At 66.8% G+C, this 56,792-nt stretch carries 54 protein-coding genes and 1 pseudogene (2 of these 55 only partly in view); 27 read left to right on the forward strand and 28 right to left on the reverse strand.

Translation table 11 applies throughout. The annotated features are described in order from the left end of the window. Positions 1-252: the final stretch of a PAS domain-containing sensor histidine kinase gene (locus NATOC_RS13810; protein ID WP_015322069.1), read on the forward strand. Its footprint begins 2,169 nt before the window's first position; 252 of the gene's 2,421 nt are visible here — the last part of the coding sequence; its start codon lies off the left edge, out of view; it ends in the stop codon at positions 250-252. Between the two features lie 73 nt (positions 253-325). On the opposite strand, the gene NATOC_RS22405 is transcribed toward NATOC_RS13810, so the two are convergent. Then, positions 326-481, reverse strand: coding sequence for a hypothetical protein (locus tag NATOC_RS22405; protein WP_015322070.1), 156 nt, complete (start codon positions 479-481; stop codon positions 326-328). A gap of 362 nt (positions 482-843) precedes the next feature. Between NATOC_RS22405 and NATOC_RS13815 the strand changes: the two genes are divergently transcribed. Then, positions 844-2,055: an MFS transporter gene (locus NATOC_RS13815; RefSeq protein WP_015322071.1), complete on the forward strand. Its 1,212-nt coding sequence runs from the start codon at positions 844-846 to the stop codon at positions 2,053-2,055. 53 nt (positions 2,056-2,108) lie between these two features. On the opposite strand, the gene sucD is transcribed toward NATOC_RS13815, so the two are convergent. Both sucD and sucC read right to left on the reverse strand, forming a co-directional pair. Next, positions 2,109-2,981, reverse strand: a complete 873-nt coding sequence (sucD, locus tag NATOC_RS13820; protein ID WP_015322072.1) for a succinate--CoA ligase subunit alpha — start codon at positions 2,979-2,981, stop codon at positions 2,109-2,111. Continuing rightward, positions 2,978-4,129: an ADP-forming succinate--CoA ligase subunit beta gene (gene sucC, locus NATOC_RS13825; protein ID WP_015322073.1), complete on the reverse strand. Its 1,152-nt coding sequence runs from the start codon at positions 4,127-4,129 to the stop codon at positions 2,978-2,980. Before sucC ends, sucD begins: the two co-directional genes overlap by 4 nt. 161 nt (positions 4,130-4,290) lie before the next feature. On the opposite strand from sucC, the gene NATOC_RS23070 reads away from it, so the two are divergent. From NATOC_RS23070 to NATOC_RS13835, 3 genes are all read left to right on the forward strand, one after another. Beyond that, positions 4,291-4,413 (forward strand): hypothetical protein, encoded by a 123-nt coding sequence (locus tag NATOC_RS23070; protein ID WP_015322074.1) that lies wholly within the window; start codon positions 4,291-4,293, stop codon positions 4,411-4,413. 221 nt (positions 4,414-4,634) lie between these two features. Next, positions 4,635-5,504 carry a UbiA family prenyltransferase gene (locus NATOC_RS13830; protein WP_015322075.1) on the forward strand — a complete coding sequence of 290 codons (870 nt, stop codon included), beginning with the start codon at positions 4,635-4,637 and terminating at the stop codon, positions 5,502-5,504. Between the two features lie 106 nt (positions 5,505-5,610). Further along, entirely contained in the window at positions 5,611-6,924 is a 1,314-nt protein-coding gene (locus tag NATOC_RS13835; RefSeq protein ID WP_015322076.1) for a polysaccharide deacetylase family protein, read from the forward strand. Between the two features lie 362 nt (positions 6,925-7,286). On the opposite strand, the gene NATOC_RS13840 is transcribed toward NATOC_RS13835, so the two are convergent. Together NATOC_RS13840 and NATOC_RS13845 are read right to left on the reverse strand one after the other, a co-directional pair. Then, positions 7,287-8,381 carry a DUF1616 domain-containing protein gene (locus NATOC_RS13840; RefSeq protein WP_015322077.1) on the reverse strand — a complete coding sequence of 365 codons (1,095 nt, stop codon included), beginning with the start codon at positions 8,379-8,381 and terminating at the stop codon, positions 7,287-7,289. 59 nt (positions 8,382-8,440) lie between these two features. After that, the gene (locus NATOC_RS13845) at positions 8,441-10,510 is read right to left on the reverse strand and encodes a hypothetical protein (RefSeq protein WP_015322078.1); all 2,070 of its coding nucleotides are present in this window, start codon (positions 10,508-10,510) and stop codon (positions 8,441-8,443) included. A 93-nt stretch (positions 10,511-10,603) separates the two neighbouring features. On the opposite strand from NATOC_RS13845, the gene NATOC_RS13850 reads away from it, so the two are divergent. Genes NATOC_RS13850 through NATOC_RS13860 form a run of 3 tightly spaced genes read left to right on the forward strand, consistent with a single transcriptional unit; the run spans position 10,604 to position 13,535 of the window. Next, complete coding sequence (locus tag NATOC_RS13850) at positions 10,604-12,064, forward strand: DUF58 domain-containing protein (RefSeq protein ID WP_015322079.1); 1,461 nt, start codon at positions 10,604-10,606, stop codon at positions 12,062-12,064. Then, positions 12,061-12,573, forward strand: a complete 513-nt coding sequence (locus NATOC_RS13855) for a hypothetical protein (RefSeq protein ID WP_015322080.1) — start codon at positions 12,061-12,063, stop codon at positions 12,571-12,573. Before NATOC_RS13850 ends, NATOC_RS13855 begins: the two co-directional genes overlap by 4 nt. Continuing rightward, entirely contained in the window at positions 12,570-13,535 is a 966-nt protein-coding gene (locus tag NATOC_RS13860) for a hypothetical protein (protein ID WP_015322081.1), read from the forward strand. Before NATOC_RS13855 ends, NATOC_RS13860 begins: the two co-directional genes overlap by 4 nt. On the opposite strand, the gene NATOC_RS13865 is transcribed toward NATOC_RS13860, so the two are convergent. Genes NATOC_RS13865 through NATOC_RS13875 form a run of 3 tightly spaced genes read right to left on the reverse strand, consistent with a single transcriptional unit; the run spans position 13,532 to position 15,952 of the window. Continuing rightward, positions 13,532-14,536 (reverse strand): AAA family ATPase, encoded by a 1,005-nt coding sequence (locus NATOC_RS13865; RefSeq protein ID WP_015322082.1) that lies wholly within the window; start codon positions 14,534-14,536, stop codon positions 13,532-13,534. The two genes, NATOC_RS13860 and NATOC_RS13865, sit on opposite strands and share 4 nt — an antisense overlap. Further along, positions 14,533-15,627, reverse strand: coding sequence for a DUF4350 domain-containing protein (locus NATOC_RS13870; protein ID WP_015322083.1), 1,095 nt, complete (start codon positions 15,625-15,627; stop codon positions 14,533-14,535). Before NATOC_RS13870 ends, NATOC_RS13865 begins: the two co-directional genes overlap by 4 nt. A gap of 43 nt (positions 15,628-15,670) precedes the next feature. After that, entirely contained in the window at positions 15,671-15,952 is a 282-nt protein-coding gene (locus NATOC_RS13875) for a hypothetical protein (protein ID WP_015322084.1), read from the reverse strand. A 192-nt stretch (positions 15,953-16,144) separates the two neighbouring features. Here NATOC_RS13875 and NATOC_RS13880 point away from each other — a divergent pair, with 192 nt between their 5' ends. From NATOC_RS13880 to NATOC_RS13915, 8 genes are all read left to right on the forward strand, one after another. Continuing rightward, positions 16,145-19,153, forward strand: coding sequence for an FtsX-like permease family protein (locus NATOC_RS13880; RefSeq protein WP_015322085.1), 3,009 nt, complete (start codon positions 16,145-16,147; stop codon positions 19,151-19,153). A gap of 72 nt (positions 19,154-19,225) precedes the next feature. Continuing rightward, positions 19,226-20,551, forward strand: a complete 1,326-nt coding sequence (locus tag NATOC_RS13885; RefSeq protein WP_015322086.1) for a S8 family peptidase — start codon at positions 19,226-19,228, stop codon at positions 20,549-20,551. A 49-nt stretch (positions 20,552-20,600) separates the two neighbouring features. Further along, entirely contained in the window at positions 20,601-21,278 is a 678-nt protein-coding gene (locus NATOC_RS13890) for an ABC transporter ATP-binding protein (protein ID WP_015322087.1), read from the forward strand. Positions 21,279-21,530: 252 nt separating this feature from the next. After that, the gene (locus NATOC_RS13895) at positions 21,531-21,764 is read left to right on the forward strand and encodes a helix-turn-helix domain-containing protein (protein WP_015322088.1); all 234 of its coding nucleotides are present in this window, start codon (positions 21,531-21,533) and stop codon (positions 21,762-21,764) included. Continuing rightward, on the forward strand, positions 21,751-22,338 hold the full coding sequence (locus NATOC_RS13900) for an HTH domain-containing protein (protein WP_015322089.1): 588 nt from the start codon (positions 21,751-21,753) through the stop codon (positions 22,336-22,338). Before NATOC_RS13895 ends, NATOC_RS13900 begins: the two co-directional genes overlap by 14 nt. Then, a complete protein-coding gene (locus NATOC_RS13905; RefSeq protein WP_015322090.1) occupies positions 22,335-23,501 on the forward strand; it encodes a thiolase family protein in 1,167 nt (388 codons plus the stop codon). Before NATOC_RS13900 ends, NATOC_RS13905 begins: the two co-directional genes overlap by 4 nt. Next, entirely contained in the window at positions 23,498-23,875 is a 378-nt protein-coding gene (locus tag NATOC_RS13910; protein WP_015322091.1) for a PhlB family protein, read from the forward strand. Before NATOC_RS13905 ends, NATOC_RS13910 begins: the two co-directional genes overlap by 4 nt. Positions 23,876-23,975: 100 nt before the next feature. Next, positions 23,976-24,167, forward strand: coding sequence for a hypothetical protein (locus tag NATOC_RS13915; RefSeq protein ID WP_049888776.1), 192 nt, complete (start codon positions 23,976-23,978; stop codon positions 24,165-24,167). Here NATOC_RS13915 and NATOC_RS13920 read toward each other — a convergent pair. Then, entirely contained in the window at positions 24,164-25,525 is a 1,362-nt protein-coding gene (locus NATOC_RS13920) for a TIGR00341 family protein (RefSeq protein ID WP_015322092.1), read from the reverse strand. The genes NATOC_RS13915 and NATOC_RS13920 overlap by 4 nt on opposite strands. Before the next feature lie 121 nt (positions 25,526-25,646). After that, positions 25,647-27,260: a hypothetical protein gene (locus tag NATOC_RS13925; protein ID WP_015322093.1), complete on the reverse strand. Its 1,614-nt coding sequence runs from the start codon at positions 27,258-27,260 to the stop codon at positions 25,647-25,649. A gap of 161 nt (positions 27,261-27,421) precedes the next feature. Between NATOC_RS13925 and NATOC_RS13930 the strand changes: the two genes are divergently transcribed. The 4 genes and pseudogenes from NATOC_RS13930 to NATOC_RS13945 all read left to right on the forward strand — a co-directional run. Further along, positions 27,422-27,874 (forward strand): immunoglobulin domain-containing family protein, encoded by a 453-nt coding sequence (locus tag NATOC_RS13930; protein WP_015322094.1) that lies wholly within the window; start codon positions 27,422-27,424, stop codon positions 27,872-27,874. 1,002 nt (positions 27,875-28,876) lie between these two features. Further along, positions 28,877-29,344 carry an HAD-IIA family hydrolase gene (locus tag NATOC_RS13935; RefSeq protein WP_083866588.1) on the forward strand — a complete coding sequence of 156 codons (468 nt, stop codon included), beginning with the start codon at positions 28,877-28,879 and terminating at the stop codon, positions 29,342-29,344. Further along, positions 29,341-30,585 carry an MgtC/SapB family protein gene (locus tag NATOC_RS13940; protein WP_015322096.1) on the forward strand — a complete coding sequence of 415 codons (1,245 nt, stop codon included), beginning with the start codon at positions 29,341-29,343 and terminating at the stop codon, positions 30,583-30,585. The genes NATOC_RS13935 and NATOC_RS13940 overlap by 4 nt, the downstream gene beginning before the upstream one ends. A 492-nt stretch (positions 30,586-31,077) precedes the next feature. Next, positions 31,078-31,374 (forward strand): annotated as a pseudogene (locus tag NATOC_RS13945) (PhnE/PtxC family ABC transporter permease); the annotation flags it as partial. A gap of 368 nt (positions 31,375-31,742) precedes the next feature. Here the strand turns inward: NATOC_RS13945 and NATOC_RS13950 are convergent. The 8 genes from NATOC_RS13950 to NATOC_RS13980 form a co-directional block, all read right to left on the reverse strand. Then, positions 31,743-32,684, reverse strand: coding sequence for a glycerophosphodiester phosphodiesterase (locus NATOC_RS13950; protein ID WP_015322097.1), 942 nt, complete (start codon positions 32,682-32,684; stop codon positions 31,743-31,745). A gap of 435 nt (positions 32,685-33,119) precedes the next feature. Then, complete coding sequence (locus NATOC_RS13955) at positions 33,120-33,521, reverse strand: hypothetical protein (RefSeq protein ID WP_015322098.1); 402 nt, start codon at positions 33,519-33,521, stop codon at positions 33,120-33,122. Positions 33,522-33,572: 51 nt separating this feature from the next. Beyond that, positions 33,573-33,914, reverse strand: a complete 342-nt coding sequence (locus NATOC_RS13960; protein ID WP_049888777.1) for a CBS domain-containing protein — start codon at positions 33,912-33,914, stop codon at positions 33,573-33,575. A gap of 90 nt (positions 33,915-34,004) precedes the next feature. After that, a complete protein-coding gene (locus NATOC_RS13965) occupies positions 34,005-34,535 on the reverse strand; it encodes an EamA family transporter (RefSeq protein ID WP_015322100.1) in 531 nt (176 codons plus the stop codon). An 85-nt stretch (positions 34,536-34,620) separates the two neighbouring features. Next, positions 34,621-34,779, reverse strand: a complete 159-nt coding sequence (locus tag NATOC_RS22410; protein WP_015322101.1) for a DUF7563 family protein — start codon at positions 34,777-34,779, stop codon at positions 34,621-34,623. Positions 34,780-34,991: 212 nt separating this feature from the next. Next, a complete protein-coding gene (locus NATOC_RS13970) occupies positions 34,992-35,201 on the reverse strand; it encodes a hypothetical protein (protein WP_015322102.1) in 210 nt (69 codons plus the stop codon). Between the two features lie 90 nt (positions 35,202-35,291). Then, positions 35,292-35,639, reverse strand: a complete 348-nt coding sequence (locus NATOC_RS13975) for a cupin domain-containing protein (RefSeq protein WP_015322103.1) — start codon at positions 35,637-35,639, stop codon at positions 35,292-35,294. A 94-nt stretch (positions 35,640-35,733) separates the two neighbouring features. Further along, positions 35,734-36,087: a hypothetical protein gene (locus tag NATOC_RS13980; RefSeq protein WP_049888778.1), complete on the reverse strand. Its 354-nt coding sequence runs from the start codon at positions 36,085-36,087 to the stop codon at positions 35,734-35,736. Between the two features lie 178 nt (positions 36,088-36,265). Here NATOC_RS13980 and NATOC_RS13985 point away from each other — a divergent pair, with 178 nt between their 5' ends. From NATOC_RS13985 to NATOC_RS13995, 3 genes are all read left to right on the forward strand, one after another. Continuing rightward, complete coding sequence (locus NATOC_RS13985) at positions 36,266-37,051, forward strand: hypothetical protein (RefSeq protein WP_015322105.1); 786 nt, start codon at positions 36,266-36,268, stop codon at positions 37,049-37,051. Between the two features lie 318 nt (positions 37,052-37,369). Beyond that, positions 37,370-38,692 (forward strand): MFS transporter, encoded by a 1,323-nt coding sequence (locus NATOC_RS13990; RefSeq protein ID WP_015322106.1) that lies wholly within the window; start codon positions 37,370-37,372, stop codon positions 38,690-38,692. Positions 38,693-38,891: 199 nt separating this feature from the next. Continuing rightward, the gene (locus NATOC_RS13995) at positions 38,892-39,407 is read left to right on the forward strand and encodes a hypothetical protein (RefSeq protein ID WP_015322107.1); all 516 of its coding nucleotides are present in this window, start codon (positions 38,892-38,894) and stop codon (positions 39,405-39,407) included. A gap of 38 nt (positions 39,408-39,445) precedes the next feature. Here NATOC_RS13995 and lrp read toward each other — a convergent pair whose 3' ends face one another. Together lrp and nasA are read right to left on the reverse strand one after the other, a co-directional pair. After that, on the reverse strand, positions 39,446-39,910 hold the full coding sequence (gene lrp / locus NATOC_RS14000) for an HTH-type transcriptional regulator Lrp (RefSeq protein WP_015322108.1): 465 nt from the start codon (positions 39,908-39,910) through the stop codon (positions 39,446-39,448). A gap of 98 nt (positions 39,911-40,008) precedes the next feature. Continuing rightward, the gene (gene nasA / locus NATOC_RS14005) at positions 40,009-42,117 is read right to left on the reverse strand and encodes an assimilatory nitrate reductase NasA (protein WP_015322109.1); all 2,109 of its coding nucleotides are present in this window, start codon (positions 42,115-42,117) and stop codon (positions 40,009-40,011) included. Between the two features lie 667 nt (positions 42,118-42,784). On the opposite strand from nasA, the gene NATOC_RS14010 reads away from it, so the two are divergent. Beyond that, on the forward strand, positions 42,785-45,040 hold the full coding sequence (locus NATOC_RS14010; protein WP_015322110.1) for an NADP-dependent malic enzyme: 2,256 nt from the start codon (positions 42,785-42,787) through the stop codon (positions 45,038-45,040). Between the two features lie 39 nt (positions 45,041-45,079). Here NATOC_RS14010 and NATOC_RS14015 read toward each other — a convergent pair whose 3' ends face one another. Beyond that, positions 45,080-46,036 carry a 3-hydroxyacyl-CoA dehydrogenase family protein gene (locus NATOC_RS14015; protein WP_015322111.1) on the reverse strand — a complete coding sequence of 319 codons (957 nt, stop codon included), beginning with the start codon at positions 46,034-46,036 and terminating at the stop codon, positions 45,080-45,082. Between the two features lie 307 nt (positions 46,037-46,343). Continuing rightward, on the reverse strand, positions 46,344-47,645 hold the full coding sequence (gene hisD, locus NATOC_RS14020; protein WP_015322112.1) for a histidinol dehydrogenase: 1,302 nt from the start codon (positions 47,643-47,645) through the stop codon (positions 46,344-46,346). Positions 47,646-47,758: 113 nt separating this feature from the next. Here hisD and NATOC_RS14025 point away from each other — a divergent pair, with 113 nt between their 5' ends. Continuing rightward, a complete protein-coding gene (locus NATOC_RS14025; protein ID WP_015322113.1) occupies positions 47,759-48,532 on the forward strand; it encodes an SDR family NAD(P)-dependent oxidoreductase in 774 nt (257 codons plus the stop codon). A gap of 13 nt (positions 48,533-48,545) precedes the next feature. Here the strand turns inward: NATOC_RS14025 and NATOC_RS14030 are convergent, their stop codons facing one another. From NATOC_RS14030 to NATOC_RS14040, 4 genes are all read right to left on the reverse strand, one after another. Then, positions 48,546-49,124 (reverse strand): hypothetical protein, encoded by a 579-nt coding sequence (locus NATOC_RS14030; protein ID WP_015322114.1) that lies wholly within the window; start codon positions 49,122-49,124, stop codon positions 48,546-48,548. Positions 49,125-49,209: 85 nt separating this feature from the next. Continuing rightward, positions 49,210-50,784 (reverse strand): sodium:solute symporter family protein, encoded by a 1,575-nt coding sequence (locus NATOC_RS14035; protein ID WP_015322115.1) that lies wholly within the window; start codon positions 50,782-50,784, stop codon positions 49,210-49,212. Continuing rightward, a complete protein-coding gene (locus tag NATOC_RS23075; protein ID WP_281170465.1) occupies positions 50,784-50,906 on the reverse strand; it encodes a hypothetical protein in 123 nt (40 codons plus the stop codon). Before NATOC_RS23075 ends, NATOC_RS14035 begins: the two co-directional genes overlap by 1 nt. Positions 50,907-50,996: 90 nt before the next feature. Beyond that, positions 50,997-51,758, reverse strand: coding sequence for an IclR family transcriptional regulator (locus NATOC_RS14040; RefSeq protein WP_015322117.1), 762 nt, complete (start codon positions 51,756-51,758; stop codon positions 50,997-50,999). 670 nt (positions 51,759-52,428) lie between these two features. Here NATOC_RS14040 and NATOC_RS14045 point away from each other — a divergent pair. Beyond that, entirely contained in the window at positions 52,429-53,202 is a 774-nt protein-coding gene (locus NATOC_RS14045) for an IclR family transcriptional regulator (protein ID WP_015322118.1), read from the forward strand. Between the two features lie 356 nt (positions 53,203-53,558). Here NATOC_RS14045 and NATOC_RS14050 read toward each other — a convergent pair whose 3' ends face one another. Next, positions 53,559-54,926, reverse strand: coding sequence for a GntP family permease (locus NATOC_RS14050; RefSeq protein ID WP_015322119.1), 1,368 nt, complete (start codon positions 54,924-54,926; stop codon positions 53,559-53,561). A gap of 125 nt (positions 54,927-55,051) precedes the next feature. Between NATOC_RS14050 and NATOC_RS14055 the strand changes: the two genes are divergently transcribed. Further along, positions 55,052-55,489 (forward strand): universal stress protein, encoded by a 438-nt coding sequence (locus NATOC_RS14055; RefSeq protein ID WP_015322120.1) that lies wholly within the window; start codon positions 55,052-55,054, stop codon positions 55,487-55,489. A gap of 10 nt (positions 55,490-55,499) precedes the next feature. On the opposite strand, the gene NATOC_RS14060 is transcribed toward NATOC_RS14055, so the two are convergent. Beyond that, positions 55,500-56,792 carry the 3' portion of a hypothetical protein gene (locus tag NATOC_RS14060; RefSeq protein WP_015322121.1) on the reverse strand. Its footprint extends 27 nt past the window's final position, so the window shows 1,293 of its 1,320 coding nt (coding positions 28-1,320); its start codon lies beyond the right edge, outside the window — the gene reads right to left on this strand; it ends in the stop codon at positions 55,500-55,502.

Here is a 56,792-nt window from a genome sequence, read left to right on the forward strand (position 1 = left end):
CGGAACGGTTCGGACGTAATCGTTTCAGTCACTGACGAGGGGATCGGCATCGAGCCGGACGACAGCGATCGCGTCTTCGAGGTGTTCCAGAGCTTGCACGCCCAGGACGAGCATTCGGGAGCCGGGATCGGCCTCGCGCTCTGTAACCGCATCGTCGAGCGCCACGGCGGCGATATCTGGGTGGAGTCCGAACCGGGCGAGGGCGCGACGTTCTCGTTCGAGCTCCCCGCTGCAAGCGCCGACGAGGCGTGAATCCACCTACTGAACGCGTTCTCGCGGCCAGCGCTGAACGAGGAACCGTGCTCCCGAGTAGCGGTGCGATCGCTCACGGGTCGGGGTGCCAGCGGAGGTCGCTCCGCCGGACAACGAACGGCGTCGCGCCGCAGGCCGGACGGCTCGTCCCGCCGCTGTCGGGGTCGTCGGATCGCTCCGGGATCGTGTGGCGGTGGCCACAGTCCACACACTCGATGGTGACCGACATGGCCGAACGAACGCTCCTCGGTCCCATGAGCCTGTGGGGTTGCTCTCGTACCGTGTTCGAGGGACGAACGGCTTCGTCGTTCGAACGGTATCGAAGAGAGAAAGGTCGCCGAGTCGTGAACGAGCAATCGATCCGGCGTCTCAGGAGCTCACGAACTCACAGAGGGACGATGTCGCTGTATCCGGTATATCTGTGTTTTAGTATCGTGGTATACGTTGTCATCACCACCGTAGTATCGAGACGGCTGTACAGGATAATAAGTTTTGTTGCCAGCTCCGACCTGTCTACGCTCCACCCGAATCCCACGACCGCGTCCAGTCGGATAACAAGACTGAATACCGCGACCGGAAACTCCTACGCAGGTGACCGGTTCACCCGTGGGCTACATTGCAACAGTGAGACGGACCGTCGGAGAGCTCTCGAGCGGCGGCCGCGGGAAGATCCTGCTCGCGGTCGCGTTCGGCTGGTTTCTGTCGATCAGCGTACGGATGATCTATCCGGCGCTGTTGCCCTACCTCCGCGAGGGGTACGGGCTCACGCTGACGACCGCCGGCCTCCTGCTGACGGTGCTGTGGATCGCGTACGCGTTCGGCCAGCTTCCCGGCGGGATCCTCGCCGACTGGGCCGGGGAGCGCCCGCTGTTGATCGCAAGCTCCGTCCTCGCGGCGACGATGCTTACGCTGGTGATCGTCGCGGATTCGCCGATCGTCCTGTTCCTGTCGACGGCGCTTTTCGGCGCCGGAACGGCCCTGTACGGCGTCTCGAGGTTCACGATTCTCGGCGAGATCTACTCGAAGCAGCTCGGGACCGCGACGGGCGCGACGATGGCCGCCGGCGACGTCGGGAACGCGGTGATGCCGCCCGCGGCCGGGTTCATCGCGGCCGCCGTCGGCTGGCAGTACGGCTTCGGCTTCGCCGTGCCGCTGTTCGTCCTCGCCGCGGTCGGGCTCTGGACGACGCTGCCGAAACAGGAGCGCAGCGAGACGCCGCTGCGCGAGCAGTTCTCGCTCGAGGACGTCGCCCCGACGGTGTCCGATCCGATCGTCCTGCGTGGCACCGCGTTGCTCGTGCTGTGGGCGGTGATCATCCAGGCGTTCATGGGCTTTTACCCGACGTACCTGATCGACGAGAAGGGGTTCTCGGGGCAGGCCTCGACCGTCCTCTTCGGGTTCTTCTTCGCGCTCGGGATCCTGCTGAAGCCGATCGCCGGCCGCGCCTACGACAGCGTCGGCGTCCGGACTCCGCTGCTGGTGATCATGAGCGCCGCCGGGGTCGCCCTCGCGGCGCTGCCCGCCGTCGACGCGGCGTGGCCGTTCGTCGTCCTGACCGTCCTCGCGAGCAGCCTGCTGGGGTTCGAGACGATCGTGATCTCGGATCTCACGCGGCGGTTGCCCGACGGGACGCGGGGAACGAACCTCGGCGCGCTCCGGACGGTCTACCTCGCGCTCGGCGCCGTGAGTCCCGTCGTCTTCGGTGCGATCGCCGATCTGGGCTACTTCGACGAGGCGTTCGTCGGCATCGCCGGACTCGCCGGACTCGTCGTCTGTATCGTGTTCGTCTCGGTCGACTACTGAGACAGATTCGGTAGTCGGGACGCTCCCGTTCGAAAAAAGAACCGATCGCGGCGTTAGTCGAGGAACTCCTCGATGTGGTCGGCGACCTCCTCGGGGGTGTCGCCGACTGGGACGCCCGCGTCGTTCAGCGCCGAGATCTTGCTCTCGGCGGTCCCGGTGCCGGAGCCGGAGACGATGGCGCCCGCGTGGCCCATCCGCTTGCCCGGCGGAGCCGTGCGGCCGGCGATGAAGCCGGCGACCGGCGTGTCGACGTAGTCGTCGATGAACGCCGCGGCCTCCTCCTCGTCCTCGCCGCCGATCTCGCCGCACATGACGATGGCGTCGGTCTCGGGGTCGTCCTCGAACAGCTCGAGGGCGTCGACGAAGTCGGTACCGATGATCGGGTCGCCGCCGATCCCGATCGCGGTGCTCTGGCCGAGCCCGCGGTTGGTGAGGTTGTCGACGACCTGGTAGGTCAGGGTGCCCGACCGGGAGACCAGACCGACGTTCCCCTCCGAGAAGATGTTGCCCGGCAGGATGCCCAGCTTGGCCTCGCCGGGGGTGATGAGCCCCGGACAGTTCGGGCCGATGAGTCGCGTGTCGGTCTCGGTGAGGCGCTTGTTGACTCGTGCCATGTCCTGGGTCGGGATGCCCTCCGTGATCGCGACCGCGAGGTCGAGGTCCGTATCGAGGGACTCGAAGACCGCGTCACCGGCGAAGGCTGGTGGGACGAAGATCACCGAGGTGTCGGCGTTCTCCTCCTCGACGGCCTCGTGGACCGTGTCGTAGACGGGGACGCCCTCGACCTCCTGACCGCCCTTGCCGGGGACGGCGCCCGCGACGACGTTGGTACCGTACTCCATCATCTGCTTGGCGTGGAACTTGCCTTCCCCGCCGGTGATGCCCTGTACCACGACGCGCGTGTCGTCGTCGACTAGTACACTCATGCTTGTCCCTCCTCAGCGTACTCGACGGCACGCTGGACCGCGTCCTCGAGGGTCTGTTCGACCGTCACGAGGTCCTCGTTGAGAATCTCCATACCTTCCTCCCAGTTGGTCCCGGCCAGTCGGACGACGACCGGCTTCGGGATCTCGTCGAACTGCTCCAGGGCCTCGTTGATCCCGCGGGCGACCTCGTCGCCACGGGTGATCCCGCCGAAGATGTTGAAGACGACGCTGTCGACGTTGTCGTCCGAGAACACCATATCGAGCGCGTTCGCGATTCGCTCGGCCTTCGCGCCGCCACCGACGTCCAGGAAGTTCGCGGGCTCGCCGCCGTAGTGATCGACCAGGTCGAGCGTGGTCATCACGAGACCGGCGCCGTTACCGATGATGCCCGTGTTCCCCTCCAGCCGAACGTAGTCGAAGTCGTACTCGTCGGCCTTCTGCTCGAGGTCGTCGCCGCCGCTTGCGGCCTCGGCCTCCATCTCGGCCAGTTCGGGCTGGCGGAACAGTGCGTCCTCGTCGATGTTCATCACGGCGTCGGCCGCGATGACCTCGTCGTCGTCGGTGACCATCAGCGGGTTGATCTCCGCGTCGGAGCCGTCACGGTCGTCCCAGAGCTGGTAGAGCGTTGTCAGCACGCTCGAGACGTCGCGGGCGACGGCCTTGTCGACGCCGGCGTCGTAAACGGCCTTGCGGGCCTGGTAGGGGTGCATGCCAAAGGAAGGGTCGATGTGTTCGCGGGCGATCGCCTCGGGATCCTCCTCGGCGACCTCCTCGATGTTGACGCCACCCTTCGTCGAGACCATCGCGACGGGCTTGCCCTCGCCGCGGTCCATCGTGATGCCGACGTACAGTTCGTCGACGAAGTCGACCGCTCCCTCGACGAGAACCTGATCGACGTGATACCCCTTGAGGTCCATCCCGATGATCGATTCGGCTGCCTCGCGGGCCTCCTCCTCGTTCTCGACGAGTTCGATCCCGCCGGCTTTCCCCCGACCGCCGACCTGTACCTGTGCCTTGACCGCGACCGGATAGCCGATCTCCTCGGCTGCGGTCAGTACGCCGTCGACGTCCGAAGCGAGCTCTGACTCCGGCGTCGGAATTCCGGCGTCGGCGAAGACTTGCTTCGCCTGGTACTCATGTAGTTTCATACCATTCGAACCGCCGTCCCGGCCTTGCTTAAATCCTGCCAGTTTCGGTTCGATTTGCGGCAGTGATTGCCGTATCTCGCCGCCTCCTCGCCGCTCGGCCGAAATTAACTCAGTTCCGTATTAGAGTAGCTTTATTAGGTGGGGCGTGCTAGACGCTGGTGATGCCCGAAGTAACCGTCTCCGAGTCCCTGTACAAGAAGCTCGAGGAAGAGAACCCCGAGTCGATCGAGGACGCGGTGTGGGAGCTGATGTACCAGGCACGACGCGAGTCCCAGTACCAGTAGTCGCGACGCTTTCGTAGTCGAACGCCCGTTACTTCTGTCGAGCCGTTCGCCGACCGCAGAGTTGTGTCGCCGTTCGCCGCACCGAAGCGCTTGACTCCGTCGGGACCCAACCCCTGACAAGCGGTGTTCCCCGTCACCCGCGGTGACGACGAGTCGAACACGCAAGGCGGACAGTCCCGCACTCGCCTCGCGTACCGTCCCCGTCCGGAGGCGATGCCGTAGTGTCGACGACCAGTGCGACCAGGGGGGACCGTCGCCTCCCGGCGTGGCTGCTCGCCGGGCTCCGGTTTCTCGTCCACAGCAACCTCTTCATCTCGCTGTCGGCCGCCAGCGTCGTCATCACAACGAGCGTGCTGGCCGGCCTCCCGCTGGAGCCGCTGCCCTTCTTTATCGTCTTCGCCGCGGCGATGTTCGTCTACACGGTCAACCGCTTTACCGATCTCGAGGAGGACCGCGAGAACGTCCCCCGGCGGGCGGCGTTCGTCGAACGCTACGGCTATCTCTGGCTGGCGCTCGGCGTCGGGCTCTACCTCGGCGCGATCGCCGTCGCGGTCGTCCTCGAGCTGCCCGGCGCCGGCTACCTGGTGTTGCCCGCGGTCGTCGCCGTCCTCTACACCTTCGGGGTCAAGCGGGTCTTCCTCGTGAAGAACCTCTTCGTCGGCTTCGCCTGGGCGCTGATCCCGCTCGGCGTCGGCGTCTACTACGAGCAGCTCCTGACCCTCGAGGTGCTCTTTCTGGCGGGCTACGTCGGAGCGATGATCACGATCGCCGCGGCGATCTTCGATATCAAGGACATCGAGGGCGACCGCGAGCAGGGGATCGACACGCTCCCGACGGCGGTCGGCCCCAGACGGACTCGGCTCGCCGCCCAGGCGGCGAACGTCCTTGTCGCCGCGGTCGTCATCGCCGTTATCGCCGTCGACGTCCTCGATACCCGCTTCCTCGTCCTGCTGGCCTTCCACGGTTACGTCGGTTGCTACATCCCGTTCGCGAGCCGCGATCGCGGCCCGCTGTTCTACGGCGGGATCGTCGACGGCGAGCATGTGTTCCTGGCCGCGCTCGTGCTCGTCCTCGAGTGGACCGTCTGGTAGCCCGTACATCCTCGGACGGCCCGAGTACGGTCGGAATACGGCCCGTCATCCTCGAGCTACGCGGTCCATAACAAACCGTCAGTCCGGGGTCTCGTTCCGACGATCGATGGACAGACGAACCTACCTCGCGATGGGGGCGGCGGTCGTCCTCGCCGGCTGTTCGGAGCTGGGCGGTCCCGGCGAGCCGGAGACCCGCGACGAACGACACGACGGCGCAGACGAACCGGCGGCGGACGACAGTTCCGAGGACGAGACGGAGCCCGAGGAGAGCGACGACCGGGCAGCGGAAGACGACCACGAGGACTACCCCGACCTGGTCGGCACCTTCGACGACTTCGAGGTCCTCGAGGCGTGGTGGGAGTGGCAGGACATCGGCACGCTCGAGGCCGACCCGAGTCGGTCGTCGATCGGATCGCAGTCGGTCCTGCTTACGTCCTCGGTCGAGGACCGGGGTCAGGTCCGGGTTCGTCGGGAGCTCGAGGAGCCGATCGACGTCCGGGAGGTCGCGCCCGGGCTTGACCTGGCCACCGACACCGACGGCGGCGTCGTGCGCATCCAGCTTCAGGACGAGGACGCCCACTACGTCGAGTACAGCCAGCGGATCGCGGGCGACACGCCGCTGACACGGCACAACTTCGGGATCACGCGGATCCGTGGCGAGCCCGATCTCAGCGAAGTGGTCGTCCTGCAGGTGATCCGCTGGTTCGGCGACGACGCCGAGGGGCGCCAGTGGGTCGACGACTTCCACTTCGTTCCTCGCCCGACGGGGGGGAAGGTGTTGCTCCAGTTCCACGGCGGCTACGAGCGCCACTACACGAACGCTCTCGAGCGCGTCACGGAGTACGACGTTCCGGCGACGGCCTTTGTCCCGACCGGACGGATCCGCGAGGACGACGCCGTCGACGGCGATCGGCTCACCCGCGAGCAGGTCGACGAGCTCGCGGCCGCCGGCTGGACGATCGGTGCACAGCCCGCGAACGGCCAGCCCCTCGACGGGGTCGATCCGGACGCGCTCGAAGAGAGCGTCCTCGAGCCGATCGACTGGCTCACCGAGGCGGGGTACGACGACGGTGCGCGCTTCTTTGCGTATCCCGGCTCCAGCTACACCGAGGGGAGCTACGAACTCGTCCGGAACAACTACGAGCTGGCGTTCGCGGGTCGCTCCCGATCCCAGGGGTACGCCGGCAACCCGCACCTCTGTTCGACGACCGAAACCCCCGCTCCCGGCGAGGCGACCGACCTGCTCGACTGGACCGTCGAGTGGGGCGGGATCACGACGATTCCCTTCTACGGTCTCGGGGACGACGACGCGCTCGCGGCCCTCGAGGAGACGCTCGCGGGGATCGACGAGCGCCGCTCGGCGGGCGAGCTGGAGGTCCTCACGCCGGCCGAGATGGCCGAGAGCTACGTCTCCGAGTGAGTCAGCGGGGCTCGGGACGCGTCGCTACCGCTGAAAGGCAAACGGCGAGGGAAAAAGCGAACGGCGAGGTGTACAAAACGCGCATGCCGGGTATGGCCGAACACGGTCGTTCGGCCGCCACAGGAGTCGTACCAGAGGGTCGCGGCGTTCAACACGAGATCGGTTTCGTCGCGTGGTTGGTGTGTAATTCGTTAGCATCACCACCGTATCTTCGACGAGGGGATGTCCAGTAATAAGCTTTCCCACTAGTCGTGTCGGAACGGTTCGGGAGGATAAAAGATCGTATGACAACCTTAATCGATATGTACACTCCGTCCGTTCAGCCGACAGCTATCCGCGACGGCCCGCGTTCGTGACGACAGTTAGGGCTCCTCGACGTCGACCCAGAGGTGGACGTGGTACTCGGTGTCGTCGGTCGTCGGCTCCGCGGGCACCTCGCCGTCGGGGAACAGCAGCCAGACGATCCGGACGTCCTCGCCGGTCATCGTCGGCTCGAGCTCGTGGGTCTGGTGCCAGCTCTCGTTGTGGGCAAGCGTCGTCTCGAAGCGGTCGAGCTCCTGCTGGTCGGTGACGACCGTCTCGTTGACCGCCGTCTGGTTCTCGTCCTCGCCGCTCGATTCCGTAACGGCGCTTTCGTTGACGACCGTCTCGGTCTGCTGTTCGACGGCGACCAGCGTGTAGTCGGTCGTCTCGTGTTCGTGGTTGTCGATCCCGAGGACGACCTCGGCGCTCTCGCCCTGCGTGAACTCGGTGGGGTAGCCGTCGGCGACGTACTCGCCGTCGTCGTCCTCGGTGAGGACGTAGACCGCCGAGAACTGCTCGCCCGCGGGCGGGGAGACGACCGCGAAGCCGACGACCCCGACCGCGAGGACGATCGAGAGGATCAGCATGACGTTCAGGGCGCCGTCGAGGCGGGTATCGGGTTCGAGTAGCTCCGTGCGTCCGGCCGCGTACCACTCGTGGTAGGGAACGGCGAACCGCTCCTCGGCGGGCAGCTCCCAGCGGCGGTGGGCCGCGATAGCTGTCGCGGCGACGGTAAAGCCAGAGAGCGCGACCATGATTGGCACCAGGCGGATCCCCCACGGCGTGAAGTTCAACACGAGCCCGATCAGCGGCACGACGGCGATACTCAGCCCGAACGCGAGCGCGACGCGTTCGATCCCGTCGATTCCCTCACGGATCGACTCGCCGGAGAACCGCGCAGTTTCGTCAGCCGCGGGTTCGTCGGCCGTCGGGGACTCCCCGGCCTCGGGAAACAGCGCGGCGATGAAGACGTAGCCGGGGACGAACAGCGCGAAGGCGAGTCCCAGCGGCACCCGCAGTGGCGTCTCGCGGACGATCGGCGCGAAGACGGCGACGTTGACGAGGACGGTCACGGCGAGCATCGCCGCGAGATCGGCGGGCAGCCTGCGAACCGGGCGCGGGAGCAACAACCGAAGCGACCGTCGATCGTCCATTCGGTACGACCTTGACGAGACGACAATAAAAGTCGGTCGATTGGCCGTTCGATCGAGGGCTACTCGAGGTCGGCGTCCTCGCGGAGCTGCTCTGCGAGCGCGAGGACGCGGTCGGACTGATCGGCGGTAACCGGGTTCGGGGTGAACGCGGCCAGCTCGTAGGTCTCGACGAGCTCGCGCAGCGCCTCGGGGTCGGTCTCGTCGGCGTGTTCGCGGTAGAACTCCCAGTGGGTGGCCGCACCCGGACGGCCAAGCGCGCTGCCGTAGGCGTGTCGAACCGCCGCGTAGGCGGTTCGGACGGCGGTGTCGTGGCGACCGTCCCGGCGTCGCTCGTCGGCCCGTTCGAGCAGGCCGTCGACGCGGTCCCGCGTCGCGACCGGATCGATGTCGGGGCCGGCGGCTGCGACCGCGGCCGCCGGCGCTCGGTCGCGTTCGTCGCGTCGCGAGCGGCGGCGCCACCAGCCCGCCAGCCCGAGCATTCCGACGCCGAGTAACGCGCCGACGCCGACGATGGCCGATCGGGGAACCGACAGCGAGTCCCCGCCGTCGGGCATCGCCACGGTCGATTCGGCCTCGGCGGCAGCGAGGTTCGATTCCGTGCCGTCGAAGACGACGGTGACGGTTACGTCCTCGTCGTCGACCGCTCCCGTCTCGACGGTCCCCGAGATCTCGCCGTCAGCGTCGGTCTCGACGGTTTCGGCGGTTACGCCGTCGATCCGGACCTCCAGGGTCTGGTTATCGAGTGGATCGCCCGCCGCGGTCTCGAAGCTGCCGTCGACAGCGATCTCCTCCTCGCCGATCGCCGTCGCCGACGCCGTCAGCTCGGTGTCGGTCTCGGTAACGGTGATCGGCGCTTCGGCCGGCGACGCGGTGAGCGTTCGGTCCTCGAACGGGAGCGAGGCCGTTATCGTCCCCTCGCCCTCCGAGACGTTCGCCGGCACGGACACCGTTCCGTCGAACTCCCCGTCGGTCGTGTTCGTCGTCCCGAGCAACTCGCCGTCGACGCTGATCGCGACCGGGACGTCGTCGACCGGGGCCCCGGCCGCGGATACCGAGCCGCTGACCGACACCGGCTCGCCGTAGGTTGCCTCGCCGGTCGTGGCAAAGTCGTCGATCGTCGCCGTCGTCTGCTCGGGGCTCACCTCGAGTTCGGCCTCGCTGCCGAGGTAGTCCGTGTCGCCGTCGGGAACGTACTCGACGGTGACTGTCTCGGCCTCGAGGTCGAGATCGGTCGGACGGTACTCGAACTCGAATCGGTCCTCACCGGCCCACCACTCCTCGGAGGGTTCGCCGAGCTCGACGGGATCGTCCTCGACCAGGATCTCCAGTTCCCCTTCCTCGACGGGCGAGCCGTCCTCGGTTCGGACCTCGCCGTGGACGACCATCGGATCGTCGAACGACGCCGTCTCGTCGGCGACCTCGAGGTCGAGTTCGGTCTCGACGAACTGCTGATCGCGGACGGCGCTTTGCTCGCTGTCGATCGAACTGCGGCTCTCGTTGATCGAGTCGGCCGCGTCCGAGAGGTCCTGGTCGGTCTCGTTGGCGATCGTCTCGTAGCTGGTGACGGCGTTCTCGCCGGCCTCGTCGAGCTCGTCGTACAGCGCCTCGAGCTCGCGGGCGAGCTCGTGGGCGCGTTCTTCGTCACCCTCCGCGAGGGCCTCCTCGTACTCCGCCTGGGTCTGCTCGTACTCCTCGATGATCTCGGCCATCCGCTCGTGTTCCTGGGAGGCGTTCCGGTAGGCCTCCGACGGATCGTCCTCGTCGCCGGTTCCGCCGGTGACCTCCGCGTACTGCTCGAGGCGTTCTTCGTACTCCTCGCCGACATGGTCCCGGGCCTGGTCGTACTGGCCCTCGCTCAGCGCGACCGTGCTGTCCTGGAGCTGACTCGCGAGCTGGTCCTCGAGCCAGGACTCGAGTTCCTCGTCGTCGCCGCTCCCGTCGTACTCGTCGGGGTTCTGGTGGCGGGGCGTCTCGTTTGTCGCCGGCTCGTCGGTCTGGGCGAGCGCGTCGCTTGCGACCGACTGCGACGAGGACGCGGCGGGAGCACCCGCGACACCGGCGCTCGCTACGATCGGCAGCGAACACGCCAACAGCACGAGGACGAGCGCGCGAACGGCGACGTGGTTCACGATCGGTAATTCACGCCGCCGAACAAAAGCCTGTCTGCTCGCCGTCGCGGGACAACCAGTAAGTTCAACACGTCACCGCAAAACCACTGGTGTATGCGACCGACGCGTCAGGTCTGGGCGGTCGGAGCGATCGCGGGCGCCCTCGCCGTCCTCGCCGCCGTCTTCGCCCGGCCGCTGTTGCTCGGAGCGACGGTGTTGCTCGGCGCCTGGGTCCTCGTCCGCCAGCGCCTGTTCGCGCGCGGCGTCGCCGCGGCCGTCGACTCACTGACGGTCCGTCAGGTGCCGGCCGCGAACACGGTCCGGGCCGACGCGGAGATGCCGGTCACCGTCGAGGCGACCCTCGGCGAGCCCGCCCGACTGCAGCTGTCGGTCGAGGGCGGGGTCCCGACGGGCGCCACCGCCGCGGGGCCGCTGTCGGCGACGCTCGAGCCGGGCGACGCGACCACCCGCGAGACGACGACGGTTACCTGGCCGGTGGCGGGCCGCCACCGGTTCGACCGACCGACCGTCACCGCAAGCGACGGACTGTTTACGACGACGATCCCGGTCGAGTCGCGACCGACGGTGACGGTCGAACCCCGCGGTCCCCACACCGTCCACGTCGGCCGCGGCGGCGACCGGGCGTCGATCGCCCAGGGCGAACACGACGCCGGACAGCGCGGTCCCGGGCTCGAGCCCGCGGAGCTGCGCGAGTACGTTTCGGGCGATTCGGCCGACGAGATCGACTGGAAGGCGACCGCACGGCTCAACACCCTCCACGTCCGCGAGTACGAGACCGAGACCCACCGACCGACGATGTTACTCGTCGACCACCGCGCCGGGCTCGCGGCGGGACCCCCCGGGGAGTCGAAGCTCGACTACCTCCGGGAGGTCGCGCTCGCGATCGCCGCGAACGCCCGTGATCTCGACGACCCGCTGGGCCTGATCACCGTCGGCGACGAGGGGATCACCTCCCGGCTCGACCCCACGACGGGGCCGGCTGCCTACCTGTCGCTCCGGCGGCGCCTGCTCGAGCTCGAGCCGACGGGACTCGACGACGGCGAGGTCCCCGAGGCGGCCAGCCGCACACACCCGATCCCGGGACCGGTTCCGACGCCGAGCCGTCCGCGGGCGGCGCTGTCGGCCCTCGAAGGGACGAACGATTCCTTCACACGGACCCTCGAGCCGTTCTACGCGGCCCGCACGGAGTACGACATCCGCTTCGACGCCGATCCGCTGGTCGGCGCGATTCGAACCGCACTCAGCGGTCAGGACAGCCGCCAGTGGACGATCATCTGTACGGACGACTCGGACCACGAGTCGCTGTACGAGACGATCCGGTTCGCTCGCGCCAGGGGCAGCGAGGTGCTGGTTCTGCTGACACCGACGGTACTGTTCGCGTCCGACGGGCTCGGTGACCCCGACCGCGCGTCCGATCGTTACCTCGAGTTCGAGGAGCTGCGCCGCGATCTCGACCGGATGGACGCGGTCACCGCCTTCGAGGTCGCGCCCGAGGATCGGCTCTCGGCCGTCCTCGAGACGACTCGATCGCGCTCGCGAGGTGGGCTGCAGTGAGCGATCCCGCGACGGCCACTCACGTCGAGTCGACGTTCGTCACCGAACGGCCATCGACGCTGTCGACGGCGGTCGGCGCCGTTGCGCTCGTCGGCGCCTTCGGCGCGGCCGCGGGACCGCCGGGGATCGGCGCCGGGATCGCGACGATCCTGCTGTGGTACGGGTTCGGAACGCCGTACGCGATCGCCGTCGGCCACGTCCTGTTGCTGGCGCTGTTTCCCGACGGGATCGACCCGATCGCGTTCGTTCTCGCCGAGGCCGGACTGCTTGCCGTACTCGTGTTGCCCGCCCTGCAGACCCGGGCACCGCTTCGTACCGCTGCGGGAACGCTACTGACCGTCGCCGTCCTCGGCGGGGTGAGCTGGCTCGCGGTCGTCTCGCTGTCGCTGTGGCAGGCCGCCGCGGTCACCGCAGGGACGATCGCGCTCGCGGGCTACGCGCTCTACCGCTACGGACTTGTCGCGCTCGGCCTTGTCGACGACGACGCTTCCTCCACTACCGACGAATGAGCACATACGATTTCGAATCCAGCGATGGAACCGAGACGGAGACAGTTTCCGCATCGAGCGGGACGAGCGACCGCCTCGAGCGGGCCGAGGCCAGAGCGGAGCTGCTCGCCGAGGAGAACCGACGGCTCCGTGCCCAACACGCACGCGCCCGCCGCTCGAAGTATCGACGGACGGCGCTCGGACTCGTCGCGATCGGCCTCTGTGCGGTCGCGGGCGGCGTGATCTTTCCCGACAGCCGCGAGCTCCTGCTCGCGCTGGGCGCGACGGGGCTGTTCGGCGGGCTGCTCACCTACTACCTGACCCCGGAACAGTTCGTCGCCGCCTCGGTCGGAGAGCGAGTGTACGCCGCCTGGGCCGCCAACGGCGAGTCGCTCGCGGCCGAGCTCGGACTGCGAGAGGACCGGGTGTACGTCCCCGACGAGCGGGCCGACACCGCCCGACTGTACGTGCCGGCGAGGGCGGAGTTCGAACCGCCGACGGACGCCGACGGGCCGGTGGTCGTCGACAGAGGCAGCCACGGACTCCTGGTCGCGCCGACGGGTGCGACGCTGTTCGAGGAGTTCGAGCGCGTCCTCTCGGGCGACCTCGCGAGCCGCCCCGAGCCCCTCGCGGTGCAGCTGGCCGACGGCGTCGTCGAGCAGTTCGAGCTCGCCGACGGGGCCGACCCGGACGTCGACGCGGCAGGTGGCCGCGTCACCGTCGGGATCTCCGGGAGCGCGTTCGGCGCCGTCGACCGGTTCGATCACCCGATCGCCTCCTTCCTGGCAGTCGGGCTCGCCGTCGGTCTCGATCGCCCCGTCGTCCTCGCGGTCGAGGACGGTGACGATCGGGCCGACTGGCTGGTGACCTGTCGGTTCGAGCCGGACGAGGACGTCGCCGGAAACGAAAACGAAATCGAGACGGAGACTGAGGCCGACGCCGCGGACGACGGGTCGGACGAGGAAACGGACGGCTCCTTCTAGTTCGGCGTCGGCTTCCCGCCGAGCCCGTCGGTGTCGGGGACGGTGACGGTGTCGACGATCTCTTCGACGACGTCCGCGGGACCCACGTCGCTCAGTTCGGCCTCCGTGTCGAGCACGAGGCGGTGGGTGAGGATCGGCTCCGTCAGCGCCTTGACGTCCTCGGTCGTCGCGTACTCGCGGCCCCGGATCGCGGCCCGGGCCTTGATTCCCCTGAGGAAGGCCAGCGACGCCCGCGGCGAGACGCCGTAGCTGACGTCGGGATGGTCACGAGTCGCGGCGACGAGATCGAGGACGTACTCGGTGACCGGCTCGGCGACGTGGACGTCGGTGACGGCCTCGCGGGCCGCGCGGATGTCCTCGGTCTGGACGGCCTGACTGATCGCGTCGGGGCCGAGCTCGGGCTGGTCGTCGAACCGCCGGAGCAGCTCGGTCTCCTCCTCGCGGTCGGGGAGGTCGATGGTGAGTTTGAACATGAAGCGATCCCGCTGAGCCTCGGGCAGCTCGAAGACGCCCTCCATCTCGATGGGGTTCTGGGTCGCGACGACCATAAACGGCTCCGGCAGCGCCAGGGTCTGGCCCTCGATCGTGACGGTGCGTTCCTGCATCGCCTCCAGCAGCGCCGACTGGGTCTTCGGCGTCGCGCGGTTGATCTCGTCGGCGACGACGAGGTTCGAGAACACCGGCCCCCGCTGGAGCTCGAACTCGCCGGTGGCCTCCCGGTAGATCTGGGTGCCGGTGATGTCGGCCGGCATGATGTCGGGGGTCATCTGGACGCGCTGGTAGTCGAGCCCGGTCGCCCGCGCCAGCAGGTTCGCGATCGTCGTCTTGGCGACGCCCGGAACGCCCTCGAGCAGGAGGTGGCCCCGCGTCAACAGGGCGATCGTCAGGTGTTCGATCGCGTCCTCGTTGCCGACCAGGACGCGTTCGGTCTCGGTCCTGATCGATTCGTACACCGTCTGTGGATCGTCCGCGAAGGGCCAGTTCCGGTCCGTCTCGCTCATCGCTCCTCGTGTTTCGACCGGGAACGGTTAAGCGCTGTTATCGTTTCGCGGATCCGCTCGTCGTCCCACTCGGGGTGGCGCTCCCGGAGCAGCTCGGCTCGTTCGTCGTCCGAGAGGGTCGATCCGGGCTCGTCGTCCGCGGTGAGGCGGGCCCGGACAGCGCCGACGCCGTCCCGGAAGGTCCGGTTCGAGGCGCCCAGAACGGCGACGACGGCGAACAGACCGACCAGCGCCTGCAGTGCGGGCACCTCCCGAAGGGTCAACATCGCGGCCGCAAGCGGCGGCAGCTCCTCGCCGTGGCTCAGATCGAACAGGACGCGGTCGTCGTCGGCGTACTGGCGCTGGAGGAAGGCGGCGTTGTCGGGCTCGTCGTACATCGCGTTGATCGTGATACTCGGGTCGCCGACGACGACGACCTCGCCCGCGCCGACGTCCTCGACGGTCGCGACCGGGTAGGCCGCGAAGCCGGTGTCGTCCTCGAGTTCGGTGCCGGGCGACTCTGCCAGGTGAGCGTAATCGCTGGTTCCGACCAGCACCGTCGCGCCGTTCGGTTCGACCGCCGTCGCGTAGTTCAGCGAGAGCTGGTCGACGCCGGCGGTCCGGTCGTGGTCGGCCGTCCAGGTGGCGATCGGCATCGTCGGCCCCTGGGCGTGATTCTGTTCGTCGTGCAGGACGCTCCCGTTCGTCCGGGCGTCGGCGCCGACGGCGTCGAGCAGGTCGTTCGAGTCGGTGCCGAAGTTCTCGAGGACGACCAGCGTCCCGCCGTTCTCGACGAAGGTACCGACGCGGGCGGCGTCGGCGGCGGCGTAGGACTCGTCGGGGGCGGCGACGATCGCCGTCGTCTCGTTCGCGGAGACGTCCGCGTAGCGGTCGGTGTCCCGAACGATCTCACCGTCGGTGTCGTCGTCGGTCTGGATCACCTCCCGGAAATCGTCGGTCCCGTCCCAGGCGGGATTGTACGGACCGAAGGCTGCCGAGGACGTCGACGCCGCCAGGAACAGTCCGACGAGGACGACGGCTCCAAGCGCGACGAGCAGGGCGGCCGGCCAGTCGATCCCGTCGCGGTCGGTGACGTACGAGCGGAGGTTCACGCGACCACCTCGGGGAGGGCGAGAGTGGAGACGACTGCGGGGCTCAGAACGGCATCACCTCCGGCGGGAGGATCTCGACGATCCGCCGGACGACGATAACCGCGAACCCGACCAGGCCGAGCCCGATCAGCCACAGCAGTCGTCGTCGCCAGGCGGGCGTGATGTTGACCGGAGCGGTGAGTTCGGTGACGATCAGGAGCCCGATCAACGAGAGCACGAAAAACAGCTCGTAGGAGAGACTCCCCAGCAGGGTCAGCGCGACGATCGTCGCGAGCATCCAGGCGAGCTGTCCGTGGACGAACCGCATCCGGCGCTGGGTCGGCATCTACTCGAGTGAGCGAGCGCGGAGACCGTAAATCTCTCGTTCGAGCGACCGGTCGGCGCGGTGATCGTTCCGGACGCCGAACGCGTGGCTTCGCCCGGCGTCCAGCAGGCGAGACGCACGCGAGCGGCGTCGAGAGCGAGTTCGATAGTTATTTACGACGACTCTTCCCTTACAACTCTACTTCCGGTTTCGATGACGTATCTTCGCGTGCTCGTCGGTCGCTGGTCGCGGCGGGACCGACTCGCGGTGCTCGTAATCGCGCTGACGGTAGCGCTGCTGGTCGGTGCCGCGTTGCTCGTCGTCGCCGCCGGCGACCAGACCCGCAGCCTCGCGGCCGAGTACGACGGGAACGCCTCGGTCGACAGCTACGACGACGTCGACGAGGCGACCCGCACGGCCGACCCCGAGGACGTCGTCCTTCCGACGGCGACGGCCGTCGATCCGGGCGGGGAGGCCCATCGGGTCGTCGCGATCCCCGAAGACGCCTCGACGGTCGGTCTCCCCGACCCGCCCGAGGGAACCGTCGCACCCGGTGTCGACGTCGACGCCGGAAACGAGTCCTGGCGACTCGAGGGGAGTACGGGGACGGCGGCGACGACGGTCGGCGCCGCGAACGGCGACGACACCATCCCGCCGACGTGGGTCCGAACGACCCCGGAGACCCTCGCCGAGGTCGGCCCGACGGGCGCGCTCGTCGTCTCGCCCTCCTCGGAGGGTGACGCGCCGCTGATCGGCGCCCTCGAGTTCTTCACCCACGGCGCCGCCGACGTCCTCGGAATCGTCCGGACGGGGATCGCTGCGGCCGGCGTGATCGTCGCCGTGACCCTCTCGAGCGTCGTCCGGATGACGATCCGGGACCGCGCGCGGACGATCCGCGTGGTGCGAGCGACGGGCGCCTCGCCGCGACGGGTTCGACTCGCGTTCGCGGCGCGGGCCGGCGCGATCGCGACCGTCGGCGGCGTCCTCGGCTACGCGATCGGCACGATCGTCACCAACGCGGCCGTCACCGCGGCCGTCGTTGTCGGGCTGCCGACGACCCTGTCGGTCGCCGTGACGCCCGAGATCCTCCGGCTCGTCGTCGCGATGCTCGCCGCGGTCGGGCTCGTCGGGGTCGCGACGGGGTACGTCACGGCCCGAGCCGCGACGGCGAAACCCCCCGCTCGGGTCGGACGCGAGGAGTCCGGCGGGAGCGAGGACGGACCGCGCGGACGAGTGCGCCGGGTCGGCGCCGGCGTCCGCCGCCGTCTCGGACCCTCGGTGCTGGCCCCGCGGACGATCCTCCCCGCGACGGCGACGCTGTCGACGTTCGCGGTGATCGTCCTGCTGGTCGCCTCGCTCGGGACCGTCGGCGCCTCGCTCGGGACGGCCGGGACGGCGATCGCCGAGCCCGACGCCGCCCACCCCGCCGACAGCCGGGTCTCGGCCGACTACGCCGAGAGCCTCGAGCAGCGGGGGATCCCAGCGAGCCCGGAGATCCTGCTGTTCGCGAGCCACGACGAGGAGCCCTACCTCGTTCGGGGCGCCGACTACGGGGCGTTCGCGAGCGTCTCCGACCCGCGTCTCGTCGAGGGAACCGAGCCGACGGCCGACGAGGACGCCGTCGTTGGGGTCGAGCTGGCCGACGCCCTCGGGGTCGGGCCCGGCGACGAGCTGGTCGTCGGCGGGAGCACCGACGCGGCGGTCGGGATGGTGACCGTCGTTGGCACCGTCGAGACGGGCGGGTTCGCGGACCACCAGCTGCTGGTCTCGCTACCGACCGCGCGTCACCTCTCGGCGCTCGAGGGCGACGACGTGAACCAGATCCGCACGGCCGCCGCACCCGCCGAGGACGCCGACGGCGAGGCGGTGACGGTGGTCGACGTCGACGGGCCGGCTCACGTCGCTCCCGGCGAGTCGGTCACCGCCGAGGCGACCGTCTGGAACCCCACCGCCGAGGACGTCGAGCGGACTCTCGAGGCGCAACTCGGGGACGACGAGGCGAGCCGAACCGTCGAGATCGAGCCCTACGAACACCGCACCGTCGCGTTCGAGCTGGCGACGTCCGTGGCCGACGAGTACGAGCTGACGGTCGGCGACGTGACGAGCTCGGTCGTCGTCGCGGACGCGGCGCCGCTTGAGTCGCCCGCGCTGCCGGCGTCCGGCCCCCCGGGGGCGTCGCTGTCGGTTCCCGTCGAGACGATCGACGGCGAGCCGGTTTCGAACGCGACGGTGCGGGTCGGGAACCGAACCGCAGAGACAGGCGCCGACGGCGTCGCGGGAATCGAGCTCCCGGCCGACCCCGGGACGTACGAGGCGACGGTTCGGGCCGGAGAGCGCGAGCACACCGCGTCGATCCGCGTCGCTCGAGACGCCGACCGCGACCCCGCGACGTCGGTATCGATCAGCCCGTCCTCGCCGTCGGTCCACGCCCAGCCGACCGCGGCGGTCGAGCTCGTGAACCCGTGGAACCGGTCCGTCGAGAGCCCGATCGAGCTCGCGGGCGCCGAGGCGAGCGAGCGGACGACGGTCGCTCTCGAGCCCGGCGAGACGACAACGCGGACGACGACGCTCTCCCGTCAGCCTCCGGGAAACCACTCCGTCGCCGTCGCCACCGGGGACCGAACCCTGGCGACGACCGAGTACGAGGTCGTTGGGGACGACCGCGTGGTGAGCGCGCTGGCCGCCAGCGGCCACCATCGGGCCGACGGCGGAATCGAGACGGCGATCGAGTACGCCGTCGGCAACCTCCAGGTCCTGCTGGGAGCGCTGACGGCGCTCGCGGCGGTGACCGTCGTCGGCGCGACCAGCGCCGTCCTCGCGCGAGCGATTCGCGCCCGCCGTCGGACCCTCGCGATCTACCGGGCCACCGGCGCGTCGCCGCGGCGTCTTCTCGGGATCGTGCTGGGCGACGCCGCCAGGATCGGGGTCGTCGCCTCGGCCGCCGCGGTCGGGGTCGCCGTCGGCGTCCTCGAGCTCCTGGCCGTGACCGGGCGGCTGACGGCCTTTGGGATCTCGCTTGCCCCCCGGCCGACGGCGACGGTCGCGCTCGCCGTCTTCGGCGGCGGGCTCGTGTTGACCCTCGTCGCGGCGCTGGTCGCGACCCTGCCGATACTCCAGCGACCGCCCGCCTCGTTGCTGGCCGCGTCCTCGGCCCGAATAGCGACCGATCGTCGCGAACGTTCGGCACCCGGTTCGGAGCCCGAACACGACCAAACTGATTGATCCTCGAAAACTATATTCAATACCCGAAGTTCTGAGAAAGAATTAACTACACATTCGTCGGATCGGACGACTATGTCACGCAACGGCAGATCGCGGAGGGACGTGTTACGGCTGCTAGGGACCGCGGGTGCGAGCCTCTCGTTCGTCGGGCTCGCCTCGGCGAGCGACGGACGGGCGCGGTACGTCGCTCAAACCTCCAACCCCATGAGGATCGAACGCGCGGGGTTCGAGGTGCTGTCGGAGCTGGCCGACGGCGATGTCGCGCTGGTCGCTGGTCCCGAGGACGCAACTGACGACCTTGCCGCCGTCTCCGGCGTCTCGACGGCGGTTCCGGACTTCGAGGTCAAACTCGAGGGGCCCGCGCCCGCCGAGGCAGACGTCGAACCGGCCGTCGTCGACGTCGATCCGGACGACGTCTACGAGGAGTTGCTCTGGGACAAGCAGCTCCAGAAGGTCCGGGAGGCCCACGAGTACGCCACCGGAGCGGGCCGGACCGTCGCCATCCTCGATACCGGCGTCGACGAGGACCATCCCGATCTGAACGTCGACGGAGACCACAGCGTTGTGATCACCGACGGAGAGCCGGTTCAGGAGGTCGGCGACTCGGGGTTCCACGGGACACACGTGGCGGGAACCGCCGCGGGAACGGGTGACGTCGCGATGGTCGGAACCGCGCCGGACGCGACGATCGTCTCGGTCCGGATCCTCGGCCCCGACACGGGTACGTGGGGTGACATCCTCGCAGGAATGGCGTACGCCGCCGAGATCGGCGCCGACGCTGCGAACATGAGTATCGGGACGGTGCCCATCCCGCCCCAGGCACACGCCGAGGGCTACAACCAGCTGATGCAGTCGGTCGCGAACACCGTTACGCGTGACGGGACCCTGTTAGTCGGCAGCGCTGGGAACGACGACGCGAACCTCCAGCAGGGCGGCTTCTTCACACTTCCAAACAGCCTCTCCGGCGTGTTCTCGATCAGCGCGACGACGCCGACCGATCTGAAGACCCACTACTCGAACTACGGCACCAACGAGATCGGCGTTGGCGCACCCGGCGGCGGGTATGAGACCGAAGAACGGACGTTCGAGGACGAGGACGTCGAGTACCCGTGGCCGCTGAACGGGGTGTTCTCGACGGTTCCGGACACGGGCCTCCTTCCCGATCCGTACCCGGACACGACGATCGCCGGCGAGGCCTATGGGTGGGCGATGGGCACCTCGATGGCGGCCCCACAGGTGTCCGGACTCGCCGCGCTGGTCCGCGAGCGCGACCCGACGACGAACGCTCGCCAGGTCGAGAGCGCGATCGCTCACGGCGCCGAGGGAACGAACGGTCGCAGCAACCCCGACCTCGCCGCGGGGCGAATCAACGCGTTGCGGACCGTCGAGGACCTGTAGCGACCCGGGACGATCGGTTATTTGTGATCCCGCCGCCAATCGGTCGGCCGTGTCCCCCGCAGACCCCGTCCTGAAGGCGGTCGACGTCGCCGTTCGCCGTGGCGGCCAACAGATCCTCGCGGACCTCTCGCTGTCGATCCCGAGCGGGTCCCGGACGCTCGTCCGCGGCCCCAGCGGCGCCGGGAAGTCGACGCTGTTCGCGGTGCTTGGACTGCTCGAGCCGCCCGACAGCGGCCGGGTCGTCGTCGATGGCACCGACGCCAGCGAGCTCCCGGAGCGGCGGCGAGCCCGGCTCCGCCGGGACGCGATCGGCTTCGTCTTCCAGGACTTCCAGCTGGTTCCGGACCTGACCGCCCGCGAGAACGCCCTGTTGCCCCAGAGCCACGGCGGCGACCGCGACGAGGACTGGATCGACGAACTGTTCGACGTCCTCGGGGTCGTCGACCGCGCGGATCGGTACCCGGCGACGCTCAGCGGCGGCGAGAAACAGCGGGTCGCGATCGCCCGCGCGCTCGCCAACCGGCCCGACGTGGTGCTCGCCGACGAGCCGACCGGACAGCTCGATCCCGAGACGACCGACCGCGTCGCGGAGCTACTAGTCGACGTCCAGACCTCGGCTGACACGGCGCTCGTGACGATCAGTCACGATCCGTCGCTCGAAGGGCTGTTCGATCGCACCGCGACGTTGCGGGACGGACACCTGATCGAGACGACCGACACCAGTTGAGACGGATCGCCGTCCGCGGCCGATTCCAAACTATGTTGGAATGGGAAATTTATTCCCCGCCTGCCTGGGATAGTACGCGGACTTCCAGTTTGAACCTGGACCCACCGCACACGGTTGGCCGTTCTCCGACGGCCACTCGTGGACATCACCCCCTTTGCCGTTCCTCCCTCTGAACCTCGATACCGACACTCGTGGGTCTCGTACACACGCTTCAAACAACATTTATATGCAGTGCCGTTGCCGTCTCCGTTGATGTCCACGAGCGAACAGAAACTAGCGGTTTCGGAGGAGCTAGCGATACCGGAGGAGCTGGGCTCGTCACAGGCCAAGCTCGTCTACCTGGCATTGCTAGAACTGGGGGACGCGACTGCAACCGAACTCCAGCAGCTGCTGGGGCTATCGAAGCTGACACTACTACCGATTCTCTCGGAACTGGTCGCCGACGGGCTCGCCGACTACGAGCAGGGGACGTATGTCAGCAGGTGAGCGATCGCCGGTTCCGACCGGAAACGCCGACCTCGAGGACGCCCTCCGGGTCGACTGCTACGTCCGCCCGTCGGTTCCGACGGCCGTCGAGGACGTAATCGAAACCGTCGCCGACCGTCTCGAGGAGCTGTGTCGCGACGGCAGTATCGAGGAGTACCGGATCGTTCGGTGGCCGCCGGCGGGAGCCGCCGCGCCTGCGGCCGACACGAGTGAGTCGTCCCGCGAGCGGCTGGTCGACTCTTTCGAGCGCTGGGCCGAGGACGCGACGTCCTCGCTCGAGCCGGCGTTCCGGCGCCGAACGGTCCCGCCGTCGCCGCTCCGTCCGGACGGCGACGACCTCGAGCGGGTTCGGGTTCCGCTGGTCGCGCTGGCGCTGTACGAAGCCGGCGACGGGGACGACTCCGCCGAGGAGACGACGCTTCGGGGCGTCGTGCCCCACACGGACCGAACGGCGACGGGCGCCGATCGGACGTACACCGTCGAGGAGTGGCTCGCGACCGCCGAGCACGTCGACGCGGCGGCCGACGGCACGGCTCGGAGCGAGCAGGCCCCGCTCCCAGAGGGTGGCCGATGACGTCCTCGGACCGTGTCGCGGTCATCGGCGCCTCGATGACCCAGTTCGGGCAACGCGAGGCGTGGATCCAGGAACTGCTCGCCGAGGCCGGACTCGACTGTCTCGAGGACGCGGGCGTCGACGCCGGCGAGGTCGAGCACCTGTACGTCTCGAACATGACCAGCGGCGAGTTCGAGGGGATGACGGGTGTGATGAACGCGCTGGCCCACGACATCGGCGCGTTGCCGGCCTACACCCAGCGCGTCGACCAGACGAGTTCCAGCGGCGGTGCGGGGATCTTCGCGGCCTGGCAGTCGATCGCCAGCGGAGCCAGCGAGATGACGCTACTCGTGGGTGGGGAGAAGATGACCCACACGACGACCGGCGAGTCGACCGACATCATCGCGTCGATCACCCACCCCGTCGAGTACAAGACCGGCGTTACGCTGCCGTCGTTCGCAGGTCTCACGGCGCGCCATTACCTCGAGCGCTTCGACGCACCCCGCGAGAGCCTCGCGAAAGTGGCGTCGAAGAACCACAAGAACGGCGTCGACAACCCTCACGCGCAGTTCCAGAAGGAGGTCGACGAGGAGACGATCCTGGAGTCGCCGATCATCGCCGACCCGCTGCGGCTGTACGACTTCTGTCCGGTCACCGACGGCTCGGCGGCGATGCTGTTCTGTCCGGAGTCGGTCGCAAAGGAGTACACCGATGAGTACGCGATCGTTTCCGGCGTCGACGGGGCGACGGACACCCACGTGGTCCACGAGCGCGAGGACCCGACCACCATGCGCGGCGTCGTCGAGAGCGGGAAGGGCGCCTACGAGATGAGCGGCTACGGACCCGACGATATCGACGTCGCGGAGCTCCACGACATGTTCACGATCCTGGAGTTCCTCCAGATGGAGGGGCTCGGGTTCGCGGAGAAAGGGGAAGCCTGGGAGCTCGTCGAGGAGGGGTACACCGAGCGCGATACCGGCGAACTGCCGATCAACACCTCCGGTGGGCTCAAGTCGAAAGGCCACCCGCTTGGGGCAAGCGGCGTCGCCCAGGGCGTCGAGATCTACGAACAGCTCGTCGGCGAGGCCGGCCCGCGGCAGGTCGACGCGGACGTCGGGCTCTGCTGTAACGTCGGCGGCTTCGGCAACTGCGTGATCACGACCATTATGGAGGCTGCACGATGACGATGGAGGCGACCCGCTACGCGGACGGCACGATCAGCTACCCCGGCCACCCGCGCAGCCGAGCGGGCGCGGAACCGGTCGGAACGATCGACCTCAGCGAGCACACCGCCGAAGTGGTTACCTGGACGACCAGCACGGCGACTCCGCCAGGGATTCGGGAACCGAACCACCTCGCGATCGTCGAGTTCGACGTCAGCGAGGACGTCGATGACGGCGAGACGTCGGTCCGAGCACTCGTCCAGCTCGCAGACGGTGAGGCCGAGACGGGCGACGAGGTCGAACCCGTCTACACCGAGGAGCTGCGCGAGCCCGGCGCGGGCATCAGAGAGCCCGACAGCCAGGACTGGGACGGCTACCGGTTCGAACCGGTCTGAAGAACCGTCCTCGGCGTCGAATACCCTCGACACGCGCGCGGATCGCTTCCCCCACGGACGCCGGCAGAACGCCTTTCCCGACTCGTCCCGACGTCTGCGTGTGCGAGGTACGTACCGGTGTTCGTCCTGTGGCGCTCAGTTCAAAGCGACCCGGAGACAGTGTGGCGTCTGTGGCACGAGCGGCGTCGAGACGACCCGCGACACGTGCCGGGGCTGTGGAACGACGTTCGAGGACTCCTCGTCCCAGCGGTGTCCGCGCTGTGGCTCCGACGACGCCGAGCGCGTCGCCTAGGTGTCGGCGTCGGACTGGCCGATGCCAGGGTCCTCCTCTAAGTACGCGTCGTTGCCGCCGGTGGCGACGAACCGGACCTGGACGGCGGTGTCGCCGGTCGTCTGTTCGTTGATCCGCTCGTCGAGCCTGTCGATGACCTCCTGGTCGTAGCTGTCGGGCGGCCCGCCGACCTCGATGATGACCGCGTCGATCTGCTGGGTCGCGTCGAGCGAGCTGTCGATCGGGAACCCGCCTTCCTGAACCTGGACGTCGACCCCGAGCAGGTAGGTGTCCTCGTACTCCGCGAGGACGTCCTCGGACTCCGTGGTTGCGGTTTCCTCGAAGGCCGACATCTGGTACGAGGAGTAGGTGACTCCGGTCAGAAACAGCGAGAGGACGAGGATGACGGCGAGGAACACGGCGGCCTGTTTGAACACGCGTCGCTGCGCGATCGAGATCCCGAACCCGCTGTCGGGACGGTAGCCGATGTACCACAGCGTGACGAGCCCGGCGAGGTTGACCCCGAGGAGGTTGACCAGGACGAGTACGGTCGAGCCGAGCGCGGCGGCGGGTAGCCCCCAGGCCAGGGCGATCCCGGCGGCGGCCATCGGCGGGACCAGCGCGGCGGCGATCATCACGCCGACGATCGCCACGGAGAACCCGGTCGCGAGGCTGAGGATTCCCGCGGCGCCGGCGCCGATGGCGACGGGTAACAGGAGCAGCTCCGGAGCGATCCGTTCGGCGATCTCGTCGATCTGGGTGATCTCGGCCCCGGGCGGAACGAGAAACATCGACTGGAAGAGCCACGCGACGATCGCCGCGATGGCGATGCCGCCAAAGACGCCGGTAAACTGGAAGCGAAGCCCCCGGAAGAACAGATCGCGGTCGTTGACGACGGTGCCGATCGACGCGCTCAGGGCCGGGCCGATCAGCGGCGCGATCACCATCGAGCCGACGACGACGGCCGGCGAGTCCAGCAGGAGGCCGACCGTCGCGACGATGGCGCTGATCAGCGTCATCGCGAAGAAGACGCTGAACGTCGGCGTCAGCTCCTCGGCTCGAGTCATCAGCTCCTGTCTGGAGATCTCCTCGTCCTTGACCGACTCCGTTCGGTACTCCTGCTGGAGTTCGTTGAAATCCCTCGAGATGACCGTCTCGGCGTCGGTGACGACGGTGTAGGATTCGTGTTCGATCCCGACGTCCTGCAGGGAGTCGAGAATCGACTCGACCGCGTTCGTCGGCATCGGAAACGAAACGACCGAATCGTACTCCCGGTTGCTGTTCTCTTTGGTGACGACGTACTCGATACCCTCCTCGTCGAGGACCTCGAGGACGGCCTCCCGCTTGCCCACCGGGACCGTGACCTGAATGTGTCGCATTGTTTCGAACACGACGCAAAGCGGCAAAGGTCCCCGGTTGGAACGTGCGTGGGGGAGTCGTCGGTCGGGGCAGCTGCGGCCGGCGACTGACCGTCACCGCGATCACCCCGCCCTGCCGTCCTCAACAGCCCCACTCAGCCGTCGGGACGACGATTGTTATCGGATCGGCCCCGCCCGACGCGTAGACCGCGTTCTCGCTCGCTCGCGCCTCCGCCAGCGTCGCCCCGTCGACGTCGATCGGATCGTCGGGGTACTGCTGGGCGCCGACGGTTTGCCAGGACGACTGTATCGCGGTCGGACACCGCACCTCGCCGCCGTGAAGCCACTCGTAGGTCGCCTGCGGCGAGACGCCAGCGCCGTGGTAGTTGCTCGCGACGCGGGTGAGGTGGTCGTCGCTCGTCCACTCCGACTCGAGGGTTGCCGACGCGAACTCGGTGGCGGCGAACTCCTCGCTCGTCGTCGTCCCCTGGTAGGCAAGCGCCTCGAGCCCGGCGAACGCGAGCGGTAGCGACGCCAGCGCACAGCAACACAGCAGAACGGGCACCCAGACGGCGACGGCTCGCCGTCGCGACGGTGCGACCGTCCTCGCGAGCGCGACGATCGCCAGTCCCGCACAGACGACGGCCGCGAGGTGGACGAACGTCTGTCCCCGGCGGGCGAACAGCGCGTAGACCGGATCGACCCCGGCGGTGACGGCGAACCCGACCCACGCTATCGGCGCGACGAACAGTCCGAGGACGACGGCGCGATCACCGTCACGACCGACGCCGAGCGGGAGCCCCCAGCTCGCGAGCGCCGCGAGGACGACCAGTGGTACGACGAAGGCGAGCAGCCGGCGCGGCGTCGCCGCGGTGCCAGGGAAGAGTCCGATCGCCGCGTTCGCCGCGAGGATCGCGAACCCCGACAGCAGGATCGCGCCGACGAGCAGTCGGATCGGGCGATCGCGGGCGTCGGCGAGCCACGCCGCGCCGACGATCGCGACGACGACCCAGGCGACGAACAGTCCCGGGTTCGCCGCCAGCTCGTCGCTGAATGGCGGCCGCGTCACCCCGTAGTACCCCAGCACGTACAGCCAGAACGGGACGAGAAAGAGTAGTCCGAACCCCAGGGTCGGTCGGTAGCGACGGACGGTGACGACGGCGACGACCGTCGTCGCGGTCAGCGCCGCGATGAACGTGCTCAGGTGGTGCGTGACCGGGAGGACGACGAGTATCGTCCCGAGCACGACCCCCCATCGGAACCGCCCGCTCCGACAGAACCGCGCGGTGGCGATTGCAACGATCGGGACGAACAGCAGTCCGAGCACCTCGTAGCTGACGGTTACCGTCCGTCGGAGGTAGACCCCCTCGAGTGCGAGGGTGAGGCCGGCTGCGAGCGCCGCGAGCGCGACGACACCGCCAGCCCGGCTATCGGCGAGTCGGCCGACGAACCCGACCGCCAGCGCGGCCGGAACCGCGCCGACGACCGCGATCGTGGGCTGGGCAAGCCACAGCGGGGCGACGTCCGTGATCGCCGCGATCGCGGTCAGCAGGGTCGGGAACACGTACCCGTGTGGCCCGATCGATTCGAGCGGGAGCGCCCCCAGCGCGAGGGCGTCTCGGGCACGAGCGGCGAAGACGAACCCGTCGGGGTTGAACGGGTACGGCGTCCAGAGCAGCGGCGCCAGCCGGACCGCGATCGCCGTCGCGAGGACGATCACCGCTGCCTTGCCGAGTCGGCGATGGTGACGCCCCATTACCGTCTCGTGTGGGTTGCGGCGATAAGTTAACCATTCCGACTTTCGGCGTCGACGCTCGATCGGTGACGACCAAGTAGGTGTCGAATACCGGCGTATGATGGCCTGAAGGTTCAATTTCCGTGAGAAGAGCGTTTTACCGGGTAGCGCGTGTCGTCGGTATGAACCGACGTACACTCCTGGGGGTGGCGACCGGGGTCGGAACCGCGACGCTTGCCGGCTGTCTCGGCACACTTTCGGAGGCTACGGAGTCGAACGGAGCCGACGACCGAAGCGATCGATCCGACGATCACGCGGCTGCCGAGAGCGGGGAAACTGGCGACGGGACGGACGGCGTCGACGTGATCGTCCGCAACGACGGGTCGGAACCCCGAACGGTGGACGTCTCGATCCGCCGGAACGGCGAGGACGTCCTCGATCGCACCGAGACGATTCCTGACGCGGACGTCCTCGAGGTGACGCTGCACGAGGCCGGTTCCTACGAGGTGAGTGTCGAGACGGACGCGGGACGAACCGAGGCTGCGGTCACGAAGCCGACCGACTGCGAGGACGCCCGTACCGAGATCACACTGACGGACCACGGCGTCGAATCGACGAACGCGAGCGTGTGCTGAGATCGAGGCGCCAAACGCGCGGGGTCTCGCGTTAGTCGCCCATTTGATGCTTCGCGTTAAAATCTGACATTTTATTAAGTTTACTAATCGCAGTATTTTGTCTATCTAGAAATACTATAAACTGGCGACATCCACCTACATGATTGTTCCACCGATAACAACGTATATATCGGATATAGTTGAAGAGGAAGGCCAAGAGTAGCAGAGATAGATTCACTTTTTAACCCGGCGTGCGGAGAGAACTGAAGATCCTTTTGTGAAAATCACAATATAGGGAAGTTCTACCGGCAAAGCGACGAGGGAAAATCATCTCCGTGAGAAGAGATGTTCCGGCTCGAGACGGGAGCAGACGAACGGTGTAGGACGTCCCTTCTGCGATCCGAACCTGTTGTTACACACATACTTTTGTAAAAATCTTGTCTATATATGACCATATAGGAAAATATAGGCCAGTATACTCGAAGAAAACCAGTCGCAATATCCACGAAACAGCCCGGACTACGTCTCATTCCGGTCTCTCATATTTCTCGGTGTGTGCGGTCCTGACTCCGACAGGTGATATTTTAAGACATAGTCTACATAGTAAATTATATTCTCCTCCGGGGGACAACAGAAGTGGCCGTATGAGTGATCGGTCCTTCGAAATCGGCTTTTCACAGCGGTATTCCGTCCGAGACAACGGGGTCGCGAAAACATCCGGACGGTTCTTCGCAGCGAGTTCGTGTTTCGAACGCGACTGTCTCGTGCTCGGGTAACGAGCCCACCCCCGGGAACTCGTCTCATCGCCACCCGACGATCGGTCCGATCGCTCTCCACAGCGACCGTCGTTCTTCGGAAAGGCGGTTTCCGCGTTCGTCGGTTTCGGAATAGCTCGCCCGTGTCTATATATTACTATATAGCAAGATATAGGTGTAGCGAACGGCCATATACCGGCTCGATGAACGCACGTACGCACGAAGATCGCAGTCCGGCGCGAGAGGAGCGACCGGAAGGCCGGTCCTGATGACCGACCGTTCGCTCGAAGCCGCCGTCGTTGACCTCGACGGAACCATCTACCGCGGTAACCGACTCCGTGCGGCCGTCGAGGCCTTCGACGACGGTCCCGACCCGCAGTTCTATGCAACTAACCCGGATCGAACCTGTCCGACCGACACCGGAGAGATACCCGATACGGCGGCGACAGTCGGTGCTATCGAAGGGGCAACCGGCCGCGAGTTTGACGCCGTTCTCGGAAAACCGTCACCGCTCGCGGTCGAGGTCGCAGTTCGTCGCCTCGAAACGAAGCCGGAACGGTGTCTTATCGTCGGCGATCGCCTGGAGACCGACGTCGAGATGGGGCACACAGCCGGAATGACGACCGCGCTCGTCCTCTCGGGGGTCACCGACCGCACCGCTGTTTCGACGGCGCCGATCGAACCGGACTCCGTCCTCGAATCGCTGAGAGATATCGACTCCATACTCCGCTCATGATCGGCTTCGACTTACTCGTCCATCTGGAAGAGGACGTCGCGAAGATCGTCGTTGCGACGCTGCTCGGGATGTTTCTCGGGCTCGAACGCGAGTGGTCACAGAAGTCTGCCGGCATCCGGACGTTCGCGCTGATCAGCCTTCTGGCGGCCGTCTTTACGATCGTTGACCACGACGGGCTGTTGCTCGTCGGCGGTGTCCTGATCATCGCTCACGCCGTGTTGTTAGCCGTCCAGAGCTTCATCGAGGACGACATCGACGGGCTCTCGCTCACGACGTCGGTGTCGATGCTCGTGGCCTACAGTATCGGTGCGCTCGTCGCCAACGGGTTCCTGATCGAATCGGTGACGGTGGCGGTGCTGTCGTCGCTGTTGCTCGTCCTGAAACGAGAACTCCACGAGTTCGCGTGGGGGCTCTCGCGGGAGGAGATGCGAAGCGCCGTCGAGTTCGTCATCCTGGCGTTCGTCATCTACCCGCTGTTGCCCAACGAGACGATCGATCCCTGGGGAGCCGTTCAGCCGCGGCTGATCTGGTCGCTCGTGATCGCGATTAGCGCGATCGGTTTCGTCAACTACGTGCTCGTCAAGAAGTACCAGGGTCGAGGAATCGCAGTTACCGGCTTTTTCGGTGGTCTCGTCAACTCGACGGCGGTCGTCGCCGAGATGGGAAAACGCGCGACCAACCAGTCGGGACTGCTCGGTTTAGCCGTGGGGGCGATCCTGCTCGCCAACGCTGCAATGGCGGTTCGAAACGCCGTCATCGTGGTCGCGTTCGTTCCGGAAGCCGCGCTCGTCGTCGGTGCTCCGCTCGGTGCGATCGCGATCGCGGGCGTCTCGATCGCGATCTGGCAGAGCGACTGGCGAACGGAGTTCGAGGCGGATCTCAACTCACCGTTCAGTCTCCGGAACGCGCTCACTTTCGGCGCGCTGTTTCTCGGTGTCCTGTTGGTTTCTGTCGGTGCCGAGGAACTGTTCGGTACTACGGGCTTTCTCGCGACGACGTTCCTCGCCGGGTTGGTCTCGAGCGGGACGGCGACGACGACAGCGGTAACGCTCGTCAGCACGGGACAGATCACCCAGAACGCGGCCGTTTCGGGCGTCGTGGCGGGGACAGCGGCCAGTATCCTGGTCAAGACGGTGTTCGCCGCGAGCATCTCCCGAGAACTCGTCCGGCCCGTGCTGTTCTGGAACCTCGTGTTGATCGGTGTCGGAATCGTCTTCGGTGCCCCCGTGTTGTTACTGTAATCTCCCCGTCGATCGCCGAGATGTGTGACGTCCTCGGCAGCGTTTTGCCGACAGCCGCGATACGTCAGAGCGACACTGCTCTTCGGACGCGACGAGGACGATCCCACGCCCGGACTCGAGTGAGACCGGGACGGACCCTGGCGCGATCACGCCGAACGGTCGGAGCGACGGACCGTCGAGTACGGCGGTGAGACGTACGTTTGCCGCCGAACGACCGCAAGCGACGAAACGTGGCAGATCGCGGGCGGTACGCCAGGGGCGGACGCCGACGGAGCGTCACGCTTCGTCGGAGAGTTCGACGCGAACGTCTCCGACGTCGATCTCTCGACCGACGGCCCGACGACGAGGACGAACTGATCGCTCCGGACACGCTGTTGTTCGCGATGACGCCGACGGAGGAGCCGGCCGCCGACGAAAGAATGTCGACCCCCTCATCGAGAACATCGAGGAGGAAACCGGTCGAGACGTCGGGAACGACCTGGTCGAGAACTACGCGGCACAGTCGAGGCGATCCGAGCGGTGGGTGGCTCACCGCTCGATGTCGTTGTCTACGGAATCGTTCCCCAGATCAAGCCGGCGTTCGTCGGCGTCGCGACCTACCGCTGGGACATCAACGTCCGCGAAGCGACGGTGATCGGCTTCGTCGGCGCGGGCGGAATCGGGGTCTCCCTCGATACATCGATCAACTTCTTCCAGTGGTCGAACGTGTTACCCATCCTCATCGCGATCCTCGGAATCGTGATCGTCAGCGAGGTGGCCTCGGTGTACCTACGGAAGAAAGTGAGCTGACTGGTACCGGAAAACATCTCTCTGTACATATATACTATAACAGTCTATATGATACGTGTGCTTCCATACGTCGATGCTGTTCGGATATTTCTATCGATTCGATAGTACAGCGGATAGAGAGCTCAAGAGAGACGATAATGGGGCCACTCCTACTACCGGGACTCTCCGAACGTCGGTTTTCGGTCCGCGTTCGCTCTTCGCCGAATCTTCGGTGCTATAACGTGCTGTACGGGCTCTTCCGATACGGAGTGATCTCAGATCCCGCAGTACCAGAGGAGATATCATTATACTAGGACTTTCGGATAATCATCAAAATACTACTGTTTCTCGAAGACAGTCTCGCCTCGAGTCGGAAAGCGACGACCGAGCTAGCTCTGCAGTCCACCCCAGCGAACGATCTCGGAGTAATCGAGAAACAGGCCGTCGACGCCGGCCTCGATCAACTGTTCGACCTCGTACCAGGTGTTGATCGTCCAGACGTTGACCGGCAGGTCACGAGCGTGGGCTTCGGCGACGATGTCGATCTCCTCGTAGGCGTCCTCGTCGAAAAACGGCGTCCCGTAGATCATCTCGAGGGGCGGGTTGACGCCCTCGGTATCGTACTCGTCTGTTACGTCGAGTCCTTCCTGGATCGAGTCGTAGAGCAGGTACGCCGCGGGCAGATCGGGATCGATGTCGCGGATCGTCGCGAGTGCCCCCTCCCAGAACGTCGAATACAGGAGCTCGTTCTCGTAGCTGGTCGAGATATCGACGACAGTCTCGAGCCACTTCCAGTCCTCGCGTTCGGATTCCGGATCGTCGACGCGACCGAACTGGACGTCCGGCGATCCGTCCTTGATATCGATGTTAACGCCGACGTTTGGCGGGATCGCCTCCATGGCCTCGGACAGCGTCGGCACGGTCTGGCCGCTCTCGAGGACTTCGGCGCTGAAGACCTCGCTGGCGGGCGTCTCGTACAGCACGCCCTCGGTGTCGGTCAGATCGCCGAGTTCCGTGTCGTGGAAGACGGCGATTTCACCGTCGCAGGTCGGAAAGACGTCGAGTTCGATCCAGTCCGCGCCGCGGCGATCGGCCGCGTCGTCGGAACCGCCCTGAACCGCTTGTTCGAACGCAGCAACGGTATTTTCCGGATAGATGTCGGCGAACCCTCGGTGAGCGATCACCGTCGCTCGATCCTTCCGCTCGCTCTCGCTCTCGGACCGATCCGAGGACGTTGCGCCTGCGGCCCCGGACGCGACAGTCGCTCCGACGGTCACCGCGCCCGTTCCGGCCAGAAACCGCCGCCTCAACATACTCGGTTTCTCTTGCATGCCTTCATCTATACCACAGTATTAATTATAATAATTTTGGAAGAGTATCGTACATGCAAGATTATCTACAGTTTAATCTATTGAATTACGTACTGCCAACGTTGACTCTACGCGATTCCGATCGCTATGAGTGCTGGAGGGGGAACCGCACCGACGCGTCTCCCAACACAGTTTGGAATGAGCGTTTTTACGATCCCATGCGTATCCGTAGTTGGCAGGACGCCACACCCCACAAACCACCTACCACCCACCCACCCACCCACCACCCATCACCCACTGACGGCTACCCCTGCCATTCGAACGACTACACCACCGTCGTTCACCCGCACCCACCCACCCACCCCCTACGCGACGACATTGCTCCCGCGTCGCGTACACCCCTGTCGTCTGCCGGAGTCGCGTTCCCCCAACGCGATTCCTGCTCCGTTCCCCCTTTCACTCGGACGGATCGACCGATAGCGAAGCCGCCAGGATCGCCGTCTGTACCGTTCGAAGATCCGTCCCTCGCACGGTCGCCGCCGCGCGAAACCGCTCGCGGACCTGCGCGGCACGATCGGGCGTTGCGGCGAGCCGAACGAGTTCGAACGCGTCCGGCTCGAGCCCGGCAGCCGCGTCGAAGTCGGCCGCGTCGTACAGCGCGGGAAACTCGTCGAGGACGTCCGCGAGAAGCTCGTCGGTCGCTTCGGCGCCGGGATCGCCCGCGGGAACCGTCCCCGTCGACTCCGCGAAGTAGTCCTCGAGGTCGACGACGCCGGCCGCCTCGTAGGCGGCTTCCGAAAGCGCGTCGGCGACCGGCGGGCTGACGTAGACGCCGAGGAGAGAGAACTGGTCGGTCATAGGCGCCGGTTCGGTTTCCAGCCAACAATAACTACCGCCTCTCGCCGTCCGTCAGGAGAGCTGGGCCGTCACGTCGGTCGTGGAGATCATCCCGACGTAGTCATCGCCGTCGACGACCGGGAGGTGGGTAATCCCGAGGCTGGTCATCATGGCGGCGATCTCCTCGAGATACAGCTCCGGCGGGACGGTCTCGACGGACTCGGTCATCACCGACTCGACGTCGGCCGTCGTCGGATCGGTGCCCTCTGCGGCGGCCGCGACCAGATCGGTACTGGTCACGATCGAGGGCGGATCCGTCCGAACGACGAGCGCCTTGATGTCGTTGTCGCGCATCGTCGTCGCCGCCTCGGTCAGCGTCGCGTCCTTCGAGATCGTCTCCAGCGGAGTCGACATTACCTCCCGAACCTGTGTCCCGTTATCAGTGTCCATACTTCCAGTACACGCTAGGCTACTATTGATGTTATGCCCGGTGCCGTTCTTGCGCTACTCGCGCTCGAGGACGACGACGACGAGCAAAACGAGCGTACCCCCGACGACCGTCGCCGTCGTGACGGGTTCGGCAAACAGGGCGGCGCCGAGCGCGACTGTGACCGGGGGCTCGACGGTGCTGATGATCCCTGCACGGCTCGCGCCGACGTACTTCACCACGGCGAAGAGAGTGACGACCGGGAGCGCCGTCGCGAGGACGGCGATCCACAGCAAGATCAGCCAGGCCGAGGGCGCCGTCGGGATCGCGAGCTCGCCGGTCAGAGACCCGACCGTGACGAAAGCGATACCGGCGGCGGGCAACACGTGGGCGGTGAGCACCAGCGGCTCGACCCTGACCAGCAGCGCCCAGACCGCGACCGCCGCGAGCAGGAACCGAAAGGCGAGCACGGTCGGGATCGAGAGCGCGGCCTGCTGAGCGCAGAGGCCGAAGATCCCGAGCGTCCCGAACCCGACGGCCGACACGACGACCAGGAGGATCCCGATCCGATCGCGGGTCGGCGCCGGCCACCCGTAACCGACGTCCATACTCGCCCCCTCTCGCGAGCATAGTATGGTGGGTGCTATCGTATCTCACGGCCCGGAACGGAAGAGCGTCGCGCCCGAGAACGGCTCAGTGCCGGAGCGACGGCGACTCGTGGCGCCCGTCGCTCCCGGTGAGCTCGGTCGAACTCAGACAGTGGACACAGCCCTCGAGAGTGCCGTCGTTATCGCCGAAAACGCGGACGAACGTCGCCGAGATCGGGGTGTCGCAGTTGTGGCAGGTTGGCATCGTAGATCACGTTGTATGCTACCAAACATCATTATTCCTGTTAACTGGATCGCCGCGGATGTCGAACGATCGGTCCGAAGAGCGTCGATACGGGCGGCACGCACCGCGTGGCGGTCACCGGATCCGAGCGAGGACTTCCGCTCGCGAGACGCAACACGGGAGCGATCCCCTCCCAGACGTTCTCGCCGTGTGGACGATTCGGTCTTCAGGGACTACGAGTCCGGGTCCTCGCGCACCCCGCGGATCTCGTTTCGAAGCTTGGCCGCCCCGACACCGACGACGAGTCCGATCCCGAACCCGGGGAGGAAGTCACTCGGCTCGCCGAGGACGGCGAGGAACGCGCCCATCGCGAGCGGCGGGAGCAGGAGAAGCCCCAGCATCTCCACGGCGAACACGTCCATGCTCTTTCTCGGGCCGTTCATACGTTGGCTACTCGTTCGAAAATGATAGTTCTTCACGAACGGTGGTTCAGGGACGAGCCGCTCGGCGGGTCGTTCGACGCGCTCGCGGGTTTACTCATCGAACGTCTCCTCGACGAAGACGGTCAGTTCGTCGTCCTCGCCGTCGGTCCAGGCGTCGTGGCCGGGCGGGATCAGCGCGACGTCGCCCGCCTGCAGCGTCTCGCGGGCGTCGTCGGTCTCGACGGTGAGTCGGCCGGTGACCACATAGAGGCGGTGCGGACTCGGACAGCGCTCCGTCCCCAGATCGGGGGCGTTGTCCCGCGAGAACCGCCATCCGGGCTCGACCGTCGATCGCCAGAACGTCCGTTCGTCGACCGTGACGCGTTCGGAACGACCGTTGTCGAACGCGACCGTCTCGTCGGGCGAGTCGAACGACCGTACCGCCAGTTCGCTGATCATGTTCTGTGCTACCACGCCAGTCCTCGTAACCGTTTCCGGGACGAAGCGAGCGCTCCGAGGCGAACGGTGTCGAAAGAACCGGCGGACGGCGATCCTACCCGTCGCCGTTGATCGAGACGTCCGAGACCGTCACTGAGACGTCCTCGATCGTGAGATCGATCGAGCTGATCTCGTAGGTGCGGTCGTCGAAGTCGACGGTCACGCCGTCGGTCTGGACGCCGACCGAGTCGATATCGTACGTCCGCTCGTCGATCTCGTAGCTGGGCAGCCCGTCGGCCTCGAGCTCGAGGCCGTCGACGGTCACGTGTTCGTCCTCGATGGAGGCGTCGATGCTGCCGACCTGATGGACGTCGTCGGCTCCGCCGGCGGCGACCGCTCCCGCCGAGAGCAGGGAGACGGCGAGAACGACCGCGAGACCGAGCGCGCCGAACCGCGTCATCGTTCGCATGCTGTGAGAGCAAACGGGGACGAACGCAATGAATGTGTCCATCGGCGACCCCTCAGATTCCGGAGCACGGAACGGTCGCGGTACGATCGACCGCCGCCAGCGGCTTCGACGGCAGTCGGCGTTCGATCCCGTCGGTCGAGCAGTCAGGTATTTCCACCGACCGCCACGAGAGTGGTGTATGGACGACGGCAAACAGGCCACGTTCGGCTCCGAAGGGGAGCTTCGAACCGACGAGGAGGCGGACGCGACCGAGGACGCGGGACCGGAGCACAACGACTTCGGCGAGGAGCGCGGCGAGAACGAGACCAAGGCGGGCGCGAACCGGTACGACGTCTCGAGCCTGCTCCAGAAGGCGGTGCGACGCTCGGACGAGGAGGTCGCGGCGTGGGCCGCCTGGGAGCTGGTGCGGTCGGGGTTCGCCTGGAACTTCTGGGATCGGATCAACCTCTACGTCGTCGAGGACCTCCGGGCCGGCCACGAGGTCGCGCTGCTGATCGCTCGCTACGAGGAGCTGGCCCGCGAGCGCTGGTCGGAGACCTCCTGGGAGGGACGGCTCTGTGCGGTCCACGCCGCGCTGGCGGCCGCCCGGGCGCCCTCGAGCCGCGAGGCTTCCCACGCCGACGACTACTTCGGCGAGCTCTCGGCCGAGCGTGTGGCCGCCCGCGAGGACGGACGGGAGCCGCGGTACGACCACCCCGTCGACGAGCTCGAGCCCGGCGGGCGCTACGACGTCGCGTTCGACCAGCACACCTACGAGGGGACGGCCCTCGGCCGGGACGGGCGCTTCTTCCGGACCCACGGCGCCCGCGTCGGTCCCGAGGGCGAGCCGGAGCTGAGCCGCCAGTGGCGCCTGCAGAGCATGCGCCTCGAGGACCGGGAGTACACCGACGAGGAACTGGCCCGCGCGGTCGAACCCGTCGACCCCGACGAACGGTGGCGGGCCGACGACGCCGACGAGGAGTAACCCGTCTCCCGGCGGCGATGGCGAGTTGAGAACCCCCGCTCGACCCGAACTCGCGCCGGTTCGGTTCCGATCTTTCAGCTTTGGATCCGGTATTCCTTTGATCGTCGAATCCTTAGCGAAGTACTTACTGATTACTGGTCACGGAAGACGGTAAGGTTGTTTGGTCTGGATAATAAGTAGGCTTATACGTGATCTCACGTCCAGATATCGTAGACACGTGAGTCCGAACGTCACTATCGAGCCGGATTCGGAGTCCGATTGTGCGATTGAGACCGTCGAAACCGGACGACCGGTCGTCGGAGCGGGAGGTGTGCGGCCGTGATCGACGGCAAGTGGAAGAACCTCCTGCTGGCGACGGCGATGTTCAACCTGGGGTTCGTCATCTGGTTCTCGTTCGCGCCGTTTACCGGCGGGATCGCCGACGAGTTCGGCCTCTCGGTCGCCCAGCTGGGACTCGTCTCGAGCGCGGCCGTGATCGCCGTGCCGGCCGGGCGGATCCTGATCGGCCCGCTGACCGACAGGTACGGCGCGCCCGTCACCGCCAGCGCGACGCTTCTCGTCGTCGGCACGTTCTCGATCATCAGCGCGTTCGCGACGACCTACGAGGTCTTTACCGCCTCGCGGGTGATCGCCTCGCTGGCGGGCATCACGTTCGTCATCGGCATTCAACACGTCGCCGAGTGGTTCGAGGAGGAGAACCTCGGGCTGGCCGAGGGGATCTTCGCCGGCATCGGCAACGCCGGCGCGGGACTGGGGGCGTACTTCACCCTCCCCCGGATCTTCGGCGAGGGGTACGCTGGGCCGCTGTTCGCGACGAACTGGCGCGCCGCGTTCTTCTACACCGGCGTCCTCGCGGTCGTCCTCGGCGTCGTCTACTACCGGTTCGGCGACGCTGCCAAGAGCGAGGCCAAGCGGCAGGCGACCAAGGAACAGGCCAGCTTCCGACAGTTCCTCTACGTCGGCACGCGCCACGGTGCGGTCGTCCTCGCGGCCGCCTACGTGATGACGTTCGGCCTCGAGGTCGCGATGAACGGCTGGCTCGGAACCTACTACCGCGAGGGGTTCGGCCAGGGCGATATCGTCATCGCGGCCACGTTCGCGTCGACGTTCTCGATCGCGGCCGGCTTGCTCCGGCCGATCGGCGGCTACGCCAGCGACGTCGCGGCTCGCAGAGAGCGGGACTTCCTGCCGTGGTTCGAGGGGCGTTACCGCGAGCAGTGGACGTTCGCGACGCTCGCGTTCGTCGTCGTGGCACTGGTTGGCATGACCGTCGCCGGACTGACGGGGAACATCTATCTCGCGGTCGCCGCGGGCTTCGTCGTCGGCGTCAGCTGTGCGTTCTCCGAGGGCGCGATCTTCGCGCAGGTGCCGGCGATGTTCCCGAACAGCTCCGGGAGCGTCGCCGGCGTCGTCGGCGGGATCGGGACGATCGGTGGCACCGTCTACCCGCTCGTGTTCGCGGCGCCGTTCCTCCCGAACCTCCACCTCGGCTACGCCGTCGTCGCAGTCACGATGCTTCCGATCCTCGCGCTCGCCGCGTGGGTGTTCCAGCCCGCGGTCGCCGAGCGAGCGACCGAGGACGGCTGGCTCGTCAGCGGCGAGGCGCCCGCGGACGGAGCGGTCGCCCCGAGCGACGACTAGGGGTCCATCGTGGCGTTCAGGCGCTTTCGTCGTGGAAGACGAGGACGGCAGTCGGAACCCGAAAGGCGACCAGCGCGGCGAGGAGGGGGCGACGAATCCGGACGTACGGGAGATCGGCTCGAGCGGAGAAGCGATACTGGCTCGTCGTTCACACTCGACCGCAACCGACGTAACGACGCGGCCCGTCAGTAAACGGCGTATGCGAGATCCAAGCGCGGACGAGCCGTCCGTGGACCACCCGGCGGCGGAGATCCAGGTCGTCGTCGTGGACCCGGATGACGTCGTCGAGGCGTTCGAACGAAACTACGCCGAGGAGAACTTCCGGCGAACGCACGTGCTTCGGCTCGTGCCACCGTTCGAGGAGGAACAGCGCGCGGAGCCGTACGTCGAGGACGGTCCGAAGCGGTATCCACCGGACCGGGATCCGGAACCGATCCACCTCGATCCCGCGACGTTCGTTCGCAACGAGGCCGGGGTCCACCCCAACGAGACGCACCTGACGGTCCCGACGCGGGAGCAGGCCCGATCGGCGGCCCACGACGATCACGGTGAGGACGCAAGCGAAGCCCTCGTCGACGAGTACCACGAGGAGGCCCTCGAGGAGTGGGAACGACGGGTGCGTAACTCGCTGGTCGACGCGGTCCGGATCCACTTCGATCACGGAACCGCCGACGAGATCTGGACCGAAGCCCGGTACGAGGCGGCCGAGGAGTGAGCGGTCGTCGGGGCCGTCGCCGCTCGCGCGGCCGACGATCAGCTCCCGCCGTCGGTTTCGAGTTCGAACTGCTCGTTCTCGGCGACGGCGTTGAGAACGATACTGGTGTTGGACCGGTTGATGTCAGGGTCCGTGACCAGCGCCTTGATCTGATCGTTCATGTCGTCGGTGTCTTTGAACTTCCCGATCGCGATCACGTCGTAGTCGCCGGTGACTTCGTAGACAGACAGCATCTGGCGGTGGTCCCGCAGGGTCTCGGTGATCTCGCCGAGCGCGTCGCCCTCGACCTTGAGCTGCATCACGGCGGTCACGTCGTAGCCGGCGGCGTCGTAGTCGACGATCGGCGTGTAGCCGCGGATGACCCCTTCGTCCTCGAGATCGGAGAGGTGATTCGAGACGGTCGTCACGGAGACGTCGAGCTCCTCGGCGAGACTCCGAAGACTTGCCCGTCCGTTACCCAACAGTGCGTTCACCAGGTCTCTGTCTAGGTGTTCGTACGTCACTGTGTAGACCGTCTCGCTTCCGGTACTATGAAGTTACGAATGTCAAATTATTCGCCGGGGTATTGCGAAAGGAAAGTCTCTTCTCGCTGGCCCGTTCGTCAGGCGCTCGCCGAGGCGAGCGCCTCGACGTCCCGGTCGCGGGGCGGGGCGAGCCGAACCGCGCACTGCTTGAAGTGGGGCTCTTTCGAGCGAGGGTCGACCGCGGAGAGGGTCAGCTCGTTGACCGCGGGGTGGTGGATCGGGAGCCAGACGACGCCGTCCGGGATCGACTCGTCGGCCTCGATCCGCACGGTGATCGACGCCCGTCGCGAGGCGACCCGTGCGTACCTGCCGTCCGGACCGCTCTCGAGGACGTCCCCGACGGCGACGGCCGTCGCGGGGCTGAGCCGGGCGGTCGGCGGCCCGTCCTCGATCGTCCGAACGCCGGTGTTGTAGGCGTCGGGTCGGCGCGCAGTCGTCAGCGTGAACGGATAGTCGTCGTCGGTCGGCTCGGGCAGCGGCGCCGCCTGACCGTCCGAAAAACGGGCGCGATCGGACGGGGTCGGGAACGACCACGCCGCCGGGTCGTCGCCGGCGCCGTCCGTCGCGTCCTCGTAGTACCGGTACCCGCCCGCGGCGTCGGGCTCCGGCGCCGGCCACCGCACCGCCAGCTCGGCGTCGAGGCGGTCGTAGGAGAGCCCCGAGAGGTCGGCGGGGGTTCCCTCGGTCATCGCAGCGAGCTCTTCGAAGACCGGTTCTGGTTCGGGCGGATCGTCGAACAGCTCCGGTGCGAGCCGGTCGGCCAGCGAACCGATCAGCTCGAGGTCATTTCTGACGCCCGCAGGCGTCTCGGTCGCAGGCCGAACCCGCGAGACGGTGCGTTCCATGTTGGTCGTCGTCCCCGCGGACTCCCCCCAGGTGGTCGCCGGCAGGACGACGTCCGCGAGCTCGACGGTCTCACTGCGAAAGGCGTCCTGGACGACGAGGAAGGCGTCCGCGAGCGCCTCGCGGACGTGCGTCGCGTCGGGCATCCCCGCGACGGGGTTGGTCGCGACGGCGTAGACGGCCGCGACGTCGTCGCCGATCGCGTCGACGATCCCGACCGGTCCGGGCCCCGGCTCCGCGGGCAGCCGCGATTCCGGCACGCCCCAGGCCGCCGCGACGTCCTCGCGGGCCGCGGGGTCGTCGAACGGCCGGTGGCCGGGCCAGGTTCCTTTCGAGGAACACACTCGAGTCCCCATCGAGTTCGCCTGCCCGGTCAGCGAGAACGGACCCGATCCCGGACGGAGGTTCCCCGTCGCCAGACAGAGGTCGATCAATGCGCCCGCGGCCGCGGTGCCGTCGACGCTCTGGTTGATCCCCATCCCCCAGTAGACGAGGCTCCGGCTCTCAAGGGCCGCGGCGAGTCGGTCGACGTCGGCCATCGAAACGCCAGCACGCTCGGCCGCGCGTTCGGCGTCCGGGAGCGACTCCCGGAGGCCGTCGAACCCCTCGGTCGCCTCGGCGACGAACGCCTCGTCGACCCGGTCGGTTTCGACGATCCGGGCCAGGACCGCGCGGGCCAGCGCGAGGTCGCCGCCGGGTTCGAGCGGAACGTGGCAGTCGGCGACCTCGGCGGTCTCGCTTTCGATCGGATCGACGACGAGCAGCTCCGACCCGTCCTCGTCGGCGGACTGGTTGATCCACCGGAAGAGGACGGGGTGGGCCGCGGCCGGGTTCGCCCCCCAGACGAGGTGGGTCTCGGCTTCCGGAACGTCGTCGTAGGTCGGCGGTGGCGCGTCGCTCCCGAAGGCGTCGTAGTAGGCGGTCACCGCCGAGGCCATACACAGCGTCGTGTTGGCGTCGTAGTACCGGGTGCCGATCCCGCCGCGGGCGAGTTTGCCGAGCGCGTAGGCCGCCTCGTTGGTCTGTTGGCCACTACCCAGTACCGCGACGCCGTCGGGGCCGTCCTCGAGCGCGGTATCGAGCCCTTCCGCGGCCCGTTCGAGGGCGGTTTCCCAGGTCGTCGCCACCAGTTTCCCGTCCCGGCGAACGAGCGGTCGGGTCAGCCACTCGCCGTCGGGGTCGGCAGTCTCGCTGATCCCGCGCTGGCAGGCCAGTCCGCTCGAGACCGGGTGCGAGGCGTCGCCACGGACGCTCTCGAGGCCGTACCCTCGATCGACGGCTCGCTGGACGTGCCCGCAGCCGACCGCACACCGCATACAGGTCGTCGGGACGAAGTCGGTCACCGTCGCTTCCCCCCACTGTTCAAACGTCTCGAATGTGGTTTACAAACGGTGGCCAAGACAACTTCTGGTGAACGGAATACGGACTTATCCATGGGGAAGGGATACGTATGGAGGAACTAAACGCTAATCGTTTACAATTCGTTACTTCTCCCCTACGCTTTCGGGAAGGTCGAACATACCCCTACGGATATGGAGAATATAAGGTCGTGATCTCTCGGGAGTTCTCGCTCGGAAACAGTCCCCGATGATATTGTATATCGCATATATTATTACCGGATTGTACAATAGACACTTATCTTGAAGATCGATAGTATACTGCCGAATGATCAGTACCTACTTCTCTTGAAACCCATTACGGGAATTTTATATTACCTAAATAGTATTTCTTAGTATATTCATTATAGTACGATCACAGAACCTGGCTTTCCGTCGGAAGCGAGGACGGGCCGTCGCGTCCCTGTGTCCCGTCGACTCGTCGCGCTCGATCCACTCGAGCAGGACGAGAGCGTCCCGAACGCGACCAGGGTCGGACTCGTCGGCCGCCACCGGTCTCGCTCGTCTGTACTCAAACGCCAGGAGAGTGCGTCGTGAACGGAGTTTGCGCTGGTATCGGGTGGCGAAGGCGATCAACCGTACGTTTTTGTCGGTCTATGGGAAACGAGTGACCATGTCACTGGAAGACGACTCCCTGGAGTATCACGAGGACGACCCGCCCGGAAAGATCGCCGTCGAGACGACCAAACCCACCAACACTCAGCGGGAGTTGAGCCTGGCGTACTCGCCCGGCGTCGCCGGGCCGTGTCGCGCGATCGCCGACGATCCCGACGACACCTATCGCTACACCGCCCGCGGGAACCTGGTCGGCGTCGTCTCGAACGGGTCGGCCGTGCTGGGGCTGGGCGATATCGGACCGGAGGCCTCGAAACCGGTGATGGAGGGGAAGGGCGTCCTGTTCAAGCGGTTCGCCGATATCGACGTCTTCGACCTCGAGCTCGAACACGACGATCCCGACGCCTTCATCGAATCCGTCGCCGGCATGGGGCCGACCTTCGGCGGGATCAACCTCGAAGATATCAAGGCTCCGGAGTGTTTCACGATCGAGGAACGGCTCCGCGAGCGGATGGACGTTCCGGTCTTTCACGACGACCAGCACGGCACCGCGATCATCAGCGGTGCGGCGCTGTTGAACGCCGTCGAGATCGCCGACAAGGAGCTCGAGGAGATCGAGGTTGCGTTCGCGGGCGCCGGCGCGGCCGCCGTCGCGACCGCCCGCTTCTACGTCTCGCTGGGCGTTCCGCGCGACAACATCACGATGGCCGACATCGACGGCATCCTCACGACCGAACGGGCAGAGTCGGGCGATCTCGACCCCCACAGCCGGGAGTTCGCGCGCGACGTGCCCGCCGGCGGAGTCGCCGAGGCGATGGCTGGCGCCGACGTCTTCGTCGGCCTCTCGGCGGGCGGAATCGTCGACGCGGAGATGGTCCGATCGATGGCGTCGGATCCGATCATCTTCGCGATGGCCAACCCCGATCCCGAGATCAATTACGAGACGGCGAAGTCGGCCCGCGACGACACGGTGATCATGGCGACGGGGCGCTCGGACTACCCCAACCAGGTCAACAACGTGCTGGGCTTCCCGTTCATCTTCCGGGGCGCGCTCGACGTCCGCGCGACCGAGATCAACGAGCCGATGAAGGTCGCCGCCGCCGAGGCGCTGGCGGCGCTGGCCCGCGAGGACGTTCCCGACAGCGTGCGGGAGGCCTACGGCGACCAGCCGCTGCAGTTCGGTCCCGAGTATATCCTCCCGAAGCCGATGGATCCCCGGGTACTGTTCGAGGTCGCGCCCGCGGTCGCCGAGGCCGCGATGGAGTCGGGGGCCGCCCGCGTCGAGCTCGAGCGCGAGCCCTACACCGAGGAGCTCGAGGCCCGGCTGGGCAAGTCCCGCGAGATGACCCGGATCGTCCGGAACAAGGCCAAAAGCGACCCCAAGCGGATCGCGCTCGCGGAGGGCCACAACGAGAAGATCATCCGCGCGGCCTACCAGCTCGCGGAACGTGGCCTCGCCGAGCCGGTGTTGATCGGCGACGAGGCCGAGATCGACCGCACCGCCGCGGAGCTCGGGCTCGCGTTCGACCCCGAGGTCGTCGACCCGACCGCCGAAGCCACCGACGAGTACGCCGAGGCGCTCTACGAGCAACGGAAACGCAAGGGCGTCACCCGGCGGGAGGCCGCCGACCGCGTCCGGGACAGCAACTACTTCGCGTCGGTGCTGGTCCAGCAGGGTGCCGTCGACGGGATGCTGACGGGGCTGACCAACCACTACCCATCGGCGCTGCGCCCGCCCCTGCAGGTGATCGGCACCGCCGAGGACGTCGACCACGCCGCGGGCGTCTACATGCTCACGTTCAAGAACCGCGTCGTCTTCCTGGCGGACGCGACGGTCAACCAGGATCCCGACGCCGCGACGCTCGCGGAGGTCACCCGCCACGCCGCCGACATCGCCCGGCGGTTCGACGTCGAACCGCGGGCTGCCCTGCTGTCGTACTCCGACTTCGGCAGCGTCGACAACGAGGGGACCCGCAAACCCCGGCAGGCGGCCCGCCAGCTCCGCGAGAGTCCGGCAGTCGACTTCCCGGTCGACGGCGAGATGCAGGCCGACACCGCCGTCGTCGAGGACCTCCTCGAGGGAACCTTCGAGTTCTCCGAGCTCGACCGGCCCGCGAACGTGCTGGTCTTCCCGAACCTCGAGGCGGGCAACATCGCCTACAAGCTGCTCCAGCGACTGGGCGGCGCCGAGGCGGTCGGGCCGATGCTCGCCGGAATGGATCGGCCGGTTCACGTCCTCCAGCGCGAGGACGACGTCAGAGACATCGTGAACCTGGCGGCGGTCGCGACGGTCGACGCACAAGAAGAGGGGTAGCGAGCCCTCGTCGCACGTGTCGGCTCCGTACGCCGAAACTCACGCGTTCGTGGATTCGTACAGCTCGAGTTGCTCGAGCAGTTCCGAATCGCGCGCAGCGACGACCGCTTCCGGGTCCTTGTCGTCCCAGTCGTAGACGCCCTGTCCGGTCTTCAACCCGAGATCGCCGGCTTCGACGAGTTCCGTGACGACCGGATTCGGATCGGTACCGCGATCGAGCGCTTCCATGAGGTACGACTCGATGGCGTAGTGGACGTCGATCCCGGACTGGTCGACCTTCTCGAAGATCCCCATCGACGGCAGCCGAAAGCCGAACCCGGCCTTCACCGCTTTATCGATGTCTTCCGCGCTCGCGACACCGCGATCGAGCAACGAGAACGCCTCGTAGCACATCGCCATCTGGATTCGGTTGCCGATGTATCCGGGAACGTCCTTCTCGACGGTGATCGCCGTTTTCCCGAGACCGTCGAGAAACGCCGTGACGGCCGCCGCGAGATCGTCGTTCGTCCGCTCACCCTTGACGACCTCGACGAGCGGGACGATGTGGGGCGGGTTGAACCAGTGCGTGCCGAGAACCCGCTCGGGGGCGTCCGCCGCAGTCGCGATCTCCGTAATCGAGAGTCCCGACGTGTTCGACGCGAGCACCGTTTCGGGGCTCGTTAACTCCGATAGATCCTCGAACACCGTCCGCTTCACCTCGAGATCCTCGGTCACGGCCTCCACGACCAGATCGGCATCACCGACGACCGTCTCTAGCTCGGTCGAGTACGTGACGGCGCTGGTCGCGCGATCGAACGCCGCGTGGTCTATGCGACCTTCGTCGCGCAGCAACCGGAGCGTCTCCCGGATACGCTCTCGACCGGTCTCGAGTCGTTCCTCGTTCGCGTCGTGTAGCCCGACGTCGTACCCTTCGCTCGCGAACGTGGCAGCGATGCCGTGTCCCATCGTACCGGCACCAACGACTGCGAGTCGCTCGGGATCGAAACGGTCCGTCATTGTTTCCACCTCCTCGGAACGATACTTAAAATTCGTGATCTTCGCGGTCGGTCCGTTCTCTCCACACGGGGCTTAGGAGGTCACAGGTGAGGGTCGTCGGTACTGCGTACGGGGTACCCCGAGAAGTCCGAGCGATCAGCGTCGCACATACCCGACTTCCCTGTACGTGTGTCTGATATTTAAGGAGATAACCGATATATGATTTCGGAAGAAGAATTGCCGACCGAACGCTGCTTTCACGACGCTCGGTTGGAGGCGTTCGAGCCGGTGTCAGCGACGCGGGCTGTCACTTACGCGCCGCCCCTCGCTATTCCTGTGGGCCGTAGTCCGGACTGATATCCTCGCGGAGGCGGGCCTCCGCGGAGAGCTGGTGGGCGTGGGTGCCCTCGAGTTCGCAGATCTTCGCGGCCCAGGGGGCGATGCGGGCGGCGCCCTCCTCGGTCGCCTCCTGGTGGGTGAGGATCTTGAGGTAGGTGTTGACCGTGATGCCGCCGCTGTAGCGGGCGACCTCGAGGGTCGGCAGCGAGTGGTTGGTGCCGACGGCCTTGTCGCCGAAGACGACCGGCGAGTGATCCCCGAGGAACAGTGAACCGTAGTTGTAGAGGTCGTCGACGACCGAACGGGGCTCGTCGATCATCACCTGCAGGTGCTCGATCGCGTAGTCGTTGACGACCTCGAGGGCGTCCGACATGGTGTCGGCGACGACGACCTCGCCGTTTTCCTCCCAGCACTCGCGGGCGACGTCCTCGGTGCGCAGGTCGTTGGCCTGCTCGTCGAACGCCGCAACGGCGTCCTCGGCGACGTCGCGGTCGGTCGAGACGAGGATCGGCCGCGAGTTGGGGTCGTGCTCGGCCTGGGCGAGCAGGTCCGTCGCGACGAGCTCGGGGTCGGCGGTCTCGTCGGTCAGAATGAGTACCTCGCTGGGCCCGGCCAGGAAGTCGATGCCGACGTGGCCGAACACCTGGCGTTTCGCCTCCGTTGTGAAGACGTTGCCCGGCCCGGTGATCTTGGCGACCTCGGGAACGGTGTCGGTGCCGTAAGCCATCGCGCCGATCGCCTGGGCGCCGCCGATGCTGTAGATCTCGTCGGCGCCCGACTGGTCCATCGCGTACAGCTGCGCCGGCTGGATGCTCCCGTCCTCCTGGGGCGGCGCGCAGGTGACGATCCGCTCGACGCCGGCGACGTCGGCCGGAACGATCGACATCGCGGGGGCAGCCACGAGCGGGTGGCGGCCGCCGGGGACGTACGTTCCCGCGGACTCGACGGGGACGACCCGCTGACCGAGTGTGACGCCGTCCTCGAACTCCCGCTCAAAGCCCGAGACGTGTTCGCGCTGTTCCTCGTGGAACTCGCGAACGTTCGCGATCGTGTTGTCGATCGCCTCCCGCTCGGCGTCGGTCAGCTCCTCGGCCGCGGCCTCGATCTCGCGCTCGCTCACGCGGAACTCCTCGACCTCGACGCCGTCGAACCGCTCGGTAAACTCGTGGACTGCGTCGTCGCCGCGTTCCTTGACTTCCGAGAGGATGTCGTGTACCGAGTCCGTAACCTCCTGATCGATCTCGATCGAGGCGCTACCCGCCTCCTTGAGATACTCCACTGTATCGGACATGCTATCGAGTCTGGATAACACGATCGTGATATAAAAAACGTGGGATACGGTCGCAGGACACGCTCGGCGCGAGGGGCCAGCAGTTATTCGCCTGGAGGCGCAACTCGAGGCCGATGCACGACGAACGGACGATCATCGTCACCGGCGCAAGCGGTGGTATCGGGCGGGAGATCGCACTCACGCTGCTCGCCGAGGACGCGAACGTCGCGCTGGCGGCGCGGGGCGACGGAATCGAGGAGTCAGCGGCGATGGCCGACGCGGGCAACCGGGCGCTGCCCGTTCGAACCGACGTCACCGACGAGTCCTCGGTCGAGGAGCTGGTCGATCGGACGGCGGCCGAGTTCGGCGGAGTCGACGGCGTCGTGAACAACGCCGGGATCGCCGGCCCCACGGCACCGGTCGAGGACGTCGCGGCCGACGACTGGGATCGTACGATGGCGGTCAACGCACGGGGTCCGTTCCTGCTCGTGAAACACGCCGCGCCGTTGCTGGCCGAGAGCGACCGCGCGAGCGTCGTGAACATCTCCTCGATCAGCGGGAAGCGCCCGCTCGAGGATCGTACTCCCTACGTGGCCTCGAAGATGGCGGTGATCGGACTCACCCGCACGCTCGCGTTCGAGCTGGGAGACGACGACGTGACGGTAAACGCCGTCTGTCCGGGCGCGACGTCGGGGCCCCGAATCGACGACGTGATAGAGAAACAGGCCGAGCGACGCGACCTCTCCTACGAGGAGGCCAAAGAGGTCGTGTTCACCGACGACGCGGCGCTGGGTGAGCTGGTCGAGCCCGAGGACGTCGCCGAAACCGTCTCGTTCCTGCTGGGTCCCGAAGCGCGACGGATCACGGGCCAGGATATCAACGTCGACGCGGGAACGGCCTGGTACTGAGCCGACGCGGCGCTCACGCCTCCGGCTCCGGCTGGTCTCGGTAGGCGTCCGACAGCGGTTCGATGTCCTCGAGCAGCTCGACCTGTTTCGTCAGCGAGCTGATCGCGTACCGATCGCCGTCCTCGCCGTAGTCGACGATGTAGTACGGCGTGTAAACGAGCTCGAGCTCGTCGAGCGACGTCTCGGGTCGCCTGACTGGGCGGTACTTCCGGTTGATGTACCCGAACAGCCAGTCGTCCCACTTTTCTTCGGCCTCGCGCTCGGCGACCGACACCGGGACGACCCGGCCGTCGGGAGCCGTTCGGGTCTCGATCTCGGGGATGGTGACGTCGACCTCCCCCGCTCGGCCGGTGGCGGCGTCGATCCCCGCGACGAACCTGACGGTCTTCTCGCCGCGACCGATCCGATCGAAGACGACCGTCGTGTACGCGAGGTAGTCCGGATAGTACAGCGTGGTCACCCGCGGCTCGGTGTCCCCGCGTCCGAGCAGCGACTCGAGTTTCGAGCGGAGAAACGTCGTGAACGTCAGCCGATCGGTTCGTCCGGCGGCGTCGGACGGGTCGAGCCGCGGTTCGAAACACGGGAGTTCCATTACCGGTGACCAGCGGCGACGATCACTTAGCTGTTGGCGTCTCGCGGTCGCGTCCTCGAGAGTGGAGAGCAGCCGAGACCGCGAGTCAGTCGTCGCTCTCGACGCGACCCCCGTCGGAGAGCTCGGTGGTGCCCCGGAAGACCTCGTTGCGGTCCTCGACGGCCATCGGCTCGGTGAACTTACTGCCGAGGTACGTCGAGACGCAGCTCACGATGAAGCCGATCCCGCTCGAGGCGTAGGGGTTCTCGCTGTAGGGGAAGAGGCTGAAGCCGGCGATCGAGTCGTACAGCCCCATCTGCGGGCCAAGGTGGATCACGGCGTACACCGCGAAGCCGGCGACGAAGCCGATTATCGCGGCCTTCTTCGAGGTGGATTCGTCGAGGCTGCCGACGAAGTAGGGGCCGCTGTAGGCGGAGATGATACCGCCGATCCCGATCCACATGAACACCGACAGGTACTGCGGCGGCGTCATCACGGCCGCGACCGCGACGATGGTGACGACGACGGTCGCGACCCGGGAGATGAGCAGCGCGCGCTGGTTCACGGCGGGACTCGAGGGGTCACCGCCCTTCCAGGGAACGTACGTCTTCCGGTAGAGGTCGTTCGCGAAGATCTGTGCGACCGAGATGATGAGTCCGTCGGCGGTGGAGATGATCGCGCTGAGGATCGCAACTCCGAGGAAGGCGGCGAAGACGGCTGGCAGCGTCTCGATGAACAGCACGGGGATGATCGCGTCGGGGTCGGCGATCTCGATCCCCTGGGCCGCGCCCAGCACGCCGCCGAGGAACATCAGCGGGAGCGTCATGCCCGCGACCGCGGCGACGATGAAGAACTTCTTCATGTACTGGGTGCCCTTGATCGCGAAGAACTTGTTGCCCAGGTGGGGCTGGGCGGTAAAGCCGATGTGGCCGACGAACAGCAGGAAGATCACCCACCAGTTGGCGAAGATCGGGTTCTCGGAGTCGGTGTGGGTGTCCCACTGCTGGCCCGCATCGAGATTCGCGTTGACTGCCGAGACGCCCCCGTCGAACCCCCAGCCGGTGAGAAACATCGCGAAGATCAGGATCGTGATTCCGACCATGATCGCGCCCTGGACGGCGTCGGTGATGATGTCGGCGTGGCTGCCGCCGAGGGTCAGGTACAGCAACAGCATCCCGGCCGCGGCCCAGATCCCGACAGTGTAGTCGATCCCGAGGATCGTATCGAACATCCAGCCGGCGGCGACGATCTGGGACATGACGTAAAACAGCAAGAAGAGGGCGACGAGCGAGGCCATCAGTCGGATCACGGGGCTCTTGAATCGGTCACCCAGGAAGTCCGGAATCGACTGCGAGCCGGCCTCGTCACCGACTTTCTTCGTGATGCGGGCGACGAGCATGATGCCGAGGTAGGCGCCGATCGGGTAGATCAGCGCGTAGTAGCCCGCCTTGAATCCCATATCGTATGCCATCCCCGGGATTCCCATGAACGTCGAGCCGCTGGCGACGGTCGCTGCGTACGCGAACCCGAGCGCGAGGAAGCCGAACCCGCCCCGAGCCGTCGCGTAGTCGTCCTGCGTTCCCGTTCGCTTCCATCCCCAGTAGCCCAGTCCGGCGATGACGACGAGGTAGAACGCCAGAAAGAGCCAGCCGTAGGTAACGACGGCATCGGTCGTCGGCATCAGCGCTCACCCTCCGCCGTCGCCCGCTCCTCGCTGCGTTGCTCGATGAGGTCCTCGATCTTCAGGACCCATACCGCGACGATGAGGAAGTACAGTACTGTCGTCACTAGCAGCACCTGCATGACGTTCATTGGTACTACAACACAGTGGCCGCTACCGGAGTGATAAGTATAACGATTTTCTGGCAACGAGCCGGTCGGAACGGGCGGACGCTACCGACTCGCCATGCTGAGCTCGATCGCGTTTGCCGCACCGGTGACGATCTCGGGGAGCTCCTGAGTGAACCGCTCGTCGCTGAGGCGGTTTTCCGGGCCGGAGACGACGATCGACCCGAGCAGCTCCCCGTCGTCGACGACCGGACTCGCGACCGCGCGAAACCCGTCGAAGGTCTCCCCGTCGTTGAGCGCGTACCCTCGTTCGCGAACCGTCTCGAGCTCCGCCAGCAACTCGTCGGGATCCGAGACAGTCGTCTCGGTTCGCTCCTCGAGTGGCGTCTCGGTAACGATCTCCCTGACCCGCTCCTCGGGGAGGTGTGCGAGGATCGCCTTTCCGGCGGCGATGTTGTGCAGCGGGACGCGCTTGCCGATCTCGCCGTAGGGCTGGACTGCCCGATCGCCCATCGCCTTCTCGAGGTAGACGCCCTTGCCGTACTCCTCGACCATCACCCAGGCGATCTCGCCGGTCTCCTCGGCCATCTGCTCGAGGGAGGGTCTGACGACGTCGGCCAGCACCATCCGACTTTTTGCCTGCACGCCGTAGTGAAGACACTTCAGGCCGACGCGGTAGCGCCCGCCTTCCTTGATGAGAAACTCGTGCTCGGCGAGCGTCGCGAGGTGGTCGTGGGCGGTACTTTTCGCGATATCGAGCTCCTCGGCGACTGCCGTCGCGCCGCCCCCGTCGAGCCGGTGGACCGCCTCGAGGACGCCGAAGAGCGTCGAGGCCGATTTGACCGTCCGCGTTCGTTCGTCCGACATACGAACGCCTTTGAGACTGGATACCATAAGTCGCCTGATCACTGCCGTATCGGAACACCTATCCGCGATTGCCGAACGCGAGTTCGCGGTACGTCCGGAATATCGGTGATGCGTCCGCCTCGTCGATGCCTTCCGTTCGGGGTTGCCGAACGCGCTCCCGGATCCGCGATCGTTCACGATCGATCCATGAGGGGAAGTACTCACGAGGATCGGCTCCGGAAAATAGAAATCGACGCCACTATTTACATAGGTATGATCGTAATCCAAATCGCGTTCGCCGTCCCCGAACGGGTCGGAACCGGTCCGCATCCCAATTTGGGACGGACACACGTATAGCGGCTGGAGGTTCGCGATCGTCGATCGGATCACGGTGCGGTCGACGGGACCGAAACCGTCGCTACCGACGGAACGACTCGAGAACGCTCGAACGGTCGATCAGTGTCAGCAATCGGCAAACATAGTATCCGAATATTCCGGATAGGTTCCAATACAACGGGGACGGATCCGACTCGATTCGTGTCAGTTAGCGGCGCTACTCGTCGAAAGCGGCTCAGAAGTCGCCTTTGGTGATACGTACCGGAGACTCGGTCAGCATCGTCCGGAATATTCGGCGAGTTTGTTGGATCGAAAGGCAGTACGTTTATTGGCCCGAGCGCGCCAGAACAGCGTAATGACAGCCGACGTGCCGCTAACGACTGCCGCGAGGACGTTCGAAATACTCGAGACGATCCGGGAGCGAGGTGGGGCGAGCGTGAGCGAGCTGACCGATCTGCACGATCTCCCGAAGAGTACGGTCCACGACTACGTGACCACGCTGACCCGACTGGGTTACCTGACGAACGACGACGGGGAGTACGATCTCAGCCTCGCGTTTCTCGCCCACGGGACCTACGCGCGAAACGCCATCGCCCACGCCGACCGCGTCGAGCCCGCGCTCGAGGAGCTCGCCGATGAGACGGGCGAGATCGTCTGGTACATCGTCGAGGAGGGCGGCCGAGGCGTCTACGCCGGGAAGGGGATCGGACGTGACGCGCTCCAGCCCTACGCCTCGATCGGGACCCGCAGCGCCCTCCACACCATCGCGGGCGGGAAGGCAATCCTCGCGGCGCTCCCGGACGACCGCGTCGACGAGATCGTCGCCGAGCACGGGCTCGAGCGCCACACCGAGCGAACGATCACGGCCCGCGACGAGCTCGAGGACGCCCGTGACCGGATCCGCGAGCGGGGGTACGCGCTCAACGACGGCGAGAACATCGACGGCTGGCGCGCCGTCGCGAGCCCGGTCGTCCTCGAGGAGGAGCTGTACGGCGCGATCGCGGTCGCCGGCCCGAAGAACCGGCTCCGCGGGGAGTACTTCGAGGAGAGGCTACCGGAGCTGACGGTGGGAACGGCAAACGAGGTGCAGCTCCGGCTTCGAAGCGAGTCGGGAACGGGGTTCCGCTAGGTGAGCGGGACGACGTTCCGCTAGGTGAGCGGGACGACGTTCCGCTAGGTGAGCGGGACGACGTTCCGCTAGGTGAGCGGGACGACGTTCCGCTAGGTGAGCGGGACGACGTTCCGCTAGGTGAGCGGGACGACGTTCCGCTAGGTGAGCGGGACGACGTTCCGCTAGGTGAGCGGGACGACGTTCCGCTAGGTGAGCGGGACGACGTTCCGCTAGGTGAGCGGGACGACGTTCCGCTAGGTGAGCGGGACGACGTTCCGCTAGGTGAGCGGGACGACGTTCCGCTAGGTGAGCGGGACGACGTTCCGCTAAGTGAGCGGGACGACGTTCCGCTAGGTGAGCGGGACGACGTTCCGCTAAGTGAGCGGCATAACGATCGAGGCCACGAGCACGAGGAGTAGCCCGGAGACGGACATGATCGTCGCGACGGCAGAATACGTCTTGAACGTCTCGGCCTGCGTGATGCCCGCGATCTTGCTGACGGTCCAGAACCCGCTGTCGTTGTACCACGGCGCGATCATCCCGCCGAAGCCGACAGCCATCATCATGTAGACGGGGTGTGCGTTGAGATCGCCGGTCAGCGGCGCCATCATGGCCGCGCCGGTGAGGATCGCGACGGTACCCGACCCCTGGGCGACGCGGATCACGGCGGCCACGAGCCAGCCGGCGAACAGCAGCGGCAGGCCGAACTCGACGAGGCCGTCGGCAATGTACTGGCCGACGCCGGCGATCTCGAGCATCGCGCCGAACGTCCCACCGGCCGCGGTAATCGCGATGATGTTCCCGCCCGATTTGATCGACTCGGTCAGCTCGTCGCTAAACAGCGAGCGATCCCCGTCCATCTCCATCCGGAAGAACGTGAACGCCGAAAGCATCGCGGCCGCGGTCAGCGCGAAGTTCGGATCGCCGAGAAACGCCGCGAGGTCAGCGACGAACGCGTCCTCCCCCAGGAGCGCGTCGGTGATCGTCGCGGACGCGATGAAGACGACCGGGACGGCGATCGGGAGCGAGGACTCGAACAGCCCCGGGAGCTGGTCGACCGGCGTCTCGGCTTTCTCCTTGAGGCTCTCCGGGGACGAGCCCATGGCTTCCCGGAGCGGGAAGTCCTCGCGACTGTGGAGAAAGCGCCCGTAGACGATCCCGCCGAGCAGCGACGTCGGCAGCGCGAGTCCGACCCCGACCAGGAGCGCGAGCCCGACGTCGACGTCGAGTTCGGCGGACATCGCAAGCGGGCCCGGCGTCGGCGGCACGAGCATGTGCGTCGCCAGCGCCCCGGCACACAGCACCGAGATGTACAGCGAGAACTTCACGCCCGTCCTGGCTTTCATCGACCGACCGAGCGGCGCGAGAAGGAAGAAGACGTTGTCGAAGAACACGGGGATCGACAGCACGTAGCTACTGCCCATCAGCGCCCACTCGGACTGGTCCTCGCCGGTGAGCGAGCGGAAGGCGCGGACGATCCGCTCGGCCGCCCCGCTGTCCATCAGGGTCTTGCCGATGATCGCGGCCATCAGGATCGGGATCCCGATCGAGACCATCACGTCGCCGAAGGACTCGGCGACCTGCGCAGGGACCGCGTCGAACGCGATCTGTGGCGTCACGATCCCGATTGCCATCGCCGCGATGATCAGCCCGACGAACGCCGGCAGTTTCACCCACACTAACAGTACCACCGCGAGAACCAACCCGACGACGAACGGTATAAGCGGGTTTGAGAGTACCATGCACGAGCAACATCAGATCACGGGTACTTATTGATTAACATAATAGACGGTACACGTGGGCGAAGAACGCAACGTCAGACGCCCGAACCGTAATTTACTTGCAGTGTTATGCTGTCTGTTGTCTTATGACAGTCGTCGCCGCGGTCGACAGCGGAACGGGAGCGAGGACGGTCGCGGAAGCGGCCGCAACGCTCGCAGATCGGTCGGACGTCCCCCTGGACGTGCTCTCGGTCTACGAGGAGTCGGAGCACGAACATCTCGTCAACCAGGCGCTCGATACGGGCGGGTCGCTCTCCGACGAGGATCGACTGCGGATCGCCACCACGGCCGCGGAAAACGCCGCGGCCGACCTCGATCGGGAGTACGACGCCCTCGGGCGTCACGGCAAGCCCACGGTGGAGATCCTCGAGCACGCGAGCGACGTCGACGCGGAATACATCGTCATCGGGGGCCGACAGCGGTCCCCGGTCGGCAAGGCGCTGTTCGGGAGCGTCACCCAGTCGGTGCTGCTGGAAGCCGATCGACCGGTGGTCGTCGTTCCCGAACCGCCCGAGGAGAGCTGATCGGTCGGCGCTACTCGCGATCGTACGGATCGGGTGGAAGCTCGCCGTCCTCGAAGGACAGGGGCTCGAGCGGGCCGACGGTGACGTCCTCGCGGTCGGCGAGCTCCCGGGCGATGGGTTCGGAGACGACCAGCGCGTCGGGCTCCATCGTGCTCGGGATCCGGGCAGCCCGGAGTTTCTCGGGAGCGGCGATCCCGGTCGTCGAGCAGGCAACGATGAACGCCGTCGCGTCGTCGGGGACGACGAAGGGGAGCTTCGCGCGGTCCGTCTCGCCGCTCGTGACGATGTTGACGTACGTGTCCTCGAAGTCGATGTCGGCGACGTACTCTCGATGGACGAAGTCCGCGAGCCCGACGCCCAGGGCGTTCCCGTGGGACGGCTCGGTTAGCGAGCGGACGTACACCCGCGTGATCGACGGCGACTCGGGTTCGTCCTCGCCGTGGAACGAGTACCGCCCGAGGACGTTCGTGTCCATCCCGGTACCAGACTTGTCTTTCCCGGCCTCGTCGACGACGAGCAGGTCGAGGTCGTCGACGGGCAGCTGCGGGAAGTAGCCCCGGGCCTGCTCGAGCAGTTCGGGCTCGCGCTCGGGGATCTCGGCGGCGGGCACGCCCTCGATGTGGGCCGCGCGGTCGGCCGCGTTCTCCAGCAGGGCGATCCCGCCGACGATCGGCGTCTCCTCGAACAGGATCGCCGCTCGATCCCGGATCACGTCCGCGAACTCGGTTGCGATCGCCGCGTTGTGCAGCGATTCGGCCCCGCGGTGTTTGCCGAGCCCGATGACCGCGATCTTCGAGAGTCCGCTCTCGACGGCGCCGTTGAAGTCGGTGTGGACCTTCACACGGTTCGCGAGCAGGACAGCGTCGGCCGCGAGGGCGTCCTTCGCTGCGTAGACCGGACGGCCGAGTTCGTCCTCGCCGACGGCCTCGACGGCCATCGAGGATCGGATCTCACAGCCCATCCGTTCGGGCGTGACGCCCAGCGCCTCGAGGGTCTCGCGCTGTCCTTCGGCGGTCGCGCCGCCGTGGCTCCCCATCGCGGGGATGATAAACGGCTCGAGGCCCCGATCCTGTAGCTCGGCGACGGCGGCGGAAAGCGTCGCGGGCATATCGTGGATCCCGCGGCTGCCGGCCGTGACGGCAACCTCGGCCCCTTCCGGGAGCGAGTCGAAGGCGTCGATGTCGTCCACCGCGGCCCCGGCTGCGGCCTCGATGTCGTCGACCGCCTCGAGCTCCCGTTCGCGGCGTGCGACGGCGAACCGGGGTAAGTCCTCGATTCCGTACTCGTTGGTCGCCCGCAGGAC

The organism is Natronococcus occultus SP4 (assembly GCF_000328685.1).
Classification (GTDB): domain Archaea; phylum Halobacteriota; class Halobacteria; order Halobacteriales; family Natrialbaceae; genus Natronococcus; species Natronococcus occultus.

Coding starts and splice junctions, on each gene's coding strand:
- NATOC_RS22405 (WP_015322070.1), bottom strand. CDS start 481: ATGTCGGTCACCATCGAGTGTGTGGACTGTGGCCACCGCCACACGATC.
- sucD (WP_015322072.1), bottom strand. CDS start 2,981: ATGAGTGTACTAGTCGACGACGACACGCGCGTCGTGGTACAGGGCATC.
- sucC (WP_015322073.1), bottom strand. CDS start 4,129: ATGAAACTACATGAGTACCAGGCGAAGCAAGTCTTCGCCGACGCCGGA.
- NATOC_RS23070 (WP_015322074.1), top strand. CDS start 4,291: ATGCCCGAAGTAACCGTCTCCGAGTCCCTGTACAAGAAGCTCGAGGAA.
- NATOC_RS13835 (WP_015322076.1), top strand. CDS start 5,611: ATGGACAGACGAACCTACCTCGCGATGGGGGCGGCGGTCGTCCTCGCC.
- NATOC_RS13840 (WP_015322077.1), bottom strand. CDS start 8,381: ATGGACGATCGACGGTCGCTTCGGTTGTTGCTCCCGCGCCCGGTTCGC.
- NATOC_RS13850 (WP_015322079.1), top strand. CDS start 10,604: ATGCGACCGACGCGTCAGGTCTGGGCGGTCGGAGCGATCGCGGGCGCC.
- NATOC_RS13860 (WP_015322081.1), top strand. CDS start 12,570: ATGAGCACATACGATTTCGAATCCAGCGATGGAACCGAGACGGAGACA.
- NATOC_RS13865 (WP_015322082.1), bottom strand. CDS start 14,536: ATGAGCGAGACGGACCGGAACTGGCCCTTCGCGGACGATCCACAGACG.
- NATOC_RS13875 (WP_015322084.1), bottom strand. CDS start 15,952: ATGCCGACCCAGCGCCGGATGCGGTTCGTCCACGGACAGCTCGCCTGG.
- NATOC_RS13880 (WP_015322085.1), top strand. CDS start 16,145: ATGACGTATCTTCGCGTGCTCGTCGGTCGCTGGTCGCGGCGGGACCGA.
- NATOC_RS13885 (WP_015322086.1), top strand. CDS start 19,226: ATGTCACGCAACGGCAGATCGCGGAGGGACGTGTTACGGCTGCTAGGG.
- NATOC_RS13895 (WP_015322088.1), top strand. CDS start 21,531: ATGTCCACGAGCGAACAGAAACTAGCGGTTTCGGAGGAGCTAGCGATA.
- NATOC_RS13900 (WP_015322089.1), top strand. CDS start 21,751: ATGTCAGCAGGTGAGCGATCGCCGGTTCCGACCGGAAACGCCGACCTC.
- NATOC_RS13905 (WP_015322090.1), top strand. CDS start 22,335: ATGACGTCCTCGGACCGTGTCGCGGTCATCGGCGCCTCGATGACCCAG.
- NATOC_RS13910 (WP_015322091.1), top strand. CDS start 23,498: ATGACGATGGAGGCGACCCGCTACGCGGACGGCACGATCAGCTACCCC.
- NATOC_RS13920 (WP_015322092.1), bottom strand. CDS start 25,525: ATGCGACACATTCAGGTCACGGTCCCGGTGGGCAAGCGGGAGGCCGTC.
- NATOC_RS13925 (WP_015322093.1), bottom strand. CDS start 27,260: ATGGGGCGTCACCATCGCCGACTCGGCAAGGCAGCGGTGATCGTCCTC.
- NATOC_RS13930 (WP_015322094.1), top strand. CDS start 27,422: ATGAACCGACGTACACTCCTGGGGGTGGCGACCGGGGTCGGAACCGCG.
- NATOC_RS13935 (WP_083866588.1), top strand. CDS start 28,877: ATGACCGACCGTTCGCTCGAAGCCGCCGTCGTTGACCTCGACGGAACC.
- NATOC_RS13940 (WP_015322096.1), top strand. CDS start 29,341: ATGATCGGCTTCGACTTACTCGTCCATCTGGAAGAGGACGTCGCGAAG.
- NATOC_RS13950 (WP_015322097.1), bottom strand. CDS start 32,684: ATGCAAGAGAAACCGAGTATGTTGAGGCGGCGGTTTCTGGCCGGAACG.
- NATOC_RS13955 (WP_015322098.1), bottom strand. CDS start 33,521: ATGACCGACCAGTTCTCTCTCCTCGGCGTCTACGTCAGCCCGCCGGTC.
- NATOC_RS13960 (WP_049888777.1), bottom strand. CDS start 33,914: ATGTCGACTCCGCTGGAGACGATCTCGAAGGACGCGACGCTGACCGAG.
- NATOC_RS13965 (WP_015322100.1), bottom strand. CDS start 34,535: ATGGACGTCGGTTACGGGTGGCCGGCGCCGACCCGCGATCGGATCGGG.
- NATOC_RS22410 (WP_015322101.1), bottom strand. CDS start 34,779: ATGCCAACCTGCCACAACTGCGACACCCCGATCTCGGCGACGTTCGTC.
- NATOC_RS13970 (WP_015322102.1), bottom strand. CDS start 35,201: ATGAACGGCCCGAGAAAGAGCATGGACGTGTTCGCCGTGGAGATGCTG.
- NATOC_RS13975 (WP_015322103.1), bottom strand. CDS start 35,639: ATGATCAGCGAACTGGCGGTACGGTCGTTCGACTCGCCCGACGAGACG.
- NATOC_RS13980 (WP_049888778.1), bottom strand. CDS start 36,087: ATGCGAACGATGACGCGGTTCGGCGCGCTCGGTCTCGCGGTCGTTCTC.
- NATOC_RS13985 (WP_015322105.1), top strand. CDS start 36,266: ATGGACGACGGCAAACAGGCCACGTTCGGCTCCGAAGGGGAGCTTCGA.
- NATOC_RS13995 (WP_015322107.1), top strand. CDS start 38,892: ATGCGAGATCCAAGCGCGGACGAGCCGTCCGTGGACCACCCGGCGGCG.
- NATOC_RS14010 (WP_015322110.1), top strand. CDS start 42,785: ATGTCACTGGAAGACGACTCCCTGGAGTATCACGAGGACGACCCGCCC.
- NATOC_RS14015 (WP_015322111.1), bottom strand. CDS start 46,036: ATGACGGACCGTTTCGATCCCGAGCGACTCGCAGTCGTTGGTGCCGGT.
- hisD (WP_015322112.1), bottom strand. CDS start 47,645: ATGTCCGATACAGTGGAGTATCTCAAGGAGGCGGGTAGCGCCTCGATC.
- NATOC_RS14025 (WP_015322113.1), top strand. CDS start 47,759: ATGCACGACGAACGGACGATCATCGTCACCGGCGCAAGCGGTGGTATC.
- NATOC_RS14030 (WP_015322114.1), bottom strand. CDS start 49,124: ATGGAACTCCCGTGTTTCGAACCGCGGCTCGACCCGTCCGACGCCGCC.
- NATOC_RS14035 (WP_015322115.1), bottom strand. CDS start 50,784: ATGCCGACGACCGATGCCGTCGTTACCTACGGCTGGCTCTTTCTGGCG.
- NATOC_RS23075 (WP_281170465.1), bottom strand. CDS start 50,906: ATGCAGGTGCTGCTAGTGACGACAGTACTGTACTTCCTCATCGTCGCG.
- NATOC_RS14040 (WP_015322117.1), bottom strand. CDS start 51,758: ATGTCGGACGAACGAACGCGGACGGTCAAATCGGCCTCGACGCTCTTC.
- NATOC_RS14045 (WP_015322118.1), top strand. CDS start 52,429: ATGACAGCCGACGTGCCGCTAACGACTGCCGCGAGGACGTTCGAAATA.
- NATOC_RS14050 (WP_015322119.1), bottom strand. CDS start 54,926: ATGGTACTCTCAAACCCGCTTATACCGTTCGTCGTCGGGTTGGTTCTC.
- NATOC_RS14055 (WP_015322120.1), top strand. CDS start 55,052: ATGACAGTCGTCGCCGCGGTCGACAGCGGAACGGGAGCGAGGACGGTC.